Source organism: Clostridium sp. MCC344, from assembly GCF_018785365.1.
GTDB lineage: Bacteria > Bacillota > Clostridia > Lachnospirales > Lachnospiraceae > Pilosibacter.
In genome coordinates this window covers 230,686-288,356 of the sequence record NZ_WQPQ01000013.1, presented here as the reverse complement: position 1 = coordinate 288,356, position 57,671 = coordinate 230,686, and the positions used below count along the sequence as shown (strand labels likewise).

The 57,671-nt window shown below is 50.0% G+C and carries 32 protein-coding genes, 1 pseudogene and 1 riboswitch (2 of these 34 only partly in view); of the genes and pseudogenes, 26 read left to right on the top strand and 7 right to left on the bottom strand.

Annotated elements, in window-relative coordinates:
• The 3 genes from GPK90_RS03550 to GPK90_RS03540 form a co-directional block, all read left to right on the top strand.
• On the top strand, positions 1 to 994 hold the 3' portion of the coding sequence (locus tag GPK90_RS03550; RefSeq protein WP_215702174.1) for a 4Fe-4S dicluster domain-containing protein. It extends 479 nt beyond the left edge of the window; only the last 994 of its 1,473 coding nucleotides appear in the window; the start codon falls outside the window, past its left edge; the stop codon is at positions 992 to 994.
• A gap of 328 nt (positions 995 to 1,322) precedes the next feature.
• Positions 1,323 to 3,809 carry a helix-turn-helix transcriptional regulator gene (locus tag GPK90_RS03545; protein ID WP_215702173.1) on the top strand — a complete coding sequence of 829 codons (2,487 nt, stop codon included), beginning with the start codon at positions 1,323 to 1,325 and terminating at the stop codon, positions 3,807 to 3,809.
• Positions 3,810 to 3,999: 190 nt separating this feature from the next.
• Complete coding sequence (locus GPK90_RS03540; RefSeq protein WP_215702172.1) at positions 4,000 to 15,183, top strand: Calx-beta domain-containing protein; 11,184 nt, start codon at positions 4,000 to 4,002, stop codon at positions 15,181 to 15,183.
• Between the two features lie 168 nt (positions 15,184 to 15,351).
• Here GPK90_RS03540 and GPK90_RS03535 read toward each other — a convergent pair whose 3' ends face one another.
• A complete protein-coding gene (locus tag GPK90_RS03535) occupies positions 15,352 to 19,674 on the bottom strand; it encodes a 2-hydroxyacyl-CoA dehydratase (protein ID WP_215702171.1) in 4,323 nt (1,440 codons plus the stop codon).
• A 397-nt stretch (positions 19,675 to 20,071) separates the two neighbouring features.
• Between GPK90_RS03535 and GPK90_RS03530 the strand changes: the two genes are divergently transcribed.
• The 15 genes from GPK90_RS03530 (at position 20,072) to GPK90_RS03460 (ending at position 39,338) form a co-directional block, all read left to right on the top strand.
• Entirely contained in the window at positions 20,072 to 20,935 is an 864-nt protein-coding gene (locus GPK90_RS03530) for a rhomboid family protein (RefSeq protein ID WP_015552362.1), read from the top strand.
• A 1-nt stretch (position 20,936) separates the two neighbouring features.
• Complete coding sequence (gene pyk, locus GPK90_RS03525; protein ID WP_118530262.1) at positions 20,937 to 22,373, top strand: pyruvate kinase; 1,437 nt, start codon at positions 20,937 to 20,939, stop codon at positions 22,371 to 22,373.
• A gap of 123 nt (positions 22,374 to 22,496) precedes the next feature.
• On the top strand, positions 22,497 to 23,771 hold the full coding sequence (locus GPK90_RS03520; RefSeq protein ID WP_215702170.1) for a diaminopimelate decarboxylase: 1,275 nt from the start codon (positions 22,497 to 22,499) through the stop codon (positions 23,769 to 23,771).
• Between the two features lie 561 nt (positions 23,772 to 24,332).
• A complete protein-coding gene (locus tag GPK90_RS03515) occupies positions 24,333 to 25,226 on the top strand; it encodes a S8 family peptidase (protein ID WP_118298300.1) in 894 nt (297 codons plus the stop codon).
• 509 nt (positions 25,227 to 25,735) lie between these two features.
• Positions 25,736 to 27,514 carry a Na/Pi cotransporter family protein gene (locus GPK90_RS03510; RefSeq protein ID WP_118530258.1) on the top strand — a complete coding sequence of 593 codons (1,779 nt, stop codon included), beginning with the start codon at positions 25,736 to 25,738 and terminating at the stop codon, positions 27,512 to 27,514.
• Between the two features lie 148 nt (positions 27,515 to 27,662).
• Entirely contained in the window at positions 27,663 to 28,328 is a 666-nt protein-coding gene (locus GPK90_RS03505) for a response regulator transcription factor (RefSeq protein WP_118298298.1), read from the top strand.
• A complete protein-coding gene (locus GPK90_RS03500) occupies positions 28,325 to 29,716 on the top strand; it encodes an ATP-binding protein (RefSeq protein WP_215702169.1) in 1,392 nt (463 codons plus the stop codon). Before GPK90_RS03505 ends, GPK90_RS03500 begins: the two co-directional genes overlap by 4 nt.
• A 470-nt stretch (positions 29,717 to 30,186) precedes the next feature.
• Positions 30,187 to 30,290: riboswitch (glycine riboswitch) on the top strand.
• 148 nt (positions 30,291 to 30,438) lie between these two features.
• The gene (locus tag GPK90_RS03495; protein ID WP_215702168.1) at positions 30,439 to 31,791 is read left to right on the top strand and encodes an alanine/glycine:cation symporter family protein; all 1,353 of its coding nucleotides are present in this window, start codon (positions 30,439 to 30,441) and stop codon (positions 31,789 to 31,791) included.
• 603 nt (positions 31,792 to 32,394) lie between these two features.
• On the top strand, positions 32,395 to 33,471 hold the full coding sequence (gene recA, locus GPK90_RS03490; protein ID WP_118530250.1) for a recombinase RecA: 1,077 nt from the start codon (positions 32,395 to 32,397) through the stop codon (positions 33,469 to 33,471).
• Positions 33,472 to 33,595: 124 nt separating this feature from the next.
• A complete protein-coding gene (locus GPK90_RS03485; RefSeq protein WP_215702167.1) occupies positions 33,596 to 34,108 on the top strand; it encodes a regulatory protein RecX in 513 nt (170 codons plus the stop codon).
• Positions 34,109 to 34,330: 222 nt separating this feature from the next.
• Complete coding sequence (gene rny, locus GPK90_RS03480; protein WP_118299048.1) at positions 34,331 to 35,857, top strand: ribonuclease Y; 1,527 nt, start codon at positions 34,331 to 34,333, stop codon at positions 35,855 to 35,857.
• Positions 35,858 to 36,083: 226 nt separating this feature from the next.
• Entirely contained in the window at positions 36,084 to 36,884 is an 801-nt protein-coding gene (proC, locus tag GPK90_RS03475; protein ID WP_142411988.1) for a pyrroline-5-carboxylate reductase, read from the top strand.
• A 156-nt stretch (positions 36,885 to 37,040) separates the two neighbouring features.
• Positions 37,041 to 37,577 carry an NUDIX hydrolase gene (locus GPK90_RS03470; RefSeq protein WP_118321973.1) on the top strand — a complete coding sequence of 179 codons (537 nt, stop codon included), beginning with the start codon at positions 37,041 to 37,043 and terminating at the stop codon, positions 37,575 to 37,577.
• A gap of 216 nt (positions 37,578 to 37,793) precedes the next feature.
• Entirely contained in the window at positions 37,794 to 38,240 is a 447-nt protein-coding gene (locus GPK90_RS03465; RefSeq protein ID WP_215702166.1) for a hypothetical protein, read from the top strand.
• A 210-nt stretch (positions 38,241 to 38,450) separates the two neighbouring features.
• A complete protein-coding gene (locus tag GPK90_RS03460; RefSeq protein WP_215702165.1) occupies positions 38,451 to 39,338 on the top strand; it encodes a site-specific tyrosine recombinase in 888 nt (295 codons plus the stop codon).
• 367 nt (positions 39,339 to 39,705) lie between these two features.
• Here GPK90_RS03460 and GPK90_RS03455 read toward each other — a convergent pair whose 3' ends face one another.
• On the bottom strand, positions 39,706 to 41,145 hold the full coding sequence (locus tag GPK90_RS03455; RefSeq protein WP_215702196.1) for an NAD(P)/FAD-dependent oxidoreductase: 1,440 nt from the start codon (positions 41,143 to 41,145) through the stop codon (positions 39,706 to 39,708).
• A 313-nt stretch (positions 41,146 to 41,458) separates the two neighbouring features.
• Between GPK90_RS03455 and GPK90_RS03450 the strand changes: the two genes are divergently transcribed.
• Both GPK90_RS03450 and GPK90_RS03445 read left to right on the top strand, forming a co-directional pair.
• On the top strand, positions 41,459 to 43,291 hold the full coding sequence (locus tag GPK90_RS03450) for an NAD(P)-binding protein (protein WP_215702164.1): 1,833 nt from the start codon (positions 41,459 to 41,461) through the stop codon (positions 43,289 to 43,291).
• Positions 43,285 to 45,018: a [FeFe] hydrogenase, group A gene (locus GPK90_RS03445; RefSeq protein ID WP_215702163.1), complete on the top strand. Its 1,734-nt coding sequence runs from the start codon at positions 43,285 to 43,287 to the stop codon at positions 45,016 to 45,018. Before GPK90_RS03450 ends, GPK90_RS03445 begins: the two co-directional genes overlap by 7 nt.
• A 152-nt stretch (positions 45,019 to 45,170) precedes the next feature.
• On the opposite strand, the gene GPK90_RS03440 is transcribed toward GPK90_RS03445, so the two are convergent.
• From GPK90_RS03440 to GPK90_RS03425, 4 genes are all read right to left on the bottom strand, one after another.
• Positions 45,171 to 46,490: an ATP-binding protein gene (locus GPK90_RS03440; RefSeq protein WP_215702162.1), complete on the bottom strand. Its 1,320-nt coding sequence runs from the start codon at positions 46,488 to 46,490 to the stop codon at positions 45,171 to 45,173.
• A 177-nt stretch (positions 46,491 to 46,667) separates the two neighbouring features.
• The gene (locus GPK90_RS03435; RefSeq protein ID WP_117471324.1) at positions 46,668 to 48,182 is read right to left on the bottom strand and encodes a tripartite tricarboxylate transporter permease; all 1,515 of its coding nucleotides are present in this window, start codon (positions 48,180 to 48,182) and stop codon (positions 46,668 to 46,670) included.
• Between the two features lie 17 nt (positions 48,183 to 48,199).
• Positions 48,200 to 48,670 carry a tripartite tricarboxylate transporter TctB family protein gene (locus tag GPK90_RS03430; RefSeq protein ID WP_215702161.1) on the bottom strand — a complete coding sequence of 157 codons (471 nt, stop codon included), beginning with the start codon at positions 48,668 to 48,670 and terminating at the stop codon, positions 48,200 to 48,202.
• Between the two features lie 36 nt (positions 48,671 to 48,706).
• Positions 48,707 to 49,735 (bottom strand): Bug family tripartite tricarboxylate transporter substrate binding protein, encoded by a 1,029-nt coding sequence (locus GPK90_RS03425; protein ID WP_118530224.1) that lies wholly within the window; start codon positions 49,733 to 49,735, stop codon positions 48,707 to 48,709.
• Positions 49,736 to 50,044: 309 nt separating this feature from the next.
• On the opposite strand from GPK90_RS03425, the gene GPK90_RS03420 reads away from it, so the two are divergent.
• Entirely contained in the window at positions 50,045 to 51,058 is a 1,014-nt protein-coding gene (locus tag GPK90_RS03420; protein ID WP_242990637.1) for a uroporphyrinogen decarboxylase family protein, read from the top strand.
• Here the strand turns inward: GPK90_RS03420 and GPK90_RS03415 are convergent.
• Positions 51,055 to 51,987 carry a LysR family transcriptional regulator gene (locus tag GPK90_RS03415; protein WP_158553099.1) on the bottom strand — a complete coding sequence of 311 codons (933 nt, stop codon included), beginning with the start codon at positions 51,985 to 51,987 and terminating at the stop codon, positions 51,055 to 51,057. The genes GPK90_RS03420 and GPK90_RS03415 overlap by 4 nt on opposite strands.
• A 138-nt stretch (positions 51,988 to 52,125) precedes the next feature.
• Between GPK90_RS03415 and GPK90_RS03410 the strand changes: the two genes are divergently transcribed.
• From GPK90_RS03410 to mfd, 5 genes and pseudogenes are all read left to right on the top strand, one after another.
• Positions 52,126 to 53,403, top strand: a complete 1,278-nt coding sequence (locus GPK90_RS03410; protein WP_117471328.1) for an L-cysteine desulfidase family protein — start codon at positions 52,126 to 52,128, stop codon at positions 53,401 to 53,403.
• 143 nt (positions 53,404 to 53,546) lie between these two features.
• Positions 53,547 to 53,759: pseudogene (locus GPK90_RS19740) on the top strand (FAD-dependent oxidoreductase); the annotation flags it as partial.
• Positions 53,748 to 54,362 (top strand): phosphatidylglycerol lysyltransferase domain-containing protein, encoded by a 615-nt coding sequence (locus GPK90_RS18970; protein WP_252197340.1) that lies wholly within the window; start codon positions 53,748 to 53,750, stop codon positions 54,360 to 54,362. The pseudogene GPK90_RS19740 and the gene GPK90_RS18970, both read left to right, overlap by 12 nt.
• Before the next feature lie 588 nt (positions 54,363 to 54,950).
• Positions 54,951 to 55,526 carry an aminoacyl-tRNA hydrolase gene (gene pth, locus GPK90_RS03400; RefSeq protein WP_117470477.1) on the top strand — a complete coding sequence of 192 codons (576 nt, stop codon included), beginning with the start codon at positions 54,951 to 54,953 and terminating at the stop codon, positions 55,524 to 55,526.
• 115 nt (positions 55,527 to 55,641) lie between these two features.
• A protein-coding gene (gene mfd / locus GPK90_RS03390) for a transcription-repair coupling factor (RefSeq protein ID WP_252197336.1) crosses the window boundary here: on the top strand, positions 55,642 to 57,671 show its 5' portion. Its footprint extends 1,723 nt past the window's final position; 2,030 of the gene's 3,753 nt are visible here — the first part of the coding sequence; it begins with the start codon at positions 55,642 to 55,644; its stop codon lies off the right edge, out of view.

Genomic DNA, 57,671 nt, shown 5'->3' with positions numbered 1-57,671 from the left:
TGCGATCACAATGGATCCGGAGACCGGAATCTGCCAGATCGATGAAAAGAAATGTATCCAGTGCGGTGCCTGCGTAAGAAGCTGCCCGTTCGGTGCAATTTCCTCCAAGGTATATGTTGTACAGGTGATCGAGGCGATCAAGGCCGGCAAGAAGGTCGTTGCCATGGTTGCTCCGGCTGCTGAAGGTGAGTTCGGCCAGGATATCACAATGGAGAGCTGGCGTACTGCATTAAAGAAGGTTGGCTTTGCCGATATGGTAGAGGTTGCCGCTGGTGCTGATATGACAGCAGCGTACGAGGCAATGGAATGGGCAGAGGCATTTAAGGAAGGCAAGAAGATGACGACCTCCTGCTGTCCGGCATTCGTAAATATGATCAAGAAACACTATCCGACTCTGATCGATAATATGTCCACAACGGTATCCCCGATGTGTGCGGTATCCAGAATGTTAAAAGCGATCGATCCGGAGACCGTTACCGTATTTATCGGACCGTGTATGGCAAAGAAGTCTGAGGCGGCTGACAAGTCCATCGAGAACAATGCAGATTATGTTCTGACCTTCGGTGAGGCCATCGAAATGCTGCGCGGAAAAGAAGTTGAGCTTGAGCCGGCTGAGGAGACAAAGCAGGAAGGCAGTGTCTTCGGAAAACGCTTCGGCAATGGCGGCGGCGTGACAAACGCAGTGATCGAGTGCTTCAAGGAAAAAGGTGAGAGCGCTGACGTTAAGGTTGCGCGCTGCAGCGGTGCGGCTGAGGTTAAGAAAGCCCTTCTTCTTCTCAAGGTCGGCAGACTTCCGGAAGATTTCATTGAGGGTATGATGTGCCAGGGCGGCTGCGTAGGCGGACCGAGCAACCTGAAACAGGAGATGACATTCAAGAAAGACCGCGACGCTGTGATCGCCAAAGCAGACGGCCGCGGAGTATGGGAGAACTTAAAGAATTACGATATGGATTCCTTCTCCATGCATCGCAGCTACGAGAAGCCGGAGGCTTAATGTAGGTTTACATAACATATGAATATGGCAGGGTGTCCGGCTGGGGCTGGCGGACATCTGTGAATAAAAGAACAGCATGTATTTTTCGGATCGGTTTCCGCGAAATGTATGCTGTTTTTTTTATGTAACAGGAAATTCTGAGGAATTCCCTATTACACAAAAGACCCTGACGGTGCCAATGATGCATACTTGCGTGAAACTGTAGATTGTCGCAAGCGACCGCGCGAGGCGCGAGAATGTGCCAAAGCACGATCTTTTATGTTCACAAAACGCTGCCGGATATGATAAAATGGAACCAGATCATTTCGGTATTACAGGGAGCATGGACATGGGGAAACTGAACGATATTTACATACAGGAAAGCCTGAAGGTGATCCTGGAAAGTATTCCGGAATATACGGTGACGACAGTGGTTGCCCCGATGGGATACGGAAAAACCACGGCGGTCACCAGCTTTTTAAAGGGACTTGGGAGTTCTGCGCTTATATTCCGCCTGAACATGCTGGCGGATGAGGGCAGTATCTTCTGGAGCAGCTTCTGCCGGAGTTTTCGGAATTTTCCAAAGCTGAGACAGGAATTCGTCGAGATGGGAATGCCGAAAAACGATGCGGCAAGAGCGCTGTTTCTTGAGATCCTGCTTGACGGTCTGGAGAGTGAGACGCGGGATATCTATCTGGTTTTAGACGATTTCCATCTTGTAAAAGAAGAGCCGATCCGGAAATTTCTCCTGTTTCTGATCAAACAGCTGCCGGAACAGTTCCGCCTTATCATCATGAGCCGGAGTGAGGTCTTTGAGGGACAGGAAAAGCAGGAGCTCGGACGCCGGCTTTTAGAGATCCGGAAAGAGGATCTGTGCCTGAAAAAACAGCAGATCTTTCAGTACGCGAAGCACTGTTCCGTCGCTTTAAGTGAAGCTCAGGGAGAGAGCTTAAGCAAAATGACAGAGGGCTGGATCTCCATGATCTATCTGAATTTTAAGGAGCTTTCTTCGAGTGGACGGCTGCTTTCGGATGGAGAGTCCATCTATGATGGAATGAGAAAGCTGTTTTTTGACACGGTAGACGAGCTTCATAAAAAATTTCTCCGGGTCATGTCCGTGTCAGACGGATTTACCGCGGAGCAGGCGGAGTTTTTATGGGGAGCTTCCTGTGAAAAGCTTCTGGAGGATCTGACTGCGGGAAACGCGTTTATCAGCTGCGACCGGACGACGGGAATCTATCGCTATCATCATATGCTGCTTGCATGTGCAAGGGAGGCGTTTTGTGAGCTTCCAAAAACGGAGCAGGATCAGTATTTACGGAATCTTGGCCGCTGGTATATGAAAAATAAAGAGATCCCGGAGGCGATCGAGACATTTTACCGTGCCGGAGACTATGATTCCATGCTTGGGGCGCTGGAGACGACCCAGTCCTCCTGGCAGAGCAATGAGTACCGGAACCGGTTAAAGGTCTGGCTGGAGCATTGTCCGCCGGAGATCTTAAAGAAGCATTATCTGGCTCAGATCATCTGTATGCGGCGGTTCTTTTTCTTTGGAATGATGCCGGAGATGATGAAGATGAAGGAATTTTTCCTTTCCTGCATGGAAGAGCCGGAAGATATCGACGAAAAGCAGAGAAACCAGTATTTCGGTGAATTTTATATGAATATGAGCTTCCTGGAATACAATAAGATCTCCGCCATGAGTGTCCTTCACCGGAAAGCGGGTGGTCTGATGACGGAAAAGGCGGTGACGCTTGATACCACCAATAGCTGGACGTTCGGTTCGCCGTCGGTATTGTGGCTGTATCACAGCGGCAGCGGATCCCTTGATCAGGAAATGGACGAGATGTATGAGTGCATGCCGTATTATTACCGCCTGACAGAGGGACATGGACAGGGGGCAGAGCACATGATGGCGGCGGAGGCTGCCTTTGACCGGGGGCTGGATGCAGATGCGCAGATCGCCATGGAAAAGGCAGTGGACGCGGCAAAGCGCTACGGACAGTGGGGGATCCGGACCTGCTGTCTCTTTTTAAAGATGCGGATGGCAGAAAAAAATGGCGGGTTTGAGACGCTCGAGGAGGAGAGGAAAAGCTTCTGTCGGGAGCTGATGGAAAACCGCCAGTATATCATGATCCACAGTCTGGATCTCTGCGACAGCTTTATTTCGGCTCTGCGCGGGGAGACGGAGAAGATTGTGCCGTGGGTTGCGAATGGTCTCCTGGAAAGCTCCTCCGTGTTAGGGGCAGCGATGGCATCAGCGTTTACGATCTACCATCAGGTTCTGCTGGCGCGGGGAGAATACTCAAAGCTTGCGGCGAGAAAAGAAAGCATGGAAAAGCAGTTTCTCGGAAACCGGGTGGTCTATGTCATGCCTGCGATCTATCTGGAGATCCAGCTTGCGGCGGCATTTTCACACCTTGGAAAGGAACAGGAGGCGGAAGCAGCGTTAAAGAAAGCTGCGGAGCTTGCCTTTGTTGACAGGATCCATATGCCGTTTGTGGAAAACCTGGATCAGATCCCGGCAAAGCTGTGGAAAACCCTTTCGGATGTGCCGGCTTATCAGGATGATCTGCGGCAGATTGCCGGGATCTGCGGGCGTTATAAGGGAATGACGCTCCCGGGAGCTCCCGGACATGATCTCTCAGGGCTTTCGGAGCGGGAGCTCGAGATCGCCAGACTGGCATCGGAATACATCAGCAACCAGGAGATTGCCAGACGCCTGTTCCTGACCGAAAACACAGTAAAGACCCACATGAAAAATATTTATGCAAAGCTGGAGATCGGCGGCAGCAGCCGCGATAAAAGGCGTCAGCTGGAAAAGCTTTTCCGGTGAAAAATAGAATAGAAACATAGAAAAATCCCTCAAAGGTTACTACTTAGGGGTGAGGACATGAAAAGAAAGCTTCTGTACAATATATGTATAGAGGCTTTTTTTGTGCAACAGCTTCTGAAGAATTCCAAAGCACACAAAAAGATAGATTCTTTTTTATGCAGCAGGAGATCAGATTTTTGGGAGGGATCATATGAGAAAGAAATGGAGATCGTGGCTGAGGCAGGGGACGGCAGTCCTTCTTGCGGCTGCTATGGCGGCCGAGGGCGGTATGCCGGCATACGGTTATATCAAACCGAAAAGCGGCAGACAGACCGTAGCCGGAAATAACGGAACAGGGATCCAGGAGACGGAAGACTGGATCGAAACGTTTCCGAACGGTGTCTTTGCGTTTAAGGACAATGCAGTTTACTTAAAAGAGGGAGAGAAAAAAGAAAAGAAGCTCACGGTGTACCGTCTCGGCGGCCGGGATGGGGAGGCAACTGCCCATATTGCCCTGACACCTGCCGCGGCAGAGATGGAGGAAGATGGAGGAGAATTAAACACCGCGAACGCAGTGAGCTGGAACGATGTGAAGCTTAGGGTGGAGGATCCGGTCGATACCGAATGGATCGCGACCCCGAGCTCTGCGGAGGCTGCAAGAGTGACCTATACGGAGCTTGACACAGAGGCAGAGGACCCGTTTGGCACCTTGTTCGTTGACCTTACTTTTGCGGATGGTGAGTGGGTAAAAGATATCCTGATCTCCGCAGTGGATGATGATGAGCATGAGGCAGAGGAATTTCTTCTGGCTATGATCTATGACGCCTCCGGGGCAGAATTTAACGACTCCGCAAACCGTCTGACGGTATGCGTTACCGATAATGAAGAAGCGATCGACAGTGAGATCGGCTTTGAAGTATCGGATCTCCGTGTGGACCGGTCAGAGGGACAGGCACAGCTTGTCTTAAAACGCACCGGCGGCATCCGGTATGTGAGTAAGGTGGATTATTACACAGAGGATGGAACGGCAGAAGCCGGAAAAGACTATGTGAAGGCAGAAGGCAGCACCGGATTTGCGGGCGGGATCGATACGACGACGATCACCGTGGAGCTGATCAATGACGGGGAAGCTTCTCTTGATGAGGCGGACGATGTGACATTTTATGTCCATCTGCGGGATCCGAAGGCGGCGACACTGGCGGACGGTGGGGATACCATCGAAGTTTCCCTTTATAATACGAACAGTGCCGACAGGAAAAATCTTGCGACGCTGACCTACCTTCCGGATGCGGAGGATGCGTCAGACCGTCTTGTGATGAGTGATGAGGCGTTTGCTCCGGCAGAGGGCGATACCGTCCTGGCAGAGGTTGTTGAGAACGACGGGAAAACGGTGGAAGCACTCGATATTACGCCGGTTCTCGGTGACGCGGAGAGCCAGCCGATGACACGGACGTTCCTCTACGGGGATGCACTCCAGTTTGGAAGCAATCAAGGATCATGGAAGCAGTATGCCCGGATCGCCGGTTCGGCTCCGGGGGCATCTGACGATGTAAATGGATACGCAAACGCGGACTCCAGACGGAAGGAGGGAGAAGGAGGCTCCAACTGGTACTGGAAGTACGGAAGGTATGTGGATTCCGGTACAGATAGGGATAGGACAAATTTCACATTTTCCGACAACGGATGGAAGATCGCAACAAACAATACGATCTACGCGAGACTCTATATCGATCATCTGTATGATAAATATGAGTCACTCTATGTGGACAGTGACTATACATCCCACAAAAAAGCGGGAAAATACAATGCGACCTTTGCTTATGTCGGAAACCTGAATGATAAGTATCCGAAGGATATGGCCTATGGTGACGGACAGGACAATGTAAAAAGGTTTCTCAGAAATGAAGCCGCGGACAGCAATGTCATGTTCCGGAATGATGGTACCTTTATCTCGGAAAATTCCGGAAATTATAAGCGAAAAGCATTCTATCTCGGCGGACAGGCCGGATGCGGAAGTGATGCGAGGACATCAAACACGAAAGCAACCGTAAACCTGTGGCAGGCAGTGACAAGTGGAAGTGTGTCGTATGATACACTGAAAAACTACAATTATCTGTACATGCGTGTTGAGTCCCAGGCAAACAAGAACATTACCGGAAGACAGCAGATCAGGAATGCGTATTTAAAACGAAATGCGTTTACGGACAACCCGATCCTCCGGATCCATACGGCGGATGACCAGATGCTGGACGATCTTCGCAATTTTGGTTCCGATGCAAAGAGCGAAGCGGCGGATCGATTTATCCGGAACAAGCTTGCCCCGTCCGTCAGGATCGAGGACGGCGGTACGGATGAATGGGGAAATCTGTACGTAGGCAGCCGGCTGAAGCTGACGGAAAACAGCCAGAGCGGCATCTATAAGTTCCATGACACGGTACGTTTGATCGACTGCCGGAGCCAGAAGATCGTGAATACGGCAATGCCGGATGGAAAGTCAGCGTCGATCACATTACTGCGGAACGACAATGAGCTGACAAACAGAAATGATAATTACTATGTGGACGTTCCGTTAGACAGAACGCAGAATTTCGTCTTAAACTTTTCCGCATCCATCGATAAGGACAATGACGGAAATAAGACGGATGAGGAATATGAGTCCACAAAGTCCGGTCTGGAGAGCATGCTGAAACATGCAACGATCACCCAGGGCGTGTACGATAAGAATCTCACAGAAGGGACCCATAAATATTATAAGGACCGGACGGTTGCCTTAGAAGGTCTTACAGTAAAGGATAATACCTTCTTCCTGACCGGTGTGAAGAACTTAAAGTCCGTTAATTTCCATCTGAAGCATGACGATGTGATCCTGTTCAATGGTGAACTGTATCAGGGCGACGAGGAGATCCCGGTAAGTCTTGCGGAGCTTTCCATGCCGACGCTGGAATTCCAGTTTTACGATTACACTGTTCTTGGACATGTACGCACGATGGAGATCGGCAGTATCGCGGAGGCAGCTCTTTATGTAGACTATAATGAGAATGGTAAGGTCGATGTTACGCTGAATCCGGAGACAGGTCTCTATGAACTGGAGGAGGTAAACGGAAAGACAGATCTCTTCGTTCAGGCACTTGTGGATGACAGCTATGACATCGGAACCCTTGAACCGGTGGTCATCGAAGGAAAGACGTATGATCAGCTGGTATTTGTCCGCTACAATATGATCCCGCGCTGTTTGAGAGTTCCGCCGGGAGCTTCTGCAGATGAGACCTGCCAGATCGTTCCGAACTTTACGACGATCGTGACGAACGAGGAGCAGAAGTCACGTCTCACAAAGGAAATGCAGTCTTATCGCCAGATCAACGGCGGCGATACGATGACACAGAAGGTCTATACGGAAAAAGCTTCGGTAGGCTATGTTTCCTTCCCGCTTGGCGGTGATTATAATCCGGCAGATTATAACGGAAACACAGGTAAGAATGCATATGTCTGGAATCCGAAGTGGCACGGAGCGCTCTTAAAGGCTTTTGAGAACCCGGGCGAGATCCGGCTGGATGATACGATGATGACCACGGACCAGTATCCGGCGGCAACGGAGAAGGACCAGATCAATGCGTATCTCGGAAGCTTTCATGGAAATGATACATATGCGCTGACGATCCTTTACCGGGGTCAGCTGGAAAATTCCAGACTCGGAAGCTTTTATGCAAGACCGTCCAAGGGATCCTTCTCCTTCAATCAGGATGAGATGCCGGTGGTACAGGCGGATCCGGATATCGAGCAGTCCGGTCAGGGCTCAAATCTCTCAAAGACAGATCCGAAGATCAAGCTTCCGAACCTGAACCTTGGTTTTGGCCCGGCGGAGCTGATCATGGATGGTGATACCGTCGGATTTTCCATCGGTATTCCGCTTTACAGTAAGAAAACGGAAACCGAGTATGTGGAGAAGGGAAACAATCTTCCGAATTCCAAGGAAACGCCGAAGATCGAGAAGATCAGTAAGACAAAGACGGGAAATACCTTTACGGAATCCAGAGACGCATTAAATGACATGAAGAATGCGGTTGGATTTGGAGAAAAGGGGGAAAACGCGATCTCCCAGCTTCGCGACGCGGCAAACAGGAAATCGAATACCCAGACAACCGGAACATACGGTACGAACTATGTCAAACCACAGGGAAAGACCAGCGAGAAAGGCTTTGATCTTGCCCTCAATATGACCTTCCTGTGGAAATACAGCCAGATCAGCAACAAGTTTGAATTCCAGCAGGCCGCATTTCTTCTGGCGGCGGGCGGTTCTGTGAAGATGACGGTCTATCCGGAGCCTGTCCATATTGTATATGTGTTTGTTGTATTTGGCGCAGATCTTGAAGTCCAGACAGGGCTGGAGGTCGAGGAGTATACAAAGGCGGATGGCACAAGGGGAAGTAAGGTGATCTTCTCCGGTGTTGAGATCAGCCCGACGGTCTATATCGAGGCAGGCGGCGGTGTCGGCGTGGAGGTCGCAAATGTAGAGCTTTACCTGAAGTTCTCTGTGGCGATCGCAGCATCCTTTGGAACAAAAGACGCGGCAGCAAGCTTTGATAAATTTGTAACGACCGGTGCGGTCGGCATGAGGATCACACTTCTTTTCTTAAGCTATGAGATGGATCTTATCGGCTATGAGACTGGCTATGATAAGAGCCGATCTGATGACGGAGAGAACACATGGTTCTTCCGCTGGCATGCGCTTGGAGAGAATTTCGGCGGCGGGACAAGAAGTCTCATAAGATCGAGAAAGAGCATCGACGATGCCTACGAGGAACGTGGAATCCACATCCTATGGCCGGAGGATCGGGAATACGACCAGTGGATCTATGCGCCGGAGGACAATCTTCCTGATCCGTCCTCAAGAGCAATCCAGTTAAATGATATGCCGTTTGAGGTCAGCGGTTTCGGTTCTTCCGCCAGTGCCTATAAGCTGGCAGAAAATCTTGGAAGTGGTACAAGATACCAGCTTCTCACCTGGACGGACGCTCAGAGAGAGGACCATAACTACCTGCTCTATGTGATCAGCAAGAACCTGACTGACAACGATGAGGATCGCGACCACAACATGCAGGACAGCAAGCTTGTTCTTTCAGAGCTTGTATCAAAATCGGGAGCAGGAAATACGGGACTTGGCCTTGTAAATCCGTTTGATCCGGATGGCAGTGAGCTGTATGTCGTTGTAGACAAAGATCTCAGAGCTCCGGATGCAGCGGGGGATCTGGACTTTTACGGTTCTGTTGACAAGGACGGAACGCTCCATGTTTCATGGGTGAGCTATAAGGGAACAGGCCTGCTCCCGCCGAATGCGTCCCCGTCCAATGCAGCTTATTTCATGAGCCGGAATACGGTTGTAAAAACAACAAAGATCCGGCTTGGTGGAACATCCACGGATGAAGACTCTCGTGTGACAGAGATTGTCCGTGAATGGAACGAGAGCGAGCCGAACGGTTATCGTTTCCAGCCGGTATCTGCCGGGAATGACCTTGTGGTATTCTCTGAGGCACAGCCGTATGGAAATGAGGATCTGGATAACAGAAAAAAAGCGTATGACAAGTACTTTGATACAAGACACGGTCAGACGATCGACAAGGATACCAGAGAGGGCGAGGGAGATCCCCATGCGGCGGCGAATGCGGCGGTAAACTACGACATCGACCGCGTATACGGCGATTATTCCTTCCTGAACTTTGCGGTCGCAAGCTCCTCAAATGCATCTGAAAACTGGAAGATCTATGCGGCAAGCCCGTCCGACGCATGGAAGGAAAACCATACGAGGATCGACAGCATCGTGATGCGGAAAGCGGATGATAATGGTACCTATTATCTCGCGTACAGCACGACCGGAGTTCAGATCGACGGAAGCAATGAGAAGAGCAGCGTAAAACAGCTTTTCCTGCAGAAGATCACACTTTCGGAAGATGACAGGGAACCGGAGATCGGTACCCCGGTACTGTTATACACCCTGATCGATAATGACAAGGATTCCGAGAAGGACGGTATTTACGAGGGCGGAGCTCTCAAACAGCCGTTTGAGAATCCGTACTTTACAAACCTGAACTTCCTTCATGGGGCACTTCATATGTCTGCTGACGGAACTGCTTTGGAGGCGGAAGATTTCTTCCTCTTTGGCATGAACGGAAATACGTATGTGATCGATGAAGAGGATGTGAAGTCCCTGTTGGGCGATGGAACCGGCGGAGCAGTAACAGTGATCCCGTTCTTTACGCCGTCCCTGTATCAGGATTCCGATGGAAATGAGAGACAGGAGGCGGATGTCCGCTCCGATGTGATCATTGGCGCAGACGGAGACGGAAATCTCTCTGCGGTCTATACGGATACCGTGGCAGATACGGTGAATAACGCGCTGTACATCAGCCGTTATGACGCATCCATCGGGTCCTGGGGCGCGCCGGTCATGCTGGCGATGAACCACATGCAGGTCTATGAGGATACTGCAGGAAGCGGACTGGATCATGAGACGATCCGGGACTATTATTTCGATGAAGTCCACAAGGGCGGCATGGACCGGTTTATCTTTGCGGCACCAGCGATCGCTCTCGGACAGAAAAAGTTCGCGGCAGTGATCACTCCTGACACCGGAGAGGATGAGAATGGCAGCGATGCCGGTATCCAGACAGGAGAAAACGGCGGTGCGGAAGGAACGGATCTTTTACAGGATGAAAAGGCGGCAACGCTTCTGATCGTGACGAAGGGAACCCTGACGGAGCTTATAAAGGCAGAACCGTATGAGAATCGTTATGGCAAAGAGGTGAAGGAGATCGTTCCGGCGACAAGAAATGGCCGGATGGCATCCGATACCGGCTACTATGCGATTTCTTATGGAATCGGAAACCAGAAGATCGGGGAAGCTTCCCTGAAATTTGACTCCTACAATTTCGTGGAGGGCGCATGCCTGACACCTCAGATCTCTTTCCGGAACAGCGGAGATACGGCGATCCGTGCGAGCGAGGCAAATCCTGCAACCATCAGACTTATGGCAGCGAAGCTTAACGAGGATGGTTCCGTAAACGGAGAGGCGAAGGAGCTCATGAGCTGGACGGTGAAGGAGAATATCCTCGCAGGCGCGAAGGCAGATACCTCGGAGCTTGTGGATGCGTCCGGTCTGAAAGCCCAGACGAAAGCACTTCCGGCAGGGATCGATGAGATGACCCTGTACTTTACGGTCGCGGAGGATCAGAGCTATTTCCTTGAAAACGCGTTCTCCTGGAGCTCGATCGGAACGGCAAATGCAAGCTATGTTGTCGGGAAAAAACCGGAGCTTGGCTTTGGCTATCTGAAGGTCGGAGCGGAAGGTCACACGACGATCACGACAAGAAGCCGGACAAGGGCGGCGGGAGAGCCGACGGTTGAGGTTTATGCGGATATGCAGATCAACAATACCGGTACGGAAAACGCTGAGGGTCTGAAGATCAAGGTCGAGTATTCGAAGATCGAGGAGAAAGCCGGTGTTGAGGAGACGGTCTGGTATCCGGTCGATACAGAGGGAGAAGCCCTGATCGCCGGACCGGAGTGGAAGCTTGACAAGGCAACCTCTCTCTTCAGCCTCTTTAGAAGGAGCGCCGGCAGCGATGGAATCTTTACTCTGAAGGATCAGGACGGACATGCGGTCAACACCCTGAGCGCAAGATCCGCGATCAATGTGACAGGAACCATGAAGCTTCCGGTTTCCTGCTACGATGAGAAGGACCCGACAAAGTCCATGAATCTCAGATTTACGATTCTTGCCGGGGACGAGGCAGAGGGCTATGAGTACACAACCGACAATAACAGCCTTTACAGAAGTCTGGAGCCGGTCAGCCTCTTTGAGGTTCCGGATACCTTAAACCTGATCCTTGGAAATACCGTGGAGATCCCGGTGGGAATCAGCAATACAAGAGTGACGGAGGAACCGTCCGTGACGGTCCGTGAGGTCAGCGGTGCTGACGGAAGTGAGGAGAAGTATCTTGGAAGTCTCTTCTACAATGCGGATACAAAGAAGCTTACCATCACACCGGAGAAGACGGGAACCGGAATCATCCGGATTGCAGATCTGAAAACAGGTTCGTTTACCGATATGGCATTCGCTGTCAACACAGAGGGTGTCAACATCGTGACAACAAACCCTGCACTGACATTCACGGATGGAAAGGAACCGTTCCGGGATGAGACCTCCTACAGCACCTTCACAGATGTATTCCCGTACATGAGAGACACCTGTAAGGGATATCAGGATGGAACATTTACATTCGAAACCTTTGCGGACAACATGGATCTCTACTTTAAAGGAAAGGTAAAGGTTGCGATCCGCGGAAATGATTTCGGCTTTATCGAGACGGAATATGAGAGCGACAGCTTCTTCAATCCGGTTGCGGTGAACTTTGGAAACCATGAACTGAAAAAGTGCAGGGTGGAAGTCACAGTTACCGGTGAGATGACAGAATTCGATAAATATGTGGAATTTTATGGACCGCGTGGACTTGATTCCGATAAGAATCTTCAGGAGGAGATCGAAAAGAATAAGGATACGGCGAAGCCGAAGATCCTGTACGGAAAGAGTATCCCGGAAGCCGGCACGGTAAAGACCGGTGAGACGATCCTGTTCCCGGTATGGTTTGCGGACAATACGGGAATCCAGGCGGCGACGATTGACGGAAAGACAGCAGATCTCGTATCCAATACCGGAAATCGGCTTGCAAAATCCGAGCTTTCGATCAATAAGAACGGAACGTATCAGATCCTTGTCCGCGATGCGGCGGGACTTGAGACAGTGGAGACGCTGCGGGTCGACTGGTTTGATGAGAATGGAAAACTCACGAATGATTCCTGGCCGGAGGGCACCGTGAAGATCACGGATAAGGACGGAAAGGAACCGGTAGACGGAGAAAAGCTGGATGAGGGCAATGCGTATCTTGTATACACAAGCTCGGATGCAACCGATACTGCAAAGGTATCTGAGCTGGAGCTTTCTTCTAAAAAATCGATTACTGAGAAGCAGGTTTTGGCAGAACAGGAGGATCCATATCAGTTTGCACTTGCGAAAAATGGACTGTATATTGTCCGGTCCACAAATCGTGACGGGCTTACGCAGCTGCAGATCATTCCTGTGGCAGACATCGATCTTGAGAAACCGGTTGTAAATGTCATGTGGATCAAGAAAGACGGCGAAGATAAGATCTACATGGAAGTGGTTGCTCCTGACTCTGAGGAAGAGAAGAAAAAGGTTACCTGGGAACTTGTAGAGAGCGACGATCCGGATAGAGGTGCGGATGAGATCCGGTTGAGTCAGAGTGATGATCCGACGGATTATATCCAAAATTACATCAAGATTCCGGATGAGGTCAAAAATTACTTTATTCTCAGGGCAACGACCGCTGACGGAAAGAAAACAGCACAGAAAGTTTATGATAACCAGGCGAAGCTTCGAAACATCGAATTTTCGTCAACAGGTCTCACCTGGGGAACCGAGTTCACACCGGAGATCACAAGCTTTCGCATCAATGTAGGAAAGGATCAGGACGGAAATCCTGTGATCCCACAGATTGAGAAGGCGGAAAGCCTGACAGGACGGGGAACCGTTACGATCCGTCAGGCAGAAGCTTCGCAGGATAAGCGGACGGCAGAGATCACGGTGAAAGAAAATGGAAAGACAAATGTTTACACGTTCCGCTTTACCGTAGATGGATGTACCTGTGGATTTGACGGACTTACGATCGCCGGGGAAGACGATCAGACGATCGAGACGGATAAAGACACCGTGGAGATCCCGCTGGAGCCGAAGGCGGAGCGGAAGACCTGTGATGTTGCCGGACATATGGCAGCGCCGCTGACTTACACGTATGAGATCCTTTCCGGTGCGGATATTGCGTCTGTGGATCAGGATACGGGAATCCTCACTGTGAAGGATCAGGGCGATGTGAGAGTGAAGGTCACAGCGACAAGTGCTTTTGCGGGCAGCATGTCGGAGGAGAAGGAATTCCATGTGACGAAGCTCTGCGAGGCGAAGGTAGTGAATTATCATGGCGGAACTGTAACGCAGGAGAGCCAGGTATTGAAGAAAGGGGAGATATTTGAATCAGAGGCATCCGAAGGAAAGGGCTTTGTATTCCTCGGGTGGAGAATTGCCGGAACAGACGGAAATTATCTGAGCACGGATAAAAAGCTTTCGATGACCATGGAACAGTCCACAGAGCTGGAAGCAGTCTTCCGGGATGTGGAGGATCCGACCGGTGAGCTGATACTCGGGGAGAATTCCTGGAAGTCATTCTTAAATAAAGTGAGCTTCGGTCTCCTTTTCCAGGAGGATGTGGAGGTTGAGATCATTGCGGATGACAACGACCATGTCGCTTCCATCGAGCACTACGAGTACAAGGTGCCGGAAGGAACCGGAAAAGAAGTGGAAGGGCTTACAAGAGAAGAGCTGGCGAACGTGGAATGGAAAGACTGGGCATGGGCTGACATTGAAGCGGATAGCAAGTCCATCGTCTACGCGAGAATCACCGATGACGCAGGAAACTACATTATCATCAACAGCCAGGGAATCATCGTGGACAGCACCGGGCCGAAGATCGAGCAGATCTCGGCGAGCAGAACGAAGCGCGTGCCGTATGAGATCGGTATCAGGATTCTGGATGATCTGACGGATGTCACGAAGGTGACTTACATGACAGACACGAAGGTGGAGAAGGAACTGACGCTGACAGACGGCGAGGCGAAGATCATGCTGTACCATTCCGGAAAGTACGATGTTGTATTCAAGGCGTGGGATGAGCTCGGAAATGAGAGCACACTTACGATTCCGGTAGAACTCGCAAGAGGAAACGGCGGCGGCTCAACGAAGCCGAATTCCGGCTCCGGAACGGTCCGCAGAAAGAGACTCATGAAGATGGACGGCACGCTGGCGCGCAATGAGTGGGTATTTAAGAACGGTTTCTGGTATTACGGTGACGCAGACGGATACACGCACATCGGATGGCTGCTCGATGCATCCGGACACTGGTACTATCTGGACACAGACGGAAGAATGGCGACGGGTTGGAGATCCGTGAACGGAAAGTGGTATTATCTGGATGCGGACGGAAGAATGGCGACAGGCTGGAGATCCGTAAACGGAAAGTGGTATTATCTGAATGAGAACGGAGATATGGCAGCGGGCTGGATCTTTGTGAACGGAAGATGGTACTATCTGAACGCGGACGGAGATATGGTGATCGGCTGGATCCTTGTGAACGGGGTCTGGTATTACCTGAATCCGATGGCAGGAGTCCTTGATCCGGGTGGAAATCCGATACCGGAGGGCGCAATGTACGTAAGTGCTGTGACGCCGGATGGCTATCGTGTCGGAGTCTCCGGGGCGCTGATCGGAAGATAACAGACAGCGGCAGATATCGAAAATGATATCTGCCGCTGTTTTTATGTGCTTTATCTAAGTTAGATAAGATCCCACCTTTTTCAGGTGGTAGTAACAGCAAATTCGTCTCAGTAGAAATCCGGTTTTCGACTGAGACGAATTTGTATTTAGAAGCTTATGGTATGTAGATTACAACCGGCACTTATTGACACGCTTGGAAGAAAGTTCTTCCACCTTCTTTAATGTCTTCGCCAGATTCGGATCCACATATTCCTCCTTTTCAAGGTTTTTCTGAGCTGTGGAAAGCATCAGCTTGATACGGTTTAACTGGTTTACCTCACTGGCGCCCGGATCATAGTCGACGGCGATGATGTTTGCCTTGGGGTTCGCGTAGCGAAGCTCCTTGATGACACCTTTTCCGACGATGTGGTTCGGCAGGCAGCCGAAAGGCTGGACGCAGACGATGTTGTTGACACCGCTCTTGATGAGCTCCAGCATCTCACCGGTCAGGAACCAGCCCTCACCGGTCTGGTTTCCAAGGGAGACAAAGCCGTTTGCCATCACTGCCAGATCCTTGATCCTTGAAGGCGGAGTGAAGTGAGTGCTCTTTTCAAGAGCAATTCTTGCGGCCTTTCTCATGTACTCGAGAAGGGAGATCGCCATGTTGCAGAGATGCGCCGTGGAGCGCTTCATTCCCAGATTATCTGCCTTGAAGTTGCTGTTGTAGAAGCAGTAAAGCAGGAAATCCATGAGATCCGGCATTACCGCCTCAGCGCCCTCGGACTCTAAGAGCTCCACGATATGGTTGTTGGCGGTCGGTGAGAATTTGACGAGGATCTCTCCGACGATTCCGACCTTCGGCTTGTGGACATTCGTGCGCTCTAAGTTATCGAAGTCGTGGATGATGCCGCGGATATTCTTCACAAAGGTCATCATTCCGGCGCTCTTTGTGGAGAGCGCTTTGACACAGATCTTCTTCCACTTCTCGTGGAGAGCGTCTGCGGAGCCTGGAACGGCCTCGTAAGGTCTTGTAGCGTAGAGAACACGCATAAATACATCACCGTATACAACAGCCTGAAGAGCCTTCACAAGCATGGACGGCGTGTAGGTGAAGCCCGGGTTCGTCTCCATACCGTTCGCGTTGATGGAGATGACCGGGATCTGCGCCATACCGGCTTTTTCCAAAGCGCGGCGGATAAATCCGATGTAGTTCGACGCACGGCAGCCGCCTCCGGTCTGGCTCATGAGGACGGCCGTGTGATCGAGATCATACTTTCCGGACAGCAGGGCATCCATGATCTGTCCGATGACGATCAGGGACGGGTAGCAGGCGTCGTTGTTTACATATTTCAATCCCGTATCCACGGCTGTCTTGTCATCGTTCTGGAGAACGACGAGGTTGTAGCCGAAGCTGCGGATCGCCGGTTCGATGAGCTCGAAGTGGATCGGGGACATCTGCGGGCATAGCAGCGTATAGTTCTTTTTCATCTCCTTCGTGAAGATTACGCGGTTGTAGGAGCTGGACACGATATTTCTCGTGTAGCGGCGCTCCTCACGGACGCGGAGAGCGGAAATCAAAGAACGGATACGGATCCTTGCGGCTCCGAGGTTGTTGACCTCATCGATCTTTAAGACCGTATAGATTTTACCGGATCGGGTGAGAATATCACTGACCTGATCGGTGGTCACGGCGTCGAGACCGCAGCCGAAGGAGTTTAGCTGGACGAGATCCAGGTTATCCTGTGTCTTTACAAAGGCCGCCGCCGCATAGAGGCGGGAGTGGTACATCCACTGGTCGGTAACGACGAGCGGGCGCTCCACCTTTCCTAAATGGGATACGGAATCCTCCGTGAGGACAGCGAAACCGTAGGAGGTGATCATATCGGCGATGCCGTGGTTGATCTCCGGATCGATGTGGTACGGACGTCCCGCAAGGACGATACCGTGTTTTCCGGTATCTTTTAAGTACTGTAAGACTTCCTCGCCTTTCTTCTCCACATCGGTTCTCGCCTGGGCGAGTTCATTCCAAGCCTTTTTAGCGGCCTTCTTCGTCTCGGATTCCGGAATATCGAATTCCTTCTTAAAGACTTCCTGAAGCTGCCTGGAAAGGATCTCTTCGCTTGTGAACGCCATGAACGGATTTAAGAACTTCACGTTCTTTTCTTTTAATTCCTCCATGTTGTTCTTGATGTTCTCCGAATAGGAGGTGACCATCGGGCAGTTGTAGTGGTTTCCGGCTCCCGGAACCTCTTTCCGCTCGTAAGGAATACATGGATAGAAGATAAACGGCACATCGCGTTTGATGAGCCAGGAAATGTGACCGTGGGCAAGCTTTGCCGGGTAACATTCAGACTCACTCGGGATCGTCTCGATGCCCAGCTCGTAGATCTGGTGGCTGGACTGTGGGGACAGCATCACGCGGAAGCCGAGCTCCTTAAAGAAGGTTGCCCAGTACGGGAAGTTCTCGTACATGTTGAGAACCCGCGGGATTCCCACAACGCCGCGGGTCGCCTTGTCGGCTGTCAGCGGCTCATAGTCGAAAAGTCTGTGATACTTCCATGTAAAGAGATTCGGGATGTCACGTTTTGCCTTTTCCACGCCGAGACCGCGCTCACAGCGGTTTCCGGAAATATACTGACGTCCCCCCTCGAACCGGTTGATGGTCAGGACACAGTGGTTTACGCATCCGCGGCAGCGGCTCATGGTGGTCGTGTAGGTCAAATTGATCATATCGTCCAGAGAGAGCATCGTCGTCTCATGGGGACGGTGCATGTAGCGCTCACGGGCGATCAGTGCCGCACCGAAGGCACCCATGATACCTGCGATATCCGGGCGGACGGCATTGCAGCCGGAGATCCGCTCGAAGCTTCGGAGGACTGCGTCATTGTAGAAGGTTCCGCCCTGTACAACGACGTTCTTTCCGAGGTCGCCGGCGGAAGTGATCTTGATGACCTTAAACAGGGCGTTCTTGATCACAGAGTAAGCGAGGCCTGCGGAGATATCCGCAACGGAAGCGCCCTCTTTCTGCGCCTGTTTTACGTTGGAGTTCATGAATACGGTACATCTCGTTCCGAGATCCACGGGGTTCTGGGCAAAAAGTGCCGCCTTTGCGAAATCCTGAACGCTGTAGTTTAAGGATTTTGCGAAGGTCTCGATGAAGGAACCGCAGCCGGAAGAACATGCCTCGTTGAGCTGGACACTGTCCACGGTGCCGTCCTTGATGCGGATACATTTCATATCCTGACCACCGATATCGAGGATGCAGTCTACGGACGGATCGAAGAATGCCGCCGCGTAGTAGTGGGAGATCGTCTCGACCTCGCCCTCATCCAGCATGAAGGCCGCCTTTAAGAGGGCCTCGCCGTAGCCGGTGGAGCAGGAGTAGGCGATCTTCGCGCTGTCCGGAAGCAGGGACTTGATCTCCTTTATGGAAGAGATCGCGGTTGCCAACGGGCTTCCGTTGTTGCTGCTGTAAAAGCTGTAGAGCAGGGAACCGTCCTCGCCGACGAGTGCCACCTTCGTTGTGGTGGAACCGGCATCGATTCCTAAGAATACATTTCCCTCATAGGTGGCGAGGTCACCGCGGCGGACCTTGTACTGGTCATGGCGGTCGGTGAATTCCTTATAATCTGCCTCATCCTTAAATAAAGGCTGCATTCTCTTTACTTCAAATTTCATCTTGATGCCGCCGGAAAGATCTGCGATCAGCTTGTCAAGAGAGAAGATCTCCGCGCGATCCTTCGCATTCATGGCAGCGCCGACGGCAGCGAAAAGATGGGAATGGTCCGGGGCGATGATCGCATCACCGGTTAAATTTAAGGTGCGGATAAAGGCGTTTCGAAGCTCCGGTAAAAAGTGCAGCGGACCGCCGAGGAACGCTACGTTTCCGCGGATCGGTTTTCCGCAGGCAAGACCGCTGATGGTCTGGTTCACAACCGCCTGGAAAATAGAGGCTGCAAGATCCTCACGGGTCGCACCGTCGTTAATCAGCGGCTGGATATCGGACTTTGCGAACACGCCGCAGCGGGCAGCGATCGGGTAGATCGCCTTATAATTCTTTGCATATTCATTCAGACCGGCAGCATCCGTCTGTAATAAGGAAGCCATCTGGTCGATAAAGGAACCGGTACCTCCGGCGCAGATCCCGTTCATACGCTGGTCGATTCCGCCTGTAAAGTAGATGATCTTCGCGTCCTCGCCGCCAAGCTCGATGGCGACATCCGTCCGCGGAGCATAGTCCTGAAGTGCGGTCGCAACCGCTACGACTTCCTGGACAAATGGAATATGTAAGTAACCCGACAGAGTGAGTCCGCCGGAACCTGTAATATTGGGCCGTAAAGAGAGTTCACCGAGTTCTCCCTTACACTTTTTCAGAAGCGAGGCCAGGGTTTCCTGGATATTGGCGTAATGCCGCTCATAATCCGCGAATAAAATTTTGTTGTTGTCGTCGATCACGGCAACTTTTACAGTAGTGGAACCGATATCGATTCCAAGACGATAGCATTGATTCATACGAGCGGGGAGTTCTCCCCATACCTCCTTTTCAACAGAAAAAAACGAGCCGTCCGCAAAAAGCAGGCAGCCAGCCGGAATGCGGGCATCAACATGCCGAACCGTTCAGCCATACAATTTTCTGCCGAAATCGGCACATAGCTGAACTGTTATGTCAAAATTCCGCACCTAGTATAACACATTAAAAAAGGAAATACAATTGACGGAACTGGCATCTTGAGGTTAAAAACGGTTAAAATTCTGTAAAGAATGTGTAAAGATTTTAGAAGAATGCGTTGAGGGGATGGATAGACATTCCAGTAACGATATCATAAAGCGTTTGACAAAAGAAACGGTTGGGAATTATAATACGGGGCGTAGGAGAAATAGATATTTCTATTAGGAAAGGAAAGCTTCAATGAATTTTATGAACAAGATGGAGCGGAAATTCGGACGGTACGCGATTCCGAATCTCATGTATTATATCGTGATCCTGTATGCGGTGGGCGTACTGGTCCAGATGATGGCACCGGCATTCTACATCCAGTACCTGATGCTGGATGCGAGGGCGATCCTTCACGGACAGATCTGGCGAGTTGTTACATTTATGATCTGGCCGCCGTCTGGCAGTCTTTTCTTCAACCTGATAGCGATCTACCTTTACTACAATCTGGGAATGACTCTGGAGCGGGTTTGGGGAACCTTCCGGTTTAATGTGTACTTTTTTATGGGTGTGATCGGTCATGTCCTTGCGGCGCTGCTGATCTACATCATTACAGGGCAGGTCTATATTCTCACCACAGATTATCTGAACTTTTCCCTGTTTTTTGCATTTGCGGCCACATTCCCGGAAATGCAGTTTTACCTGTTTTTTGTACTTCCGATCAAGGCGAAGTATCTGGCACTTTTTGATGGACTTTACTTCGTCTATGGATTCCTTTTCGGCGGCATGTCGCAGAGAATTGCGATCGTTATGTCTTTACTTAATTTTATCGTATACCTCTTCATGTCCAGGGGGAGCCGTCTGAATCCAAAGGAAATTCGGAGAAAACAGGTCTTTCACTCACAGATGCGCGAGGCGCAGAAGACAGCGGAAAAGATCGGACGCCACCGCTGTGCTGTTTGCGGACGTACGGAGGAGGACGACCCGAATCTTGTATTCCGCTACTGCTCCAAGTGCGAAGGCGACTATGAATACTGTCAGGACCACCTGTATACCCACAAACATGTAACAAAAGGCGGGATGGATCCAAGACAGGCAAACAGCAATCAGGAGGCATAACATGAAGAAAACAAAAATTATCTGTACCATGGGACCGAACAGCGATGACAGAGAGGTCATGAAACAGCTGCTCTTAAACGGAATGGATGTTGCCCGTTTTAACTTCTCCCATGGAACGCACGATGAGCAGAGAGCCCGCTACAAACAGCTCCGCGAGGTTGCGGAAGAGGTTGGAAAACCGGTAGCAGCTCTTCTTGATACAAAGGGACCGGAGATCCGTACCGGTGTTTTAAAGGACGGAAAGAAGGTAACCCTGACAGCAGGCGAGGAGATCATCCTTACAACAGAGGATATCGTCGGTGACGCAAAGAGAGTCCACATCAACTACAATGGCTTAAATGAGGACGTAACAGAGGGCAACGTGATCCTGATCGATGACGGCCTGATCGAGCTTCATGTTGAGCGTGTTGAGGGAACCGAGATTTACTGCAGGATCATGAACGGCGGCGAGCTTGGAGAGAGAAAGGGCGTAAACGTCCCGAACGTAAAGATCAAGCTTCCGGCGTTAACAGATAAAGATAAGGAAGATATCCGTTTCGGTATCGAGCTTGGGTTCGACTATATCGCGGCTTCCTTCATCCGTTCCGCAGACGCGATCCGTGAGATCCGCCAGATGTTAGACGAGGGAGGTTCCTCAATGGGAATCATCGCGAAGATCGAGAACGCTGAGGGACTTGAGAACCTTGACGAGATCATCGAGGCCAGCGACGGAATCATGGTAGCCCGCGGTGACCTGGGTGTTGAGATCGCACCGGAGAAGCTTCCGCATCTTCAGAAAATGATGATCAAAAAGTGCAGCGCCGCATGTAAGGTCGTTATCACAGCGACCCAGATGCTGGATTCCATGATCCGTAACCCGAGACCGACCCGTGCGGAGGTTTCCGACGTTGCGAACGCTGTATATGACGGAACAGACGTCGTTATGTTATCCGGTGAGACTGCAAATGGTAAATATCCGGTCGAGGCATTAAAGATGATGGCTCATATCGTTGAGGAGACCGAGTCCCATATGAGCGGTGATTTCTACGAGAAGAGAACCGTATCCGATGATAACCGCCACAATATTTCCAATGCGGTGAGCTATGCGTCCGTCGCAACGGCACAGTCCCTTGATGCAGCGGTTATCATCGCGCCGAGCATCAGCGGCTACACGGCGAGAATGCTTTCCAAGTGGCATCCGTCAACAAAACTTGTGGGAATGTCCCCGAGTATCTCTGCAGTCCGAAAGATGATGCTCTACTGGGGTGTAACTCCGTTCCAGGCAAAGAGAGCGGAATCCACTGACACTTTAATTGAGAACAGTATTGACATTTTAAAAGAGAATGGTATTGTAAAAACAGGCGATATCGCGGTCGTGACTGCGGGAGTTGTGGATTATGCGAGAAGACATGAGCCAGCGGCTTCCACCAATATCATGCGTGTAGTAAATATCGACTAAAAGAAAGAGTCCGGCCTGCCGGGCTTTGCACCGGGCGCGGCTGTCTGTAGTGCATGGTGTATACAGCACAGGATCGAGCGTCTCAGGGTGCGGAATATATTGACTGATAAGGAGAGAACGTACATGGAGAAGAAACCGTTTGTAACGAAGGAACAGCTGGAAGAGATCGCAAAGACCTATCCGACTCCTTTCTATCTTTATGATGAAAAGGGAATCCGTGAGAATGCGATGAAATTAAAGGAAGCATTTTCCTGGAATAAAGGCTTCAGAGAGTATTTTGCAGTAAAGGCAACCCCGAACCCGTTCATCTTAAAAACATTGCAGGAGCTTGGATGCGGAACGGACTGTTCCTCAAAGACAGAGCTTCTGATGTCCGATGCATGCGGTTTTTCTGGTCATGACATCATGTTCTCTTCCAACGATACCCCGCCGGAAGAGTTCAAACTGGCTTACGACCTCGGCGCGATCATCAATCTGGACGATTTCACTCATATCGAGTGCCTCGAGAAGACCATCGGAACGATTCCGGAGACGATCTGCTGCCGCTTCAATCCGGGTGGATTATTCAAAGTAGCGACCGATATCATGGATAACCCGGGAGATGCGAAGTATGGCATGACGGAGGCCCAGATCACGGAGGCTTATAAGATCTTAAAGGCAAAGGGCGCGAAGAACTTCGGTATCCACGCGTTCCTGGCAAGCAACACCGTAACGAACGAGTACTATCCGATTCTCGCGAAGATCCTCTTTGAGCTTGCTGTGAAGTTAAAGAAGGAGACCGGCGCTGATATCAAGTTCATCAACCTCTCCGGTGGAATCGGTATCCCGTACAGACCGGATCAGGAGCCGAACGACATCAAGGTCATCGGCGAGGGCGTAAGAAAGGTTTACGAGGAAGTTCTCGTTCCGGCAGGAATGGGCGATGTGGCGCTCTTCACAGAGCTTGGCCGCTTCATGCTGGCTCCGTACGGTGCGCTTGTCACAAGAGCGATCCATGAGAAGCACACTTACAAAGAGTATATCGGTGTGGATGCCTGCGCGGTAAACCTGATGCGTCCGGCAATGTACGGCGCTTACCACCACATCACTGTGCTGGGCAAGGAGAACGAGCCGTGTGATCACAAGTACGATGTGACAGGCTCCCTCTGCGAGAACAACGATAAATTCGCGATCGACCGCATGCTCCCGAAGATTGATATGGGTGACCTTTTATTCATCCACGATGCGGGTGCACATGGATTCGCGATGGGTTACAATTACAACGGAAAGTTAAAGAGCGCAGAGCTTCTCCTCAAGGAGGACGGCAGCGTTCAGATGATCCGCCGTGCAGAGACTCCGAAGGATTACTTTGCTACATTTGATTTCTGCGATATTCTTAAGAATGTCAGAAACGTGTAAGGGAAAAAAGAAAAGCCTGATCATATGAGATGGTGTGCGGCCGGATCCATGCCGGCGGGCAGGATCTGAAAAATGACAGGCGGTCAGTTAAAAGAAAAAAGAGGCGGTATGGTTCCTGGTGAACGGTACCGTCTCTTGTTGTTTACGCGAAATTGGGACCGATTTCAGGTGACCGCATGGGCAATAGAGAATCATGCTTTGTCTTGTGGGTGTCAGGTCTGCCAGAACAAAAAGATATGAAAAAACCCTGTACATCTCGTACAGGGATTCATCATTTAGGATTTCAATTTCAAAAAGGTTTAGGATAAAGGATTTAAAATATCTCGTGCATTTCTTATGGTTAAAGTATAGCACACCGGGCCGGAAAATGATTGTATATTCTTTGAATGAATTATTAAGATTTCTTTAAGATTTGACCGTAATTCTGAAGAATGTGGAAAACAAAGAAAAGACAGGGAATGCTGTCAGAAGATATGCACAGACCGGAAAGCGGCAGGGCGCACAAAACAGGCAGACAGAATATTTTATAAGTAAGAGAGAATGCATGGAGGAATCCTGCATGTGAATCATATCAAAGATCAGATCCATTGTGAGCGCGCATATCGGATGGGGCTTTCCGGGAAGGGGATCGGCGTGGCCGTTCTGGATACCGGGATCTTTCTTCACCGGGATTTTGACAGCCGGGTGACCGGTTTCGCGGATATGGTGAACCGGCGGAATTTTGCGTATGATGACTGCGGGCATGGGACGCATATTTGCGGGATCATCGGCGGCAGCGGGCGAATGTCCGGCGGGCGGTACAGCGGGATCGCACCGGGGTGTAATCTTATCATGGTGAAAGTCCTGGACCGAAAAGGAAATGGCTATTCTTCGGATGTTCTGGCGGGGATCTCCTGGGTTCTGGAGAGAAAGGAACAGCTTGGCATCCGGATCTTAAATATATCGGTGGGCGCCTGCTCGAAACGCGGGATGAGTGAGAATTCCGCCCTCGTGAAAGGCGTGAACCGGGCATGGGACGCCGGGCTTGTGGTCGTGGTGGCGGCCGGAAACAATGGGCCGCGGACCATGAGCATCACGACGCCGGGGATCAGCCGGAAGGTGATCACGGTCGGCTGTTCGGACGATGACCGGGAGGTACTGGTCGGTGGAAACCGGATGGTGGATTATTCCGGCCGCGGCCCCACGGCGGCCTGCATCTGCAAACCGGATCTCGTTGCACCGGGCTGCAGCGTTGTGAGCTGCTCCAGCAGAGCCGACAAGTATACGATCAAGAGCGGCACTTCCATGAGCACACCGATCGTCTCCGGAGCTGTCGCTCTTTTATTGGAACGCTTTCCGGACATGTCAAATAAGGATGTGAAACTGAGACTGCGGGAAAGTTCGGTGGATATCGGATTGCCGAGAAACCAGCAGGGATGGGGACTGTTGGATGTGGGGAAAATGCTTGAGAGATAAAGATAGCAAACGAAAACATATTGAAATGTTGTTGCGAGTATGTTATATTGTTTATAAAGAGGTGTCACCGATAGACGGGTGATCCTAGACATTAAGTAAAAAAATAACCGTTCGATTTGCTAGGTCGGGGCGGTTATTTTTTTGCATTTACAGTATCTTTTCCAAGCGTATACCCCAGTCCGAAACAAGCAAGACCGAAGCTCACGACCGCAATGAAATCAATAATGCTCATGGCATCCCCTCCTTTCCATAAGATTCCTTTACAGGTTCTATGTAATTCGGGGACCAACCGCCTACCGTTATGGTGACACCATGAGAAAATTCTACCATAATCTACAGATTCTATCAATCGACTCCAGTATAAAAACATCTCATTTTTTAAACACAATTTTACACAGATTTTACATAATCCCTGTCAAGCATTTTACATTTCCTTGATATTCTGATACATGGTAAGAAAGAAATGTAAAAAGTTAATGAATGATCAAAATTTTGAAGAGGGGAATTTTATGGACTTTTTTGGAGTATTGACGATGCTTGGCGGGCTCGCGCTGTTCCTTTACGGAATGGAGACCATGGGAAATGGTCTCGAAAAGCTTTCCGGCGGCAGACTGGAAAGAATTCTTGAAAAACTGACATCAAATCCGATCAAGGCGGTCCTTTTAGGTGCCGGAGTCACAGCGGTGATCCAGTCATCTTCCGCGACTACCGTCATGGTCGTAGGTTTTGTAAACTCGGGCATCATGAAGCTGACGCAGGCGGTCGGCATCATCATGGGCGCCAACATCGGAACGACTGCTACTTCCTGGCTCCTGAGCCTTACAGGAATTGAGAGCGGAAACTTTTTTGTACGTCTTTTAAAACCGACATCGTTCTCACCGGCCCTTGCACTCATCGGTGTCTGCCTTATCATGTTCTCCAAAAAGGAGAAGAAGAAAGATGCTGGAACGATCATGATCGGCTTCGCGATCCTGATGACCGGAATGGAGACCATGAGTGGTGCTGTAAAACCGCTTGCGAATGTACCGGAATTCACAGGGATCCTGACCATGTTCTCAAATCCGGTCCTTGGAATGATCGCCGGAGCTGTCCTCACTGCGATCATCCAGAGCTCTTCCGCATCGGTCGGAATTCTTCAGGCGTTATGTGCAACGGGAGCAGTCAACTTCGGCACGGCTCTTCCGATCATCATGGGACAGAATATCGGAACATGTGTGACTGCAATGCTTTCCGGTATCGGCGCCTCCAAAAATGCGAGACGTGCAGCGCTTGTTCACCTGTACTTTAATATTATCGGCACCGTGATCTTTATGATCGTCTTTTACACGATCAATGCGGTCGTTCATTTTTCGTTCCTCGATACAGCGGCAAATGCGATGGGGATCGCAGTGATCCACAGCAGCTTCAACATTGCGGCGACAATCCTGCTCCTTCCGTTTGGCAACGGACTTGTAAAACTGGCATGTCTCACGATCCCGGATGAGCAGAAGAAGGAAGTTCCTGTCGCAGAGCAGGAAAAGAGTGCGTTCCGTCTTCTCGACCCGCGTTTCCTCGACACTCCTGGTTTCGCAGTAGAGCAGTGCCGTCAGACAACGATCCAGATGGCAAAGCTGGCGAAGGAATGCTTCTTTACATCAGTAGAACTTTTAAAGGAATTTTCAGAAGAAAAGGCAGAGCGCGTGGAGGCGCTGGAGAACCTTGTAGACCGTTATGAGGATGAACTCGGAACCTATATGGTAAAGCTCGGCGGAAAAAATCTGTCCAGAAACGACAGCCATACGGTATCCCTGCTCCTTCACTGCATCGGTGATTTTGAGCGGATTTCCGATCATGGCATGAATTTAAAGGATTCCGCGAAGGAGATGCAAGAGAAAGAGATGCATTTTTCAAGCAAGGCAGACAAAGAGCTGGAAATCTTTTTAGATGCCGTCAAGGAGATCCTGGACATGTCCATTGATGCGTTCGAGACGAATAATACGGATGAGGCGTCAAAGGTGGAGCCGTTAGAGGAAGTCATCGACGATATCAATACCGTGGTGAAGGCAAATCACATCAAGAGACTCCAGAAGGGAAAATGTACGATCGAGCAGGGCTTTGTCCTCTCTGACATTTCTATGAATCTGGAGCGTGTTTCCGATCACTGTTCCAATATCGCGATCAGCGTGATCGAGATCGAGCGCGATGGTTTTGATGCCCACGGATATCTGGAAAATTTAAAGAGAGACGGAGATCCGCAGTTTGCGGCGATGGTGGAACAGTATCGTGATAAATACGCGCTTCCAGTCTAGGAAAATGTGTAGTAAGATAGTAGGAGAAAAGGGCGGTATGCCGTGGGAACGCATAGCTGCCCGGCACTATGGATCGTGAAATAAAAATCATGATCTGAATCAGGCCGATGACGGAAAATGACAGAAATTAAGACAGGAGGAGAAGAACATGGCTCTGATCTATGCAGTGGAAGATGATAAAAATATTCTGGAAATTGAGATGTTCGCACTGAAAAACAGCGGATATCAGGTAGAGGGCTTTGAGTGCGCTCATGATTTTTATAAAAAGCTGGAAGAGAAGCAGCCGGATCTTGTCCTCCTGGACATCATGCTGCCGGATGAGGACGGACTGGAGATCGTAGCGAAGCTCCGCCGCCGCCCGGAGACGAAGAAACTTCCGGTGATCATGGTGACGGCAAAGAGCACCGAGATCGACAAGGTGAAGGGACTCGATGTCGGCGCGGATGATTATCTGACAAAGCCGTTCGGTGTGATGGAGCTTATCGCGAGAGTGAAGGCGGTGCTCAGAAGAACGATGGAGGAGGACAAGTTCCTGACCCTGGGGGATATCTTCCTGGATGATGAGAAGCACATGGTGTATGTGAAGGATGTCCCATGCAGCCTGACCTTCAAGGAATATGAACTCTTAAAGCTGCTGCTCCACAATGCCGGGATCGTTGTGACGCGTGAGATCATCCTGGAGCGTGTCTGGGGCATCGATTTTGAAGGAGAGTCGAGAACTCTGGATATGCATATCCGGACGCTCAGACAGAAACTCGGCGAGGCGGGTTCCATGATCCGTACAGTGAGAAATGTGGGGTACATGATCGAATGAAAAGAAAAATCCATATAGAACTTCTTGCCACGGCAGTGTTTTCAATCTTGTTGACACTGCTGTGTGTTTTATTCGTTTTTTACGGGGTCTATCAGAAACAGGTGATCGGGGATCTGAAGGCGGATGCACTTGTCATGAAAAATATGCATATCTTTGACAGTATCTCGGATCTGCACCCGGATGCCTATGATCTGAATCCCGATACGCTGCGCATCACGGTGATCAACGCCAGCGGAAATGTGATCTTTGACAGCAATGCGGACTTTACCGCGATGGAGAACCATGAGGACCGTCCGGAGATCCATATGGCGCTGGAAAACGGGGAAGGAAGCGATACCCGCCGCTCGACCACACTGGATAAAAACATGTTCTATTACGCGATCCGTCTGGACAATGGCCGGATCCTGCGGATCGCAAGGGAAGGCGACAATATTTTTGCTCTGACCCAGAACATGATGCTGACAGTTGTCGGCGTGTTTGTGCTCCTGTTCTTCTTCTGTATCCTGATGTCCAATTACTTTACGAAGAATCTGGTGGCACCGATCGAGAAGATGGCGGAGAATCTCTCGGAACCCGGGACGCAGGCTGCCTACAAGGAGCTGGTCCCGTTTATGAACAAGATCCGGCAGCAGCATGAGGATATCTTAAAAAGTTCCCAGGTGCGCCAGGAATTCACGGCAAATGTTTCTCACGAGTTAAAGACGCCGCTCACGGCAATCTCCGGATACGCGGAGCTCATCGAACATGGGATGGCCGGGGACAACGCAGAGCGGTTCGCCGCGGAGATCCACAAGAATGCATCGAGACTGCTCTCACTGATCAACGATATCATCCAGCTTTCCCAGCTCGATGGCGGGAAAAAGGATGTGGAGTATAAAGATCTGGATCTGTTCCCGCTTGCAAAGGAATGCGTGGACATGCTCCAGATGAACGCGAAGAAGCAGAATGTGACGATCAGCGTCCGCGGCGGGGCTGCCCCTGTCTTTGCGGACCGGCAGCTTATGGAGGAACTGATCTACAACCTGTGCGACAATGCGATCCGTTATAACAAGAAGGACGGATCGGTGACGGTGACGACGGGAACGGAGAACGGACATACCTTCCTCTCTGTAAAGGATACCGGGATCGGGATCTCGCCGGAGCATCAGGAGCGGATTTTTGAGCGTTTCTACCGTGTTGATAAGAGCCGCTCGAAGGCGACCGGCGGTACGGGACTTGGCCTTGCGATCGTCAAACATATCGTGGCACAGCACGGTGCGAAGCTTTCCCTGGAGAGCGAGGCAGGAAAAGGAACGGAGATCCGGGTGGATTTTTCGGAGACTTTGAAGCAGCAGGAGCTTGAGAAAGAAAGGCAGCAGGAAGAACAGAAGGAAAATACGGAAGAGTGAGAACTTGATCAGTTGCCGTGCGCGTGCAGTGAGTGTCCGCGTACGGCAACTTTTTATGATTTACGCGAACAACGAGCCAAAGTCCGCGCTTGCGCGAGAACCTGGCGACTGCCGCGATAACAAGGGGAAACTCGAGAAACGTGTTTTCACTTGTTCCCGGACGATGTCTGTGATCAGTGTGCAGGCCGGGTGAGAGTGATTGGAATCCCGTTCTCCGGCTGAAGGAAACGCAGCTGATCCGGGATCGTGCAGCTGAGAGATGTTGAATCCGGGCTGCACAGGAGATGAGGAGGCGAAGCGAAATCCACATTCGTCAGATTGCAGGAAATCACTTTTGATTTCTGCCATCATTGCATCACTTTTTACAAAAATTACAAAATTCATTAGTTTAGCTTAAAAATACGTTGATGTATAGAAGAAATTGTGATAGGATGTTATGCATAAGTGCAGTCCAGACGGACAAACGTCCGCATGGACACTCTGGAGAGTCTCCGAATGGAGCGCCGAAGGTGTAAGACCGGTTCATGTCCATGGTACCGGTTGATCTCTCAGGCAAAAGGACAGGGCATACAAATAACCACAATGGGGAAAATCCCCGTTGTATGCAAATGTTCTACTCTTTGGAGAGCTGATATCTTATCAGCTCTTATTTTTTGCGCGTGAGCCCGGGAAATTGATTGCAGGGGCCGCGGCTATGATCATGAAAGAGGAGGATAACAAAAATGGACACACTGATGCAGCTTGTAACAAAAGGAAATGATTTTCTGTGGAGCTTTCTCCTGATCATTCTCTTATGCGGAACAGGGTTTTACTACACGATCCGCTTAAGATTCATCCAGGTCAGAAAGTTCGTGGAAGGCGTCCGCCAGGTATTCGGACATTTCAGCATGAACGGCGAAAAGCATGAGAAAGGCGAGATGACCCCGTTCCAGTCCATCGCCACGGCGATCGCTGCTCAGGTAGGAACCGGAAACCTCGCAGGAGCGGCGACAGCCCTCATCGGAGGCGGACCTGGTGCGATCTTTTGGATGTGGGTCAGCGCATTCCTCGGAATGGCGACGATCTATGCGGAGGCAGTTCTGGCACAGACATATAAGACAGAGGTAAACGGCGAGGTGACAGGAGGCCCTGTCTACTATATCAAAGCGGCGTTCAAAGGAACGTTCGGAAAAGGACTCGCAGCTCTGTTTGCGGTATTTATTGTTCTTGCTCTGGGATTTATGGGGAACATGGTCCAGTCCAACTCGATCGGGGCGGCGTTTGTGGAAGCATTTCAGGTATTCCATGTGGAACTTTCGCCGGTGATCGTCGGCATTGTTGTCGCAGTGATCGCAGCGGTGATCTTCCTTGGAGGAACAAAGAGTCTGGCAACGGTAGTTGAGAAGATCGTTCCGATCATGGCCGGTGTTTATATCGTCGGCAGCCTGATTCTGATCTGCATGAACATCACGGCTCTTCCGGCAGCGTTCCTTTCCATTATTGAGGGGGCGTTTGCACCGGAAGCAGTTCTCGGCGCAGGCGCGGGAATCACAGTGCGCGAGGCGATCCGCTATGGTGTTGCCCGCGGCCTTTTCTCCAACGAGGCCGGTATGGGTTCCACACCGCACGCGCATGCGAGAGCAAAAGCGGAATCCCCGCATCATCAGGGACTCTGCGCGATGGTCAGCGTCTTCATCGACACATTTATCGTCCTGAACCTGACTGTATTTTCCGTTCTCACGACAGGCGTTATGAGCAGCGGAAAGGACGGCACAGCGCTCACACAGGCGGCATTCATGAAAGGATTCGGCAGCGCCGGCATCATCTTCGTCGCGGTGTGCCTGTTCTTCTTCGCATTTTCCACGATCTTAAGCTGGCATTTCTTCGGACTTGTCAACGTGAAGTATCTGTTCGGTGAGAAAGCGTCAAAGCTTTACTCCATGATTGTTGTTGTCTGCATCGTGATCGGTTCCTGCCTGAAGCTGGAGCTTGTATGGTCTTTAGCAGACTTCTTCAACGGTCTGATGGTCATCCCGAACGTCCTTGCACTGCTGGCACTCAGCGGGCTCGTGGTGAGAGCATCGAAGGAGCGGTAGACGCAGAAAGTCTTTTAAAATGAAATATTGACAGCCGGAAAGGCTGAGCGTAAGGCGGCAGACTGTGTATTGTGGGCATGGGCTGCCGTCTTTTTGATTTACGCGAACAAAGAGCCAAAGTCCGCGCTTGCGCGAGGCCTTGGCACTGTCGCGATAACAAGTGGTACATGTAAAAAAATCTCCCCGGAATTTGTGAAGGATGCCGATTGACAGCCGGATGGAAATCCGATATAGTACCCATATCTGAAATCTTTCCGGAGTTTATCCGGATCACCGATCTGATATAGTGAGCACGAAAAAATATGTGCTGCAGATCGTCACACCGGCGGGTCGCCGAAAGAATCGTGGAAAGCCAAATGAATAAAACGAAAGGAGACGGGAGGGAAGTATACTGCTTCGCAATGCGAAGAAACAACAAGAAATGGTTGACTTTTTACAGGGATTATATTATGATTAACGAGTACAGAACACTTGTTCGCATCTAATGACTGATCGGGCGGCATCTGCGTTGATCCTGCAGATTTTACGGGAGACCGCCTGGATTCTGATCGATTTTGTTATCCGGAAAATAAAAAGTGCAGTTCCGGATTTTGGAGGAAAAATATGAATAAAGATGATAAATTAAAAGCCCTTGATGCGGCTCTCACACAGATCGAAAAAGCTTACGGAAAAGGTTCCGTTATGAAACTCGGAGATTCCGGCGCAAATATGAATATCGAGACGGTTCCGACCGGTTCTCTGAGCCTTGATATCGCTCTCGGCCTCGGCGGAGTCCCGAAGGGACGTGTTGTAGAGATCTACGGGCCGGAGTCCAGTGGTAAGACGACGGTCGCTCTCCATATGGTAGCGGAAGTACAGAAACGCGGCGGTATCGCTGGATTTATCGACGCGGAGCACGCACTTGATCCGGTATACGCGAAAAATATCGGCGTTGATATCGATAACCTCTATATCTCCCAGCCGGATAACGGCGAGCAGGCGCTGGAGATCACGGAAACAATGGTGCGCTCCGGTGCCGTCGATATCGTGATCGTGGACTCCGTAGCGGCGCTTGTTCCGAAAGCAGAGATCGACGGCGATATGGGTGACTCCCACGTCGGCTTACAGGCCCGTTTAATGTCCCAGGCGTTAAGAAAACTGACCGCGATCATCAGCAAGACAAACTGTATCGTGATCTTTATCAACCAGCTCCGTGAGAAGGTTGGCGTCATGTTCGGAAATCCGGAGACAACGACCGGCGGACGTGCGTTAAAGTTCTATTCCTCCGTCCGTCTCGATGTGAGAAGAACCGAGTCCTTAAAGCAGAGCGGAGAGGTGATCGGAAACCATGTCCGTGTAAAGGTCGTAAAGAACAAGATCGCGCCGCCATTTAAAGAAGCCGAGTTTGACATTATGTTCGGAAAAGGAATCTCCCGTGAGGGTGATGTCCTTGATCTCGCTGCCGATGCGAATATTGTTGAGAAGAGCGGTTCCTGGTATGCATACAAGGGCGCAAAGATCGGTCAGGGACGTGAAAACGCAAAGAATTATCTGCTGCAGAATCCGCTGATCTGTGAGGAGATCGAAAACCAGGTGAGAGAGCTCCACGGACTGGAAGCACAGCACGTTGTCCCGGGTGAGATGGCTGCAGAGACAGCTCCGGAGGAGACACTGGCTGCGGAGACAGAGGCAGACGAGTAAAAAGCAGGAACAGCGTTACCTTTCACGGAACGTCAGAAACAGCATTCCTGCAGACAGTACAGGGACTTCTCTGAATAACAGGGAGAAGAATAACTGTAGATAGAAAGATACAGGAAACACACGGATGAGAGAGTGGATACAGGAAGAACATCGGGAACATAAAATGTATGCCGGTGCAGATGGGGAGGCGATCCCGGAGGAGTTTCGGGAAGCCCGAAATAAGGGACTCTACTATCTCCAGTTTTCCGGAAAAACAGAAAATGAGATGCGTAAGAAGCTGGCGGAACAGGAGTTTTCGCCAGCCTCTGTTGAAGATGCGATCCTTTTTCTGAAACATTACCGGTATCTGGATGATGAGGACTATGCAAGGCGGTATGTAGAGAAAAACGGACATAAAAAGAGTATCCGCCAGATGAAATTTGACCTCCGCCAGAAAGGTGTCAGCGATGATCTGGTGGAAATGATATTCGAGGATATGGAAGTTGACGAGTCTGCCCAGATCCTCGGACTGCTGAGAAAGAAAAACTACGATCCGGAGGAACCGGACCCGGCAAAGCGTCAGAAGATCTACGCGTTCCTGGCGAGAAAAGGCTTTTCTTATGACGCGATCAACAGTGCGATGAAACAGTGGGAGTGAGAAGCTGTTTTTGATCGGTGAACAGGAACTGCAGTGCTGCTTTTCAGAGGCTGAGAGAGCCCGCGGACTGCAGTTCGACAACCTTCGTGGGGATGCACAGAAGTCCCCGGAATGCGGGCATTATACTTGACATAATGCATAAAACAGTTTAGAATTGAAGTGTTGTAATTAGTACAATGAAAACTAAATAAAGGAGGTGCTCCTGTGTCACCAATAATCAGCATGTTGATAGCAGCAATTATTGTGGCTCCTATTACCTGGAAGATAGCTGTGGCTCACCATAAAAAAAGTTACGAGAGTAAGATCGGAAGCGCAGAGGAAAAATCCAGAGAAATAATAGATGAAGCATTGAAGGTCGCCGAGACGAAGAAGAAAGAAGCTCTCCTGGAAGCGAAGGAAGAGAATTTAAAAGCGAAAAACGAGCTTGAAAAGGAAACCAGAGAACGGAGAGCCGAGATCCAGCGTTATGAGCGCCGCGTACTGAGCAAAGAGGAAAACCTTGACAAAAAATCTGAGGCAATGGAGAGAAAAGAATCCAGTCTTGCCGCGAAGGAAGAAACTTTAAGAAAACGTTCTTCCGAGGTCGAGGAATTATTTGCTAAGGAGCAGGAAGAACTGGAGAAGATCTCCGGACTTACCAGCGAACAGGCGAAAGAATATCTTCTGAAATCTGTTGAGGAAGATGTAAAACACGACACTGCAAAGCTTATCAAGGAATTAGAAGCCAAGGCAAAAGAAGAAGCAGACAAGAAAGCAAAGGAATACGTGGTTACAGCGATCCAGAGATGTGCTGCTGACCATGTTGCAGAGACAACAGTTTCTGTTGTACAGCTCCCGAGCGACGAGATGAAAGGCCGCATCATTGGACGAGAGGGACGTAATATCCGTACTCTTGAGACAATGACAGGTGTGGAACTCATCATCGATGATACACCGGAAGCTGTCGTATTATCCGGTTTTGATCCGGTAAGACGTGAAGTCGCAAGAATTGCTCTTGAGAGACTGATCGTGGATGGACGTATCCATCCGGCGAGAATTGAAGAGATGGTGGAGAAAGCGCAGAAGGAAGTTGAAAACATGATGCGCGAGGAAGGTGAAGCTGCGATCCTTGAGGTCGGCATTCACAATATCCATCCGGAGCTCGTCAAGCTCCTCGGCAAGATGAAGTTCAGGACCAGCTATGGTCAGAACGCATTGAAGCATTCCATCGAGGTCGCACAGTTATCCGGTTTACTGGCAGCCGAGATCGGTGTGGACGTCAGAATGGCAAAGCGTGCCGGCTTATTACATGACATTGGAAAATCCGTTGACCATGAGATGGAAGGTTCCCATGTACAGCTCGGATCGGAACTGTGTAAGAAATACAAAGAATCCCCGATCGTTATCAATGCTGTGGAATCTCACCATGGCGATGTTGAGCCGACGAACCTTATTTCCTGCATCGTTCAGGCAGCAGATACGATTTCCGCTGCAAGACCGGGCGCAAGAAGAGAGACGTTGGAGACATACACGAACCGCTTAAAGCAGCTTGAGGATATTACAAACTCCTTCAAGGGAGTTGATAAGTCCTTTGCGATCCAGGCGGGACGCGAAGTGCGCATTATGGTAGTGCCGGAGCAGATCAGCGATGACGATATGGTTCTTCTCGCAAGAGACATATCCAAGAAGATCGAAGAAAGCCTGGAATATCCGGGACAGATCAAAGTCAACGTGATCCGCGAGTCCAGAGTTACCGATTACGCGAAATAAAATTGAAAGCCGTTGCTGTGCAGAGAGGATCTGTATGGCTGCGGCTTTTTTATTTACGCGAACAACGAGCCAAAGTCCGCGCTTGCGCGAGACCTTGGTGACTGTCGCGATAACAAACAGGCACTGCGTGCCTAAGATGCGCACTCGCGCGAAGATGAGGATTGTCGCAAGCGACCGCGCTCGGCGCGAGAATGTGTCGAGATACATTTTTAGGAGGAAATTTCATATGGCAAAAATTGGTTTTATCGGCATGGGAAATATGGGAACCGCGATCATGCGGGGACTTTTAAAGACATATCAGCCGGAGGAGCTGCTTTTTACGAGCGCTCATGAAGCGAAGATGCAGAAAATTACGGAGGAGACGGGCGTTGCCCACGTTTCCACAGCAACCGAGTGCGCAGAGCAGGTAAAATATCTGGTCCTCGCGGTAAAACCTCAGGTTCTTCCGACTGTGTTTAAAGAATTAAACGGAAAGATCCGTAAAAATCAGGTTGTGATCTCCATCGCGGCCGGATATGCGATCGCGGATCTTCAGGCAGGACTCGGAGACGAGGCGAGAATTGTCCGCTCGATGCCGAACACCCCGGCGATGGTCGGCGAGGGAATGTCCGGTGTGAGCTATGATGAGAACCTGTTTACGGACGAGGAAAAACAGGTGATCGACGGTTTCTTCACTTCTTTCGGAAAGATGGAGAAGGTGGACGAGAAGCTGATGGATGTTGTGGGAAGCGCCAGCGGCTGTTCACCGGCATATGTATACATGTTCATCGAGGCGCTGGCTGACGGCTGCGTGAAGAACGGACTTCCTCGCCAGGCTGCCTACAAGATGGTTGCCCAGGCGGTGCTCGGCAGCGCGAAGATGGTCCTTGAGACAGGAAAACATCCGGGCGAATTAAAGGATATGGTATGCTCTCCGGGCGGAACAACGATCGAAGGACTTGCCGCCCTGGAAGAGAATGGATTCCGCGGTGCGATCATCAAGGCCTGCGATGCGAACTTTGAGAAGAATAAGAAATTAAAGGGCTGATTGCTGTAAAAAGAATTCTCCTATTATTCACAGATAATGAGATAAATTGCGAACAAGAAGCAAATCGCAGACAGTTCTATGCAGACATGTCGGATTTTGTGAAATGATTGACTGTGGATCAGAACAAAGCATAAAGTGAGAGGAAATGAAAGAAACATGGAAAAGACAATTCGTTTAAAACGTGAACTTGCCTATACAGGAATGATCTTAAAGATCTACCGGGACACCGTCGTTGCGAACGGGATCGAGGAAGTCTATGACTATATCCATCATGACGGCGCTGCCGCTGTTCTTCCGGTGACAAAGGACGGAAAGATCCTGATGGTGCGCCAGTACCGGAACGCCCTGGACCGCTTTACTCTGGAAATCCCGGCGGGAAAGCTGGATGCGCCGGATGAGCCGAAGATCGAGTGTGCAGCGAGAGAACTTGAGGAGGAGACGGGATTCCGCAGTGAAAATCTGGAATTCCTGATGACGGTCAATACAACGGTGGCATTCTGTGACGAGCGTATCGGCGTCTATATCGCGAAAGATCTGATCCCGTCGAAACAGCACCTCGACGCAGACGAGAGCATCGACGTGGAGGAGTGGGAAGTGAAGGACCTTCTGGATCTGATCTACAGCGGGAAGATGACGGACGCAAAGACGATCGCGGCGATCCTTGCGTATGCCCAGAAGGAAGGAATCCGGTAAGAGCAGGTACTGGAAGACTAAAAAATCAGAAACAATATTGTGGATAAAGCATGGGACTGTGCGCATACACTGTGAAAAAGGAACAGGGGCGGCTGCGCTATGACTGGGATCCGCAGACACCGGAGACTATTGGACAGTCAGTTGTTCTGGCTGTCCTTTTTTTTATTTGTGGGGACTGCAGTGGGGACGATTTTTTGCAATCACATGAGCATGGAGATGAAGAATACGCTGGAACAATGGTTTGCGGGGATCTTTGCACCTACGGAGCTGTCGTCAGTGGATTATTACAGCCTGTTCGCAGGCATTCTGAAGAAGCGCTTTGTGTGGATCCTGGTGGGGATCCTGATCTGCCAGACGTCGCTGTCCGGGATCATCTGCTATGCGTCGGCAGTCTGCGTATCGTTTCAGGCGTCAGTGATCGTCTGTGCCCTGACGATGCACAGCGGATTCAGCGGGATCCTGCTCTTTTTTGGGCTGGTCTTTCCACAGGGGATCTTTTATGCGCTGGCGGCGTATCTCTTGTGGATCGTGGTCCGGGAACCGGTGCGGGGGAATGAGCAATCCCGGATCTTGAGTATGATCTTATTGACAGCACTCGGAATCGCAGCAGAGACTTTGATCAATCCGGAAGTTTCAGCAGGAGTTTTTCGGTTCTTTTCGTAGACACAAGTGAGGATGAAGGCACGGAATTGCTGCAAAAAGGTACTGAAAAAGGTTTCCGGGCTGCGTGAGTTCCCTGCAAAGGGATTCAAGTGGGAAAAATCCGTTTGATTTTGCCATAAAATGGGGATATAATGTAGAAAAATATTGGTTTTGCCGGGAAAAATAAGGGAACAGTGGATTACAGTGGCCGCAAATGAACGGGGAAAAGGTATGAGAGAGGAAATTCAGACCTTCATCCATTATATGGAGGAGGAAAAACAAGCGTCAAAAAATACAACGTTTTCTTATCAGAGGGATCTTCTGAAGATGGCGGATTATCTGGAAGAGAACGGGATCACGGAGTGCGGAAAGGTAACAAAGACCGCGCTGAATTCTTATCTCCTTTTTCAGCGAAAAGAGGGAAAGGCGGCATCGACGGTCTCAAGGTCCCTGGCGTCCGCAAAGTCATTTTTCGGCTGGATGTATAGGAGAGGAATGATCCGGAGGGATCCTGCAGAATCGATCCATGCACCGAAGATCGAAAAGAAGGTGCCAGTGATCCTCACAGTAGATAAGGTGACGAGACTTCTGGACCAGCCGTCCTGTGCGAATCCGAAAGAGATCCGTGATAAGGCGATGCTGGAGCTTTTATATGCGACCGGGATCCGTGTGACGGAGCTTGTAACCCTGAAGCTTTCAGACGTGAATATGGCGGTCGGCTTTATCACCTGCCGGGATGAGCATAAAGAGCGGATGATCCCGTTCGGCCATGCGGCGAAAAATGCGCTGGCGAAGTATCTGGAGGCCTCGCGGGAGACGTTCTTAAAGGGAATGAGTTCGGAACTTCTCTTTACAAACTGCAGCGGAGGAGTCATGAGCCGTCAGGGCTTCTGGAAGCTGATCAAATATTATGGGGAGCGGGCCGGGATCGAGGAGGACATCACACCGCACACCCTGCGCCACTCTTTTGCGGTCCATCTTTTGAGCAACGGCGCTGACATGCGCGCTGTTCAGACCATGATGGGGCATTCCGACCTGGCATCCACGCAGATGTATACGGCATATGCGACGGAAAATACAGTCCGGGAGGCGTACCAGGGGGCACATCCGAGAAAGTGAAAAAACATTTTGCGAATATACACATTCTTCGCAGACAATATACCGATATCGATCGAAACAAACGGCAGAGAACGGAGCCTTTGAGAAAATTTGTCGGCCTGCGCTGACTGGAACACAGAGGCTGAACTCGAATTGAACTAAGAAAAAGAGCACCTATCGTGTTACTGTACACGGTAGGAATTTTCTGAACTGAAAATTCCGTACAATACAGTTGTGGCAGCAGATTTTGCCGATTCGGAATGCGAAGCATCGGCAAAATCCTGTTACAGTGCGCGGGCATGGAGTGCCCGTGTACTGTAACCCTATCATCACAATGTCAGAAAGAAAAATCCCTGAAACATTGATCGTAAGGTGCTCTTTTTATCATTTATTTCTGATCCATTCTCGCCAAGATACTTCTCGCAACGGAAAGTCCATTCGCGGATGCCTGCTGAAGACCGCGGGTCACGGATGCACCGTCACCGATGGCGCGGAGACCGTGGATGTTTGTCTCAAAGTCCTTATCGACAACGACCTTGTTGGAATAGAATTTAACTTCCACGCCGTAAAGCAGTGTCTCGTCACTGGCGATACCCGGAGTTACCTTGTCCAGAGCTTTTAACATCTCCTTGATGTCGACCATGATGCGGTGTGGGAGAACTAAGGAAAGGTCGCCCGGAACAGCATCCTTTAAGGTCGGGATGATATTGTTTCTGCAGAGACGCTCCTCTGTGGTGCGGCGGCCTCTCTGGAAGTCTCCGAAGGTCTGGACGAGGATCTTTCCGTCGCAGAGCATGTTGGAGAGCTGGGCGATGTGTTTACCATACTCGATCGGGGTCTTGAACGGTTTTGTGAAGTTCTTGGATACCAGGATCGCGAAGTTGGTGTTGTTTGTCTTGTATTCTTTTGATTTATAAGCATGACCGTTTACGACAGCCAGACCGTTTTCGTAATACTCGGTCGCAACCTCACCGGACGGGTTCGTACAGAAGGTGCGGACTTTATCGTCGAAGGTCGGTGTGTAGTATACGAGTTTTGCCTCGTAGAGGTTCTTGTTGAGGAATTCCATGACCTCGTCGCGGACCTCGACACGGACACCGATATCAACGGTGCCGACCTCGGTATCGATCCCGTGGTCGTTACAGATGTGGGAGAACCAGTCGGAACCTTCGCGACCGATGGCGGAGACGATCTCGTCTGCGTAGTATGCCTCGTCTTTATCGGTAATGACACCTTTTGCAGCTCCGTCTTCGATGATGATATCTTTTACCATCGTGTTGAATTCCATGTGGATGCCGTTTGCGAGGAGGTGATCCTGCAGGCGGGTATAAATCTTGTAGCCTTCCTCGGTTCCGAGGTGACGGATCGGGCATTCGATCAGTTTTAAGTTTGCATTGATGGCCTTTTTACGGATCTTGCGGATCTCCTGCTGTTTGTCAACACCGTATACGTTCTGATCAGCGCCGAACTGCAGATAGATATCGTCGGATTCCCTGATGAGCTCTGTCGCCTTATCGTATCCTAAGATCTCCGGCAGATTTCCTCCGACATCCGGGGAAAGGGAGAGTTTTCCGTCGGAGAAAGCTCCGGCTCCTGCAAAGCCTGTGGTGATGGAACATGGTTTGCAGCCAACGCATACTTTTGTTTTTCTCTTTGGACAGACACGTTTCTCGATCGGTCTTCCTTTTTCAATCATCAGAATGTTTAATTCTGGCTTTTCTTTGATCAGCTCATACGCGCAGAAGATTCCGGACGGGCCGGCGCCGATGATGATCACGTCAAAATGTTCTCCGGATTTCATATCACAAGTCTCCTTTCGGGTGAGCATATACGGACACCAGGACAGGGAGCGTTCCTTGCACACCATTCTTTATCGTATCATAGTTCTCCCCGACACGCAAGATGAGAGAAACGAAAATCAGATCATTGATATGGGAAAGAATACCGGCAAAATTGTCTAAAAATTAACGTTAAACAAAAGATTATTAAGTAAAGTGCATAAAAGACTTGATTTATTTAATAATTACGTGATAAAATCGACAATATGTTAAGAAACAAATTCAATAAGCCATAGAGGGGAAAGCAGGCATACCTGCGTGAGCAGGTGTGACCGATGAAAAAATTGCAGAGGAGTGAATCATATGAGCAGATTGGAGATCATGTCCCCGACCCGCGCGCGGATCGTGATGGAGGGACTTTATAAAGATCTGGAGAGAAGAATCGAATCGAGCCCGCCTGGGCTCTGTCCTGTTGATATGGCGAGAGCGTTTCTGGAGCTCTGCCACGCGCAGACGTGCGGAAAATGCGTTCCGTGCCGGATCGGTCTCGGGCAGTTAAACCAGCTGATCCGTGACGTATTAAACGGAAAAGCAACAATGGATACGCTGGATCTCATGGAGAAGACGGCGCTTTCCATCATGGATTCCGCGGACTGTGCGATCGGCTATGAGGCGGCGAACATGGTCTATAAGGGGCTGATCGGCTACCGCGATGACTATGTGGAGCACATCAAGAAAGGCCGCTGTACCTGTACATACAACCAACCGGTCCCGTGTGTCGCGATCTGTCCGGCCCATGTGGACATTCCGGGTTATGTGGCGCTCGTGGAAGAAGGAAGATATGCCGATGCGATCCGCCTGATCCGGAAGGACAACCCGTTCCCGACGACCTGCGGTTTTATCTGTGAGCATCCGTGTGAGGCGAGATGCCGGAGAAACATGGTCGACGATGCGGTCAATATCCGGGGACTGAAACGGTTCGCGGCAGATTACGCGGGTGTTGTGGATCCGCCGAAATGTGCTCCGTCGACCGGGAAAAAGGTCGCTGTCCTCGGCGGCGGTCCGGGAGGTTTAAGTGCTGCTTACTACTTACAGCTCATGGGACATCAGACGACCGTGTACGAGATGCTGCCGAAGCTCGGCGGTATGCTGCGGTACGGGATCCCGAACTATCGTCTCCCGAAAGATCGGCTGGATGACGATATCAACGCGATCTTAAAGACCGGCGTGGAAGTAAAATATGGCTTAAAGATCGGTGTGGACATCACGATCCAGGAACTGCGGGAACAGTATGACGCGGTGCTCATCACGATCGGCGCCAGCACGGATAAGAAGCTTGGACTTCCGGGTGAGGACGCGGACGGCGTTCTCTCCGCGGTACAGTTCCTGCGGAGTGTCGGAAAAGACGAGATCATCGACCTGACCGGAAAGGAAGTCGTTGTCATCGGCGGCGGAAACGTGTCCATGGATGCAGTCCGCACGGCAAAACGACTTGGAGCGAAGAAAGTCAGCATTTTATATAGAAGACGGAGAAACGATATGACGGCGCTGCCGGGTGAGATCGAGGGCGCGATCGCGGAGGGGATCGAGATCGTGACCTTAAAGGCTCCAGCGTCCTTAGATGTCGGGGAAGACCACAAGATCCATGGCATCTACGCGACCCCGCAGATGATCAGCGCGATCAGGGACGGCCGCGCCAGCGTGAAGCCGACCGGAGAGCCGGATGTCTACATTCCATGTGATGTCCTGATCAAGGCGATCGGACAGGATATCGAGTCCGGACATTTCGAGAAAGCCGGGATCCCGGTATCCCGCGGAAAGATTGTGACCTTAAAGAGCGGTGCATTTGAAAACATGCCGGGCGTCTTCGCGGGCGGCGACTGCTCCAGCGGTCCGGCATCTGTAATTAAAGCGATCGCAGCAGCGAAGGTTGTTGCGGCGAACATCGATGAATACCTGGGTTACCACCACGAGATCACGAGCGGAGTGGAAATTCCGGAGGCGAGCTTAAAGGACAAGACTCCGTGCGGACGTGTGAACTTAATGGAGCGGGAAGCAGGCGAGCGTGTCTGTGATTTCGAGGCAGTCGAGAAGTGCATGACCGAGAAGGAGGCGAAGCAGGAAGCCGGACGGTGCCTGCGCTGTGATCATTTCGGATACGGAATCTTTAAAGGAGGCAGGAGTACATTATGGTAAATATTACGATCGACGGAAAAAAGATTTCGGCAGAGGAAAATATTACGATCATGGAAGCTGCCGAGAAGAACGGGATCCCGATCCCGAAGCTCTGCTATTTAAAGGGGATCAACGAGATCGCGGCCTGCAGAGTCTGTGTTGTGGAGCTGGAAGGAAAGGAAAAACTGATCACCTCCTGCAACAACCTCGTGAAGGAAGGCATGGTCATCCATACGAACAGCCCGAAGGTCCGGAATCACAGAAGAAATACGATCCAGCTGCTGCTGTCCCAGCATGATAACCGCTGCGTGGTCTGTCCGAGAAACGGAAACTGTGGTCTGCAGCAGGTGGCATATGATCTGAATATTCTGGAAATCCCGTTTAAGCAGGAACCGGAATATCAGCCGTGGGATAAGAATTTCCCGCTGGTCCGTAATTCCGCGAAGTGCATCAAGTGCATGCGCTGTGTTCAGGTCTGTGATAAGATCCAGGGACTCGGGATCTGGGATGTGGAAGGAACCGGTTCCAGAACGACCGTGAATGTCGCAGGACATAAGACGATCGGGGAAGCGAACTGCGCTCTCTGCGGTCAGTGTATCACCCACTGTCCGGTTGGCGCGCTCTCCGAGAGAGATGATACGGAGAAAGTCTGGGATGCGATCGAGAATAAGGATAAGATCGTGGTGGCACAGGTTGCACCGGCGGTCCGCGCGGCCTGGGGCGAGGAACTCGGCCTGACGGACGAGGACGCGCCGGTGGGCAAGATCTTCGATGCCTTAAAACGCATGGGCGTGAACTACGTTTTTGATACGGTATTCTCTGCGGATCTCACGATCATGGAGGAGAGCACGGAGTTTATAAAACGGTTTACGAGCGGCGAGCTGAAGGAGAGACCGATGTTCACGTCATGTTGCCCCGGCTGGGTGCGCTTCGTGAAAACACAGTTTCCATACATGGTGAACTATCTCTCCACGGCGAAATCCCCGCAGCAGATGTTCGGCGCTGTCATGAAGACATATTTCGCGGAAAAGCTTGGTGTTTCTCCGGATCAGATCTTTACGCTGTCCATCATGCCGTGTGTGGCAAAGAAAGGCGAGCGGGAGATGGATCTCTTCTACGGCGAGTATGCCGGACATGATGTGGATGCGGTGCTTACGACGAGGGAACTTGTAAAGATGATCCGCTCCGCCCATATCCGTCCGGATACCTTAGCGGAGATCCCTGGCGACAGCCCGATGCACGCGGGAACCGGAGCGGGCGTGATCTTTGGAGCGACCGGCGGCGTCATGGAGGCGGCTCTCCGCACCGCGTATTTTACCTTAAAAGGCGAGAATCCTCCAGCAGACGCTTTCAAGGCGGTCCGCAGCGGAGGTTTTCAGGAGAATGCCGGAGTTCAGGAAGCGGAATTTGCCATCGGTGAAATCAGGCTCCGCATCGCAGCGGTCAGCGGACTTGGAAACACGAGAAGACTCTTACAGCAGATCGAGCGCGGTGAGGTCCACTACGACTTTGTGGAAGTCATGGCCTGCCCGGGCGGCTGTGTCGGCGGAGGCGGACAGCCGATCCACGACGGTGAGGAGCTGGCGTTTGCGAGAGGCAGAAAGCTCTATGCGCTGGACGCAAAAGCAAAATTGCGCTATTCCCACGAGAATCCGGATATCAAGGAGATCTACAGCGATTTCTTTGGAAAGCCGATGTCCCATAAGGCGCATATGTTATTGCATACGGAGCATTGGAAAAATAAATAAAGTGCCGGTTAAATTACGGATACAGGAAAAGCACGCAGATGCAAAAACGTCTGCGTGCTTTTCCTGTATTGAAAGATCTTGGATGCTATGCCTTTTGACGGCTCATGAATGAATATGCGGAGTTTATTTGGCTGCGCTCTGAAATACAGCGTTTATTGACTGAGCAGCCAATCTATGAGATTTTCGGATCTGATGCCGTCATAGGAAGCATCAAGCCCTGGTTCAAGCGATAAAACGATTTTTTCGTAGTTATCACGGATGTTTTGCAGCGGTGTAAGTTCCCGATTGCGTACATCCTCACTCATCATAGATTCTGTCACCTGGATATACTTTTTAGCATCGGCTTTCGTTGCAATAAAGTCTACTTCGGCGCTGCCGATCTTGCCGATCGCTACATCATAACCCCTGCGAAGCAATTCAAAGTAAACGACATTTTCGATGGCATGACCGCTGTCACGATTACGGAAGCCCAGCAGATAATTGCGAAGGCCGATGTCAACGATATAGTATTTTCCCAACGTGCGGAGGTATGCCTTTCCCTTGATGTCAAAGCGCTTGATCTCATAGAAAAAATAGCTTTCCAGAAGTGCATTCACATATGCCTGCACAGTATGTGCGCTAGGAGCGCCCTTGCGTTTACCATCGTCAAGGAGCCCTTCGTTTATCAAAGTGTTGCCTATGGAGGAAATGGATACGCTGGAGCCGATATTGTCGGCAAGGAACAGGATGATCTTGCGCAGAAGCGTGGGGTCTGTGATCTGTTTTTGCCCCCTGCGTTTTTCACGTTCCAAAATATCACGGATGACTACCGTGGAATAGATACCGTCAAGAAGAGACAGTGCTTTTTCCTGATCCAGACCGACATCGGCGATTCCCGGCATTCCGCCGAATCTTATATAGGCATCAAATACCTCACGCAATTCATAATGTTCCCCGTTTTTGTCGAATACCTGTTTGCGGAGTCCCCCGAGCGCACTTTGTATTTCATGTACTTCAAAGCCGTGAAAATCAAGAAATTCATGGAATGAGAGCGGCAGCATTCTGATTTCTACACACCGCCCGGAGAGGTAGGTGGAATACTCCGAAGAAAGAAGGTAAGCGTTTGATCCAGTAACATAGATGTCACAGTCAAAATCTACACGGAAGGCGTTTACCGCGTCCTCCCATGCTTCGATCCTCTGCAGCTCATCAAAGAAGAGATACATCCGCTTTCCGGGAACAATACGTTCTTTTACATAGCGATAAATATCGTCGGCATTCATCCTGCGAAAATCAAAGGATTCAAAATTCATTTCAAGGATCTGTTCCGGAAGAACACCGGTATTTTTCAAATGCTGAACCATCAGCTTTAACAGACTGGACTTTCCGCAGCGGCGAATACCAGTAATCACTTTGACCGGTTCTGTATCTTGAAAACCTATCAGCTTATTCAGGTAACTGTCACGCTGCCTGAGTTCATGGGAACCTATCATGTCTATCACCTCCTGCAGTATTAGTATGGCATAAACTGGTGAAATAATCAAGTAATTGCATTATAGTACAAAAACTTTTTACTTTCGACAGTTTTTGCAAACATAAACAAATAATAAAAAGATCCGGCAGGATATCTGGACAATATATCCTGCCGGAGAGAGGGGGATGAGTGAAAATTACTGCTTCTGTTTTTTAGTGAGTACGTTTTTTAAAACAGGAACCATTGCGAAACCAATGATTACAAGCAGGATGATGATTGCAATCGGGCGGGAGAAGAAATACGGGATGAGTCCGCCCTTCGGTGCAGCCATGATCAAGGTTCTGCGGAAGTTGGATTCCAGAATATCGGCAAGGACAACGCCGAGAACCAGAGGTGCCGGTTCAAATCCGTAGATTTTCATAAGGTATCCGATGAGACCGAACACGAGCATGATGATAACTTCGTACATGCTGTTGCTCAGTGCATAAGTACCGATGCAGGATAATGCGACGATGATCGGAACGAGAACAGAGTTTGGAACGAGGCAGACTCTTGCCATCTGTCTTGCCATGGAAACTCCGATGATTCCCATCAGCACATTCGCGAAAAGGAAACCAAGGAAGATCGCATAAGTAGTTGGAGCCTTAGAACCTGTAAACAGGTCACTGCCAGGCTGTAAGCCATGCATGAGAAGCGCTCCGTAAAGGATTGCTGTGACCGGGCTTCCAGGAATACCTAAAGTGAAAAGTGGGATCATGGCACCGCCGCAGGCTGCGTTGTTTGCGGCCTCAGAGGCAGCAATTCCGACAATGGAACCTTTTCCGTATTCTTCCGGATTTTTAGAAGTCCGTTTGGAAAGACCATAACTGATCCATGCGGCGATGGAACAGCCGGCAGCAGGGATAAATCCGATAAATGCACCGATAACAGAACTTTTTAACATGGTAGGAGTTAATAGACCGGCATTGCCTTTTTCCCAACGCTTTCCCTTTAAGGCAGCTGCCGGGTCGTCAACAATGGTTGCACCGGTTCCTGTCATCAGCTTTTCAACGAGGATGAGAACCTGGGAGATTGAGAATAATCCGATCAGGATCGGTGTGGAGTCAAGACCATCCTCAAGCCAGAGCTGTCCGAACGTGAATCGAGACACACCGCTGATGGAGTCCATGCCGATGCAGCCGATCAGAAGACCTAACAGAGCGGCGAAGATTCCTTTTGCCTGGTTATCTCCCGTGAGTCCGGCAACGACGAGAACACCGAAGCAGGCAACGAGGAAATACTCAAGGCAGGAGAACATCTGACTGATTCTTCCGAGTGCCGGGGCAAATAAGATCAGGCAGATGGCACCAATGATACCACCGACAACGGATGCGATGGTTACGACGGACACGGCCTCCATGCCGCGGCCTTTTTTCGTCATTTCATAGCCATCCTGTGTGGTCGCCGCAGATGCCGCGGTACCTGGTGTATGGCACAAAACAGCAGTGATGGATCCGCCGTACACACCGGTTGTGTACATTGCGGTCATCATGACAAGGGCAGCTGTGGGACTCATGGAAAATGAGATCGGCAGCAGCAGGGCAATACCGACGGACGGTCCCAATCCGGGAATAATTCCGATGATCATTCCGCCTACAACACCGACGAGCAGTCCGAGAAAGACATCAATGGAGAGGAACGAACTCAATGCGAGTGATAAATATTCTGCCATTTTATAAGCTCCTTTCCTTAAATATAACGGAACAGTTGTCCGAGAATGCCGACTTTATAGATCGGGAGATGAAGAATGATAACGAAAACAACATAACAGATCAGGGTGTAGAGAACGGTGATCACAATGTTTACTTTCCAGGACTTCAGCTTTAAATATTTCATGGAAAGCAGCATAAAGATCGGTGTCGCGATCCAGTATGTGATATAGCGGAGGCCAAGGAAATAGATAAAAATAAAAAACATGAACAGGAATGCGTATTTACTGCTCTTTATAGTCATGGAGTAGTGGAAATCCCCATCCTGCTCCTTGGTGAGCCGGAGACCTTTCAGAATAATAAATACAGAACATAATCCCATTAACAGGGACAGAGTGATCGGAAGATAGGAAGCCTGTCCAGGAATCTGTACCGCAGTAAAGAACACTGCGATACAGAAGATGAGAAGAACGGTTCCTACCCATACGTCGCGATGAAACTTTTTTGCCATATGGATAAACTCCTTTTCTTATGTGGGAATGATCAGTTACTGTACGTTCCAGATCATTTTTCTGGTTTCAACCTGGCTCTCAAGAAGTTCTTTGAAGTCCTCACCGGAGGTATTGTCGAGCTGAAGACCAAGAGCAGCCATATTTTCGATATAGTCAGGATCTTCCATTGCTTTTAATAATGCGTCAGTGGTCGTGTCGACGATATCCTGTGGAACACCATTCGGATAGAAGTATCCGCGAGCTGCGAATGCGACAAAGTCTTCACCGGTTGCCTCTTTGATCGTAGGAACATCCGGTATGAAGTCACTGCGTTCGTCGGAAAAAATGCATGCAACCTTCATCTCACCAGACTGATAGGAAGCCATGACATCAGAGATGGATGCAAAAAAGATATCTGTGTCACCGGATAAGAACATTCCGCGGCTGTCGGAAGCTCCGTCTACCGGAACAACAGTGATCTGGGTTCCGAAGGTCTTGTTGAACCATTCAGCAGTTGTTGCGTCTCCGTCGGTAATTCCTGTTGCCTGGGCGGAAACGAGAACAGGATTGGATTTGGCGTACTCGATAAAGCTGTCAATATCGGAGAACCGTGTGTCATTAGAACGGATCGCCATGACATTGTAGTCGAGAGCCTGGTTTGCAAGGACAGTGACGTCATCGAGATTATATTTTCTAGGGTTATCCGGATCAAGCTCACCCATCGCATAGTTATGGTTGATCAGACCGATCGTATAACCGTCTTTGTAATCGCCCTGGATCAGATCGGTCCATGCGACCCATCCGCCAGATCCTGTCTGGTTTTCAACGACAACATTGACTCCCATTACTTTAGAAAGAGCCTGTGCAAGATTGCGGGCACCAATGTCGGTTCCGCCGCCGGCTGAGAACGGGCAGACGAGAGTGATCGTTTCGCTTGGGAAAGAACCATCGTTTTTGGCGGCTGCAGTATCAGTGGAATCAGCAGATTTTGTTGTGGTGTCTGTTGTCTGCTGGCTGGAAGCTTGGCATGCGCTAAGAGATAATGCTAAAGCTCCTGCGGTCATAAGTGCAAATATTTTTTTCATGTGAGATCCTCCTTTTATAGTAGAACTAAAAAATTTTGTCGTCATAATAGACTGGTCCAGCAAGAAACGCGTTTGCTTTTGTTACATTCATTCTAGTGAATTTTATGTCAGAAAACAAACAGCTTTTCCGTGTTATATCACAATATAATGACTGTAAAATGGATAAAAAAGAAAAAAATGAACAAAAAACATACCGAATTACAACTGAATGATTGTGAATAAAAGAACAAAACTTGTTAGACATTTGTAATCTGAATTCTTATACTGGCATCGAAAACAAAAACGTGAACGGCTAAAGGAGGTCGCTATATGATGACAAAGAAAGAGAGAATTCAGGCAGCTATTGCAGGGGAAAAACCGGACAAACTTCCATATTCATTCTGGACCCATCTTCCGGGAATCGATCTGAATCCGGAACTTTTAGCGGAAAAGACATATGAGTTTTATAAAAAGTATGATATCGACTTTATAAAGACTATGAATAACGGAATGTACGCCATCGAAGACTTCGGTTGTGAGATTGATTATTCAGATATTGCGAAAGGCGGAGTGGCGAAAGTCACAAAAACACCGATCCACGAAGCGAAGGACTGGTATGAACTGAAACCGTGTTCTGTAAAGGAAGGAAGTCTTGCGAGAGAATTAAAAGGATTGAAACTTGTTCTCGATAAGGTAAAGAATGAGGATGTGCCAGTCATTTTCACGATATTCAGCCCGTTGACAACAGCGAATAAATTGTCCGGAAATACACTTCTTCAGTATCTGGAAAATGGTGACGGGGATGCAGTTCATCATGCGCTGAAAGTGATTACGGAGACGACCTGCAATATGGCTCGGGCAGCGCTGGAAGCCGGTGCGGACGGAATCTTCTTTGCGGCGCAGAGCAGTACTTATAATTTTATGACTGCAGAACAGTATAAGGAATTTGGCGTTCCTTATGACTTGGAGGTCCTGAATGCGGCGAAAGATGGATGGATGAACACACTGCATGCCCATGGAAGTAATATCATGATGGAAATATTGAAGGATTATCCGGTACAGGTCTTCAACTGGCATGCATGGGAGACATATCCGTCAGTGGATGAGGCGGCGCTTGAGTCTGGAAAATGCCTTATGGGCGGACTAAACCGCACCGATATCACAAAAGATGACCGCAATGCCATCCATCATCAGATTTATGAGTGTTTTAAACTGATGGGTGGCTGCGGTCAGATCTTAACACCGGGTTGTGTGATCCGCTATCCGTTAAATGAGGAAACTTTAAAATTTATCCGCAAAGCGAAAGATGATGTGGAGGCGAAGATCCATCCGATCTACGCTTAGCAGGAAAACTTTTCCTGTGCCATCCGGATGAATTCATCGGCGGCTCGGCTGAGATAGTGGTCTTTCATGTAAGCGATTGTGATCGGCCGGTAGCCCGCCGGATAGTTTAACGGAAAGACAGACACCTGTTCTTTCCAGTCGAAGGAATTCCAGAATGTCATACGGCGGCTGACGAAGATTTCGGGAAGCACGATGGCACCGATTCCGGAAGAACAGAGGGAAACCATGGTGGACATACTGGTGGTCTCGAGGAGGATTTCCGGTTCAATGTTGTAGCTTTCACAACATTTTTCAAACATTTCGCCCAGCCATGTCTGTTTCGGCATTTTGATAAACGGGCAGTCGGCAAAAATGTTGAAACTTTGAACAGAACCCGGAATCAAAGTGGAGTCTATCTTCAGATAGCGCGGCAAAAATGAGTTTGGAATAACGCAGACGAGAGATTCTGTATGGAGCAGTTCCTCGTGTACTTTTTCTGGATCATTGATCGCAAAACCGATGCAGAGATCTGCCCGTCCTTCAAACAATGCCTGGTTGATCTCTTTTGTTGTACCTTCTACAAGATTTAGTTTGATCTGGGGAAAGGCAGAGCGGAATTCTGGAAGTATCTTTGGAAGCATGACAGCTCCGCGGGAGGTACTGATTCCGAGAGTCAGTTCACCTTTTCGGAAGTCCCGGATATCCTGCATGCTTTTTTCAATCTGTTCTTTCTGATGAAGCAGAACCTTGGAACTTGCATAGAGGGATTTTCCGGCTTCGGTGAGTGTGATCGGTTGGGTACGGTTAAAAAGGATCACACCGAATTCGTTTTCCAGGCGGGAAATGTGGTTGCTGAGGGATTGCTGGGATATAAATAAACGCTTGGCAGCATTTGTGAAACTGAGTTCTTCAGCGGCCACGCGAAAGTAGTAGAGATTTAAAAAGTTCATAGTGTGCTCCTTAAATTTTTTCTGCAGTAACATTGATGAAAGATATGAATTATTATAGCAAAAATAATCGAAAAAGAAAGAACAGAAGGAGAAAAAGCGCTAAGAAACTGTTAAAAATATCATGAGGAAAAATAAAAAATGGACCAGAAATTATACACAAACCATCTTGAAATATTAAAAGACGAACTGATTATGGCGCTCGGCTGCACGGAACCGATCGCAATCGCCTACGCGGCAGCAAAAGCGCGGAAACTGTTAGGTCAGATGCCGGAGAAATGTGTAGTGTCCTGCAGCGGAAATATCGTTAAAAATGTCATGGGAGTGACGGTACCGAACTCCGGCGGATTAAAAGGAATCGATGTGGCAGCAGTACTGGGAATCGTGGGCGGAGATCCAGATATGGATCTGGCAGTGCTTGAGAGTGTGACAAAAGAGGATCAGGAGAAGACAAAAGAGCTTTTAAATCAGAAATTTTGTACCTGTAAACTGATCGAAGGCGTGGCGACTCTTTACATTGTAGTGGAACTGCGCGCCGGAGAGCATACGGCGCTGGTCGAGATTCAGAAGACCCATAAAAATATCACCCGGATGGAAAAAGATGGGATGAGTGTTCTGAAAAAGACTGAGGCAGATGAGGAAAATGGTCATAAGGCAGGTGACAAACAGCTTCTCACAGTGAAAAATATTCTGGAGTTTGCGGATAAAGTAAAAATTGAGGATGTTGAAGAGATCCTGAATCGCCAAATCGAGTGCAATATGGCGATCTGCCGGGAAGGCCTGGAACATCCGTATGGAGCAGAGGTTGGAAGAATCCTGATCGACGGAAACGAAAAGCCGACGGTGGGTCTGAAGGCACGTGCATTTGCGGCCGCAGGTTCGGATGCCAGAATGAACGGCTGTCCGATGCCGGTGGTCATCAATTCCGGAAGTGGTAATCAGGGGATCACGGTCAGCGTGCCGGTCATTGTTTACGCGAAGGAGAAAAACATCGAAAAAGAAAAACTTTTGCGTGGACTTGTAGTTTCGAATCTGATCGCAGTTCATCAGAAAAAATATATCGGAAGTCTGTCTGCATACTGTGGCGTTGTGAGTGCCGCATGCGGAGCAGCCTGTGGTATCTGCTACATGCTTGGATATCCATATGAAGTGGTCTGTGAGACAATTACCAACACCATCGCAACTGTTGGAGGTATGGTGTGTGATGGCGCGAAATCATCCTGCGCAGCTAAAATTTCGACAGCCCTTCAAACTGCGCTTCTTGGAATGAAAATGGGATTACATGACAGGGCATTCCAGCCAGGTGAAGGTCTGGTGGAGGATGATGTTGAAGAAACAATCCGAAGTATCGGACGCATGGGACGAGATGGTATGCACTCCACGGATTTGGAAATTTTGAATATTATGCTTGGAAATTAAAAAAGAGGATCTGCCAGCGGACATTGACTTCTGGTAGGTCCTCTTTTTTATGAAAAGTCTGATCCCTCAGCTATGCTGAGGAGAATGGAATCAGTGCAGATAGTAATAGTATATGCGATACCGTTCTTTGGGACGGGTAGTTCGGACTTCCGGGCGAGGACGCGGACGGCGTGCTCTCCGCAGTACAGTTCTTAAGACGTGTTGGAAAAGACGAGATCATCGATCTGACCGGAAAAGAAGTCGTTGTCATCGGAGGCGGAAACGTGTCCATGGATGCGGTCCGAACGGCGAAGAGACTGGGTGCGAAGAAAGTCAGCATTTTATATAGAAGACGAAGAAACGATATGACAGCGCTGGCGGCGATCGATCCGGATCCGGCTCAGTATGAGGTCGTGGAGGACAGGGACAGCTTTGATTATATTTATTCCGGGGAGGAGATGCGTCTTCTTCCCGGAAGGAAATATTCAAAAATGAAAAACAGGATCTCCAGATTCCGGAGAGACTATGGAGACCGGGCAGAGTTTGTTCTTCTTGGACCGGAGGATGAACCGGAGATTTTACAGTTTCTGGATCGCTGGTCATCGAAAAAGGAAAGTGATGATGCTCTGAACCGGTTGGACAGTGAGGAGACCGGGATACGGGAAGCAATCCGATTCTGCAGGGAAGCGGAGATCACGATTGCCGGTGTTCGTGTGAACGGGATTCTGGAGGCATTTTCCATGGGAACGGAGTGTAAGGAGACTGATATGACGGTGACACATGTGGAAAAGGCAGATACTGAGCTTCGTGGTCTGTACAATTATCTGGAAAAAGAGTTTTTGCTCCATTCATATCCGGAGACAGGACTGGTGAACCGGGAAGATGATATGGGACTGGAAAATCTGAGACGGACGAAAGAGAGTATGCATCCGGTACGGATGGAGAAGAAATATACGATCCTGGAGCGGGAGAGAAATTAAAGTTTGTTAAAAAATATACAGACAAATTCAGAAAAAGCATACATATGACACATAAAACCCTGTATTTAATGGAATTGATTGCATTATATGAAGAAATGTGGTAAGCTATAGAGTATGAAATTCCGTACAACCGAATGGATGCTGGAGATAATGCGAAAGCATGATCCGGGGAAATGTACGGACGGTACTTAGGGGGTACCTGCCGGAGTATGAAAAGGTGAGTATATCACATAAAAACTGCCGTCAGCAGAGACGTTCCGGGAGATCAGAGAGATCTCATCCGGGATCGTGTCTGGTGGCGGCAGTTTTTGCTTACCGGCGAGTTCTTGTGAAACTTCCCGGCAAATAAAAGGGGCCGAAATCCTGCTCATGTGTGGCAGCAGGATCTTTTTATAATGTGGCCAAGTTCAGCCTTGCGCAGACAAGGTAAAGCTGATAAAATGGAAAAACCGGGGGACTGAAAAATCCCCCTTAAGTGCGTTGCAGAAAGAAACGAATGAAAGAATGGTAACTGCGAAGATATGGAACAGTTACGAACAGCGATAAAAACTTACTGCCGCGGAGAGCGGAGAAAAAAAGGAGATAAAAATGTTAATAATTGCAGGTCTCGGAAACCCGGGAAAGGAATATGAAAATACAAGACACAATGCAGGTTTTATGGTGATGGATGCTCTGGCGGAGAAGATCGGGGCGGACATCTCTGAGAAGAAGCACAAGGCGCTCTGCGGAAAAGGCGTGATCGGCGGGGAGAAAGTGATCCTCATGAAGCCGCAGACGTATATGAACTCCAGTGGGGAGAGTATCCGCGCGGCGGCCGATTATTATAAGGTGGATCCGGAAGATATCCTGATCGTGTACGATGATATCAGTCTGGCTCCGGGTCAGTTAAGGATCCGCGCAAAGGGAAGTGCCGGCGGTCACAACGGAATCAAGAGCATCATCGCACATCTCGGAACCCAGGAATTCCCGCGCGTGAAGGTCGGAGTCGGTGAGAAACCGGCGAGAATGGATCTTGCAGATTATGTGCTTGGACACTTCTCAAAGGAAGAGCAGGCGACGATGGATGACGCCGTGAAGGAAGCGGCCGACGCAGTCTGCGAGATCGTGAATGTCGGGATCGCGCAGGCGATGAATGATCATAACCGGAAGAAAGAAGAAAAATAAAAGAAGTATTGGCAAAATTTTGCCGCAGTGTGCGTGCGGAGAATGCCTATGCACACTAACTGGAATAGAATCAGAAATATGATCGGACAGGAAACGAATAAAAACAGGAGGAACCATGGCTGAAGTTTTTGCAAATCCGCTCGCGGAGCTGGCGGAGTATACCGATATGAAACAGGATATGGATAAAGGAAAAGGTCCGATCCAGGTCAGCGGCGTGACGGATTCCCAGAAAGTTCATGTCATGCATGAACTCTCAAAGGACAATCCGTGGCGGCTCGTTGTGACCTATGACGATACCCGTGCGAAGGAGATCTTCGATGATTTCAGCTATTTTGAGCCGAATACCTGGCTGTACCCGGCGAGAGACCTTCTGTTTTACAGCTCTGATATCCACGGAAATCTCCTGACAAGACAGCGGATGCAGGTGTTTAAACATCTTTTGGAGGACGAAGGCGGCGTTGTCGTGACGACCGTGGACGGTCTCATGGATCATCTTCTGCCGCTTTCCATGATCAGGGAGAGCTGCCTGAACATCATGGCGGGACAGACGCTCGATATCGAGGAGATCAAGACACAGCTCACGAACATGGGCTATGAGCGGATGGGACAGGTCGATGGAACGGGGCAGTTTTCTGTCCGCGGCGGAATTCTTGACGTCTTTCCGCTCACGGAGGAGGTTCCGGTCCGGATCGAACTCTGGGGAGACGAGGTGGACTCGATCCGCTCGTTTGACGCCGAGAGCCAGCGCTCGATCCAGCAGATGGACGAGGTCACGATCTACCCGGCAGCGGAACTGATCCTCACGAAGGAATATATCGAGGACGGGATCCTGCGCCTGGAGGCAGAGGGAAAGAAGCAGGAAAAGACCTTCCGCGACCAGAAAAAGCCGGAGGAGGCGACGCGGATCAGGCGGGCTGTCGGGGAGCTTGTGGAATCCTTAAAAGAGGGCTTTGATGTCCAGATGCTGGATGCGTATATCAGGTATTTCTGTAAAGATACGGTTTCATTTCTTGACTATATGAAAGAAGTCGGCGCTAAGGTCACTTTGGTGTCTTCTGCGACAGAAACAGGAAAACAGGCGGAAGTGGGAGTTATTGAAACTGAAGCTGAAGAGGCAGGAAAGAAGACAGTAGAATCAGGCGGGAACGTAGATCAGAGTGATACTGGGACAGCTGGGACGAAGACATCAGGAAAGAAAACAGCAAGGGCGGCCGGAAAAACGGCCGAAAAGAAACAGGCATCTGGCCTGGCATTAATTTTAGATGAGCCCCAGCGGATGAAGGAAAAAGCGGAGACCGTCGAGACGGAATTCCGCGAGAGTATGTCCCACCGTCTGGAGCAGGGCTATATCCTGCCGGGGCAGGCGGACCTCCTGTTTTCCTCGAAAACGATCCTGGCGGACGCGCACACGCCGCACACGATCTTCATGACAGGACTCGACCAGAGACTCCCCGGCATGACTCCGAAGGCGAAGTACAGCCTGACCGGAAAGAACTTAAATTCCTACCAGAACAGCTTCGAGATCCTGATCAAGGACCTGACGAGATGGAAGAAGGACGGATATCGCGTTGTCCTCCTCTCCGCGTCAAGGACCAGAGCGAGCCGCCTCGCAGGAGATTTAAGGGAGTATGACCTGCGGGCATTCTGTCCGGAAGACCCGGGACAGCCGGTCGCTCCGGGGGAGATCATGGTTACCTACGGAAAACTCCATAAGGGCTTTGAGTACCCGCTGATCAAGTTCGTCGTCATCACTGAGGGCGACATGTTCGGCGTGGAAAAGCGGAAGAAAAAGCGAAAAAAATATAATTACGAAGGAAAGAAGATCAGCAGCTTCTCCGAACTCTCTGTCGGCGACTACGTGGTGCATGAGAGTCATGGTCTCGGCATCTATAAGGGAATCGAGAAGATCGAGCAGGACCATGTCATCAAAGACTACATCAAGGTCGAGTACGGGGATGGCGGAAACCTCTATCTCCCGGCGACCCGTCTGGAGGGGATCCAGAAGTATGCGGGGGCTGACGCGAAGGTTCCGAAGTTAAACAAGCTCGGCGGGACCGAGTGGACGAAGACGAAGACGAAGGTCCGCACGGCAGTCCGCGAGATCGCGAAGGAGCTCGTGCAGCTCTATGCGGCGAGACAGGATGC

What these genes read in the sequence shown, in the direction of transcription:
- GPK90_RS03435 (WP_117471324.1), bottom strand. Translation starts at nt 48,182, where the DNA reads ATGGCAGAATATTTATCACTCGCATTGAGTTCGTTCCTCTCCATTGAT.
- GPK90_RS03430 (WP_215702161.1), bottom strand. Translation starts at nt 48,670, where the DNA reads ATGGCAAAAAAGTTTCATCGCGACGTATGGGTAGGAACCGTTCTTCTC.
- GPK90_RS03420 (WP_242990637.1), top strand. Translation starts at nt 50,045, where the DNA reads ATGATGACAAAGAAAGAGAGAATTCAGGCAGCTATTGCAGGGGAAAAA.
- GPK90_RS03465 (WP_215702166.1), top strand. Translation starts at nt 37,794, where the DNA reads ATGAAGAATACGCTGGAACAATGGTTTGCGGGGATCTTTGCACCTACG.
- GPK90_RS03510 (WP_118530258.1), top strand. Translation starts at nt 25,736, where the DNA reads ATGGACTTTTTTGGAGTATTGACGATGCTTGGCGGGCTCGCGCTGTTC.
- GPK90_RS03535 (WP_215702171.1), bottom strand. Translation starts at nt 19,674, where the DNA reads ATGAATCAATGCTATCGTCTTGGAATCGATATCGGTTCCACTACTGTA.
- GPK90_RS03495 (WP_215702168.1), top strand. Translation starts at nt 30,439, where the DNA reads ATGGACACACTGATGCAGCTTGTAACAAAAGGAAATGATTTTCTGTGG.
- GPK90_RS03485 (WP_215702167.1), top strand. Translation starts at nt 33,596, where the DNA reads ATGAGAGAGTGGATACAGGAAGAACATCGGGAACATAAAATGTATGCC.
- GPK90_RS03545 (WP_215702173.1), top strand. Translation starts at nt 1,323, where the DNA reads ATGGGGAAACTGAACGATATTTACATACAGGAAAGCCTGAAGGTGATC.
- GPK90_RS03445 (WP_215702163.1), top strand. Translation starts at nt 43,285, where the DNA reads ATGGTAAATATTACGATCGACGGAAAAAAGATTTCGGCAGAGGAAAAT.
- GPK90_RS03455 (WP_215702196.1), bottom strand. Translation starts at nt 41,145, where the DNA reads ATGCTCACCCGAAAGGAGACTTGTGATATGAAATCCGGAGAACATTTT.
- pth (WP_117470477.1), top strand. Translation starts at nt 54,951, where the DNA reads ATGTTAATAATTGCAGGTCTCGGAAACCCGGGAAAGGAATATGAAAAT.
- GPK90_RS03415 (WP_158553099.1), bottom strand. Translation starts at nt 51,987, where the DNA reads ATGAACTTTTTAAATCTCTACTACTTTCGCGTGGCCGCTGAAGAACTC.
- GPK90_RS03425 (WP_118530224.1), bottom strand. Translation starts at nt 49,735, where the DNA reads ATGAAAAAAATATTTGCACTTATGACCGCAGGAGCTTTAGCATTATCT.
- GPK90_RS03540 (WP_215702172.1), top strand. Translation starts at nt 4,000, where the DNA reads ATGAGAAAGAAATGGAGATCGTGGCTGAGGCAGGGGACGGCAGTCCTT.
- GPK90_RS03500 (WP_215702169.1), top strand. Translation starts at nt 28,325, where the DNA reads ATGAAAAGAAAAATCCATATAGAACTTCTTGCCACGGCAGTGTTTTCA.
- GPK90_RS03450 (WP_215702164.1), top strand. Translation starts at nt 41,459, where the DNA reads ATGAGCAGATTGGAGATCATGTCCCCGACCCGCGCGCGGATCGTGATG.
- GPK90_RS03410 (WP_117471328.1), top strand. Translation starts at nt 52,126, where the DNA reads ATGGACCAGAAATTATACACAAACCATCTTGAAATATTAAAAGACGAA.
- GPK90_RS03440 (WP_215702162.1), bottom strand. Translation starts at nt 46,490, where the DNA reads ATGATAGGTTCCCATGAACTCAGGCAGCGTGACAGTTACCTGAATAAG.
- GPK90_RS03460 (WP_215702165.1), top strand. Translation starts at nt 38,451, where the DNA reads ATGAGAGAGGAAATTCAGACCTTCATCCATTATATGGAGGAGGAAAAA.
- pyk (WP_118530262.1), top strand. Translation starts at nt 20,937, where the DNA reads ATGAAGAAAACAAAAATTATCTGTACCATGGGACCGAACAGCGATGAC.
- GPK90_RS18970 (WP_252197340.1), top strand. Translation starts at nt 53,748, where the DNA reads ATGACAGCGCTGGCGGCGATCGATCCGGATCCGGCTCAGTATGAGGTC.
- GPK90_RS03470 (WP_118321973.1), top strand. Translation starts at nt 37,041, where the DNA reads ATGGAAAAGACAATTCGTTTAAAACGTGAACTTGCCTATACAGGAATG.
- recA (WP_118530250.1), top strand. Translation starts at nt 32,395, where the DNA reads ATGAATAAAGATGATAAATTAAAAGCCCTTGATGCGGCTCTCACACAG.
- rny (WP_118299048.1), top strand. Translation starts at nt 34,331, where the DNA reads ATGTTGATAGCAGCAATTATTGTGGCTCCTATTACCTGGAAGATAGCT.
- GPK90_RS03520 (WP_215702170.1), top strand. Translation starts at nt 22,497, where the DNA reads ATGGAGAAGAAACCGTTTGTAACGAAGGAACAGCTGGAAGAGATCGCA.
- GPK90_RS03505 (WP_118298298.1), top strand. Translation starts at nt 27,663, where the DNA reads ATGGCTCTGATCTATGCAGTGGAAGATGATAAAAATATTCTGGAAATT.
- GPK90_RS03530 (WP_015552362.1), top strand. Translation starts at nt 20,072, where the DNA reads ATGAATTTTATGAACAAGATGGAGCGGAAATTCGGACGGTACGCGATT.
- proC (WP_142411988.1), top strand. Translation starts at nt 36,084, where the DNA reads ATGGCAAAAATTGGTTTTATCGGCATGGGAAATATGGGAACCGCGATC.